Annotated in this window: 57 protein-coding genes, 1 tRNA gene and 1 pseudogene; 4 read left to right on the top strand and 55 right to left on the bottom strand. The window is 55.7% G+C overall.

What is annotated here, in order from left to right:
* Positions 1 to 21: 21 nt before the first annotated feature.
* The 19 genes from B5F19_RS17465 to B5F19_RS07670 form a co-directional block, all read right to left on the bottom strand.
* Positions 22 to 102 (bottom strand) — tRNA-Ala (locus tag B5F19_RS17465).
* A gap of 348 nt (positions 103 to 450) precedes the next feature.
* Positions 451 to 1017, bottom strand: coding sequence for an SLATT domain-containing protein (locus B5F19_RS07750; RefSeq protein WP_087289525.1), 567 nt, complete (start codon positions 1015 to 1017; stop codon positions 451 to 453).
* Positions 1018 to 1050: 33 nt separating this feature from the next.
* Positions 1051 to 1869 carry a nucleotidyltransferase domain-containing protein gene (locus B5F19_RS07745; protein WP_087289524.1) on the bottom strand — a complete coding sequence of 273 codons (819 nt, stop codon included), beginning with the start codon at positions 1867 to 1869 and terminating at the stop codon, positions 1051 to 1053.
* Positions 1870 to 2006: 137 nt separating this feature from the next.
* Positions 2007 to 2429, bottom strand: coding sequence for a hypothetical protein (locus tag B5F19_RS07740; protein ID WP_087289523.1), 423 nt, complete (start codon positions 2427 to 2429; stop codon positions 2007 to 2009).
* The gene (locus B5F19_RS07735) at positions 2426 to 3943 is read right to left on the bottom strand and encodes a DNA methylase (RefSeq protein WP_087289522.1); all 1518 of its coding nucleotides are present in this window, start codon (positions 3941 to 3943) and stop codon (positions 2426 to 2428) included. Before B5F19_RS07735 ends, B5F19_RS07740 begins: the two co-directional genes overlap by 4 nt.
* A 49-nt stretch (positions 3944 to 3992) precedes the next feature.
* A complete protein-coding gene (locus tag B5F19_RS07730) occupies positions 3993 to 4724 on the bottom strand; it encodes a hypothetical protein (protein ID WP_087289521.1) in 732 nt (243 codons plus the stop codon).
* Positions 4725 to 4799: 75 nt separating this feature from the next.
* Positions 4800 to 6437 (bottom strand): recombinase family protein, encoded by a 1638-nt coding sequence (locus tag B5F19_RS17460; RefSeq protein ID WP_162612544.1) that lies wholly within the window; start codon positions 6435 to 6437, stop codon positions 4800 to 4802.
* A 12-nt stretch (positions 6438 to 6449) separates the two neighbouring features.
* Entirely contained in the window at positions 6450 to 6608 is a 159-nt protein-coding gene (locus tag B5F19_RS17455) for a hypothetical protein (RefSeq protein ID WP_162609476.1), read from the bottom strand.
* A complete protein-coding gene (locus tag B5F19_RS07720; protein ID WP_087289520.1) occupies positions 6592 to 7044 on the bottom strand; it encodes a hypothetical protein in 453 nt (150 codons plus the stop codon). The genes B5F19_RS17455 and B5F19_RS07720 overlap by 17 nt, the downstream gene beginning before the upstream one ends.
* A 787-nt stretch (positions 7045 to 7831) precedes the next feature.
* Entirely contained in the window at positions 7832 to 8293 is a 462-nt protein-coding gene (locus tag B5F19_RS07715; protein ID WP_087289519.1) for a sigma-70 family RNA polymerase sigma factor, read from the bottom strand.
* 630 nt (positions 8294 to 8923) lie between these two features.
* Entirely contained in the window at positions 8924 to 9637 is a 714-nt protein-coding gene (locus B5F19_RS07710) for a response regulator transcription factor (protein WP_087289518.1), read from the bottom strand.
* Between the two features lie 89 nt (positions 9638 to 9726).
* Positions 9727 to 11352, bottom strand: coding sequence for a hypothetical protein (locus B5F19_RS07705; protein ID WP_087289517.1), 1626 nt, complete (start codon positions 11350 to 11352; stop codon positions 9727 to 9729).
* On the bottom strand, positions 11340 to 12530 hold the full coding sequence (locus B5F19_RS07700; protein ID WP_087289516.1) for a hypothetical protein: 1191 nt from the start codon (positions 12528 to 12530) through the stop codon (positions 11340 to 11342). Before B5F19_RS07700 ends, B5F19_RS07705 begins: the two co-directional genes overlap by 13 nt.
* Positions 12527 to 13399 carry an ABC transporter ATP-binding protein gene (locus tag B5F19_RS07695; RefSeq protein ID WP_087289515.1) on the bottom strand — a complete coding sequence of 291 codons (873 nt, stop codon included), beginning with the start codon at positions 13397 to 13399 and terminating at the stop codon, positions 12527 to 12529. The genes B5F19_RS07700 and B5F19_RS07695 overlap by 4 nt, the downstream gene beginning before the upstream one ends.
* A gap of 10 nt (positions 13400 to 13409) precedes the next feature.
* Positions 13410 to 14549, bottom strand: coding sequence for a hypothetical protein (locus tag B5F19_RS07690; RefSeq protein WP_087289514.1), 1140 nt, complete (start codon positions 14547 to 14549; stop codon positions 13410 to 13412).
* Between the two features lie 5 nt (positions 14550 to 14554).
* Positions 14555 to 15550 carry a hypothetical protein gene (locus B5F19_RS07685; protein ID WP_087289513.1) on the bottom strand — a complete coding sequence of 332 codons (996 nt, stop codon included), beginning with the start codon at positions 15548 to 15550 and terminating at the stop codon, positions 14555 to 14557.
* 51 nt (positions 15551 to 15601) lie between these two features.
* Positions 15602 to 16858, bottom strand: a complete 1257-nt coding sequence (locus B5F19_RS07680; RefSeq protein ID WP_087289512.1) for a HAMP domain-containing sensor histidine kinase — start codon at positions 16856 to 16858, stop codon at positions 15602 to 15604.
* Entirely contained in the window at positions 16846 to 17508 is a 663-nt protein-coding gene (locus tag B5F19_RS07675; RefSeq protein WP_087289511.1) for a response regulator transcription factor, read from the bottom strand. The genes B5F19_RS07680 and B5F19_RS07675 overlap by 13 nt, the downstream gene beginning before the upstream one ends.
* A gap of 367 nt (positions 17509 to 17875) precedes the next feature.
* Positions 17876 to 18400, bottom strand: coding sequence for an SLOG family protein (locus tag B5F19_RS07670; RefSeq protein WP_087289510.1), 525 nt, complete (start codon positions 18398 to 18400; stop codon positions 17876 to 17878).
* Between the two features lie 164 nt (positions 18401 to 18564).
* Here B5F19_RS07670 and B5F19_RS07665 point away from each other — a divergent pair, with 164 nt between their 5' ends.
* On the top strand, positions 18565 to 18888 hold the full coding sequence (locus tag B5F19_RS07665; RefSeq protein WP_087289509.1) for a helix-turn-helix transcriptional regulator: 324 nt from the start codon (positions 18565 to 18567) through the stop codon (positions 18886 to 18888).
* A 133-nt stretch (positions 18889 to 19021) separates the two neighbouring features.
* On the opposite strand, the gene B5F19_RS07660 is transcribed toward B5F19_RS07665, so the two are convergent.
* The 4 genes from B5F19_RS07660 to mobP3 all read right to left on the bottom strand — a co-directional run bounded on the left by B5F19_RS07660 (position 19022) and on the right by mobP3 (position 24685).
* Positions 19022 to 19276 (bottom strand): helix-turn-helix domain-containing protein, encoded by a 255-nt coding sequence (locus B5F19_RS07660; RefSeq protein ID WP_087289536.1) that lies wholly within the window; start codon positions 19274 to 19276, stop codon positions 19022 to 19024.
* A gap of 13 nt (positions 19277 to 19289) precedes the next feature.
* Positions 19290 to 21104 carry a type IV secretory system conjugative DNA transfer family protein gene (locus tag B5F19_RS07655; protein ID WP_087289508.1) on the bottom strand — a complete coding sequence of 605 codons (1815 nt, stop codon included), beginning with the start codon at positions 21102 to 21104 and terminating at the stop codon, positions 19290 to 19292.
* A 10-nt stretch (positions 21105 to 21114) separates the two neighbouring features.
* On the bottom strand, positions 21115 to 22548 hold the full coding sequence (locus B5F19_RS07650) for a toprim domain-containing protein (RefSeq protein WP_087289507.1): 1434 nt from the start codon (positions 22546 to 22548) through the stop codon (positions 21115 to 21117).
* Between the two features lie 208 nt (positions 22549 to 22756).
* Positions 22757 to 24685: a MobP3 family relaxase gene (gene mobP3 / locus B5F19_RS07645; protein ID WP_087289506.1), complete on the bottom strand. Its 1929-nt coding sequence runs from the start codon at positions 24683 to 24685 to the stop codon at positions 22757 to 22759.
* Positions 24686 to 24801: 116 nt separating this feature from the next.
* Between mobP3 and B5F19_RS07640 the strand changes: the two genes are divergently transcribed.
* Both B5F19_RS07640 and B5F19_RS07635 read left to right on the top strand, forming a co-directional pair.
* Positions 24802 to 25020: a type II toxin-antitoxin system prevent-host-death family antitoxin gene (locus B5F19_RS07640; RefSeq protein WP_087289505.1), complete on the top strand. Its 219-nt coding sequence runs from the start codon at positions 24802 to 24804 to the stop codon at positions 25018 to 25020.
* Positions 25017 to 25424: a PIN domain-containing protein gene (locus B5F19_RS07635; protein ID WP_087289504.1), complete on the top strand. Its 408-nt coding sequence runs from the start codon at positions 25017 to 25019 to the stop codon at positions 25422 to 25424. The genes B5F19_RS07640 and B5F19_RS07635 overlap by 4 nt, the downstream gene beginning before the upstream one ends.
* A 37-nt stretch (positions 25425 to 25461) precedes the next feature.
* On the opposite strand, the gene B5F19_RS07630 is transcribed toward B5F19_RS07635, so the two are convergent.
* From B5F19_RS07630 to B5F19_RS07595, 8 genes are all read right to left on the bottom strand, one after another.
* Positions 25462 to 25869 carry a hypothetical protein gene (locus B5F19_RS07630; RefSeq protein ID WP_087289503.1) on the bottom strand — a complete coding sequence of 136 codons (408 nt, stop codon included), beginning with the start codon at positions 25867 to 25869 and terminating at the stop codon, positions 25462 to 25464.
* Positions 25870 to 26396: 527 nt separating this feature from the next.
* Positions 26397 to 27836 carry a hypothetical protein gene (locus B5F19_RS07625; protein ID WP_087289502.1) on the bottom strand — a complete coding sequence of 480 codons (1440 nt, stop codon included), beginning with the start codon at positions 27834 to 27836 and terminating at the stop codon, positions 26397 to 26399.
* Positions 27836 to 28087, bottom strand: coding sequence for a DUF6103 family protein (locus B5F19_RS07620; protein WP_087289501.1), 252 nt, complete (start codon positions 28085 to 28087; stop codon positions 27836 to 27838). Before B5F19_RS07620 ends, B5F19_RS07625 begins: the two co-directional genes overlap by 1 nt.
* 4 nt (positions 28088 to 28091) lie before the next feature.
* Positions 28092 to 29174 carry a M23 family metallopeptidase gene (locus tag B5F19_RS07615; protein WP_087289500.1) on the bottom strand — a complete coding sequence of 361 codons (1083 nt, stop codon included), beginning with the start codon at positions 29172 to 29174 and terminating at the stop codon, positions 28092 to 28094.
* 35 nt (positions 29175 to 29209) lie between these two features.
* Complete coding sequence (locus B5F19_RS07610) at positions 29210 to 31057, bottom strand: DUF87 domain-containing protein (RefSeq protein ID WP_087289499.1); 1848 nt, start codon at positions 31055 to 31057, stop codon at positions 29210 to 29212.
* Complete coding sequence (locus tag B5F19_RS07605; protein WP_087289498.1) at positions 31050 to 31637, bottom strand: hypothetical protein; 588 nt, start codon at positions 31635 to 31637, stop codon at positions 31050 to 31052. The genes B5F19_RS07610 and B5F19_RS07605 overlap by 8 nt, the downstream gene beginning before the upstream one ends.
* Positions 31630 to 31896 (bottom strand): hypothetical protein, encoded by a 267-nt coding sequence (locus B5F19_RS07600; RefSeq protein ID WP_087289497.1) that lies wholly within the window; start codon positions 31894 to 31896, stop codon positions 31630 to 31632. Before B5F19_RS07600 ends, B5F19_RS07605 begins: the two co-directional genes overlap by 8 nt.
* Positions 31897 to 31962: 66 nt before the next feature.
* Positions 31963 to 32316, bottom strand: a complete 354-nt coding sequence (locus tag B5F19_RS07595) for a hypothetical protein (RefSeq protein ID WP_087289496.1) — start codon at positions 32314 to 32316, stop codon at positions 31963 to 31965.
* A gap of 189 nt (positions 32317 to 32505) precedes the next feature.
* Between B5F19_RS07595 and B5F19_RS07590 the strand changes: the two genes are divergently transcribed.
* Positions 32506 to 33063, top strand: coding sequence for a DNA-3-methyladenine glycosylase I (locus tag B5F19_RS07590; RefSeq protein WP_087289495.1), 558 nt, complete (start codon positions 32506 to 32508; stop codon positions 33061 to 33063).
* Here the strand turns inward: B5F19_RS07590 and B5F19_RS17965 are convergent.
* The 24 genes and pseudogenes from B5F19_RS17965 to B5F19_RS07470 form a co-directional block, all read right to left on the bottom strand.
* The gene (locus B5F19_RS17965) at positions 33051 to 34448 is read right to left on the bottom strand and encodes a DNA cytosine methyltransferase (RefSeq protein WP_242972734.1); all 1398 of its coding nucleotides are present in this window, start codon (positions 34446 to 34448) and stop codon (positions 33051 to 33053) included. The genes B5F19_RS07590 and B5F19_RS17965 overlap by 13 nt on opposite strands.
* Before the next feature lie 62 nt (positions 34449 to 34510).
* Positions 34511 to 35149 (bottom strand): annotated as a pseudogene (locus tag B5F19_RS07580) (DNA cytosine methyltransferase); the annotation flags it as partial.
* A 23-nt stretch (positions 35150 to 35172) separates the two neighbouring features.
* A complete protein-coding gene (locus B5F19_RS07575; protein ID WP_087289494.1) occupies positions 35173 to 36078 on the bottom strand; it encodes a conjugal transfer protein TrbL family protein in 906 nt (301 codons plus the stop codon).
* A 6-nt stretch (positions 36079 to 36084) separates the two neighbouring features.
* Positions 36085 to 36543, bottom strand: a complete 459-nt coding sequence (locus B5F19_RS07570) for a hypothetical protein (protein ID WP_087289493.1) — start codon at positions 36541 to 36543, stop codon at positions 36085 to 36087.
* A 12-nt stretch (positions 36544 to 36555) separates the two neighbouring features.
* The gene (locus B5F19_RS07565) at positions 36556 to 36891 is read right to left on the bottom strand and encodes a DUF3852 domain-containing protein (protein WP_087289492.1); all 336 of its coding nucleotides are present in this window, start codon (positions 36889 to 36891) and stop codon (positions 36556 to 36558) included.
* A 78-nt stretch (positions 36892 to 36969) separates the two neighbouring features.
* Positions 36970 to 42561 carry a SpaA isopeptide-forming pilin-related protein gene (locus tag B5F19_RS07560; protein WP_087289491.1) on the bottom strand — a complete coding sequence of 1864 codons (5592 nt, stop codon included), beginning with the start codon at positions 42559 to 42561 and terminating at the stop codon, positions 36970 to 36972.
* Positions 42562 to 42831: 270 nt separating this feature from the next.
* Positions 42832 to 43521 carry a CAP domain-containing protein gene (locus tag B5F19_RS07555; RefSeq protein ID WP_087289490.1) on the bottom strand — a complete coding sequence of 230 codons (690 nt, stop codon included), beginning with the start codon at positions 43519 to 43521 and terminating at the stop codon, positions 42832 to 42834.
* A 131-nt stretch (positions 43522 to 43652) separates the two neighbouring features.
* A complete protein-coding gene (locus tag B5F19_RS07550; RefSeq protein ID WP_087289489.1) occupies positions 43653 to 44462 on the bottom strand; it encodes a class D sortase in 810 nt (269 codons plus the stop codon).
* Positions 44459 to 45382, bottom strand: coding sequence for a cell wall anchor protein (locus B5F19_RS07545; RefSeq protein ID WP_087289488.1), 924 nt, complete (start codon positions 45380 to 45382; stop codon positions 44459 to 44461). Before B5F19_RS07545 ends, B5F19_RS07550 begins: the two co-directional genes overlap by 4 nt.
* A 21-nt stretch (positions 45383 to 45403) precedes the next feature.
* Positions 45404 to 45772: a SpoVG family protein gene (locus tag B5F19_RS07540; protein WP_087289487.1), complete on the bottom strand. Its 369-nt coding sequence runs from the start codon at positions 45770 to 45772 to the stop codon at positions 45404 to 45406.
* Complete coding sequence (locus B5F19_RS07535; protein WP_087289486.1) at positions 45769 to 46416, bottom strand: hypothetical protein; 648 nt, start codon at positions 46414 to 46416, stop codon at positions 45769 to 45771. The genes B5F19_RS07540 and B5F19_RS07535 overlap by 4 nt, the downstream gene beginning before the upstream one ends.
* A gap of 14 nt (positions 46417 to 46430) precedes the next feature.
* Complete coding sequence (locus tag B5F19_RS07530; RefSeq protein WP_242959414.1) at positions 46431 to 47168, bottom strand: DUF3849 domain-containing protein; 738 nt, start codon at positions 47166 to 47168, stop codon at positions 46431 to 46433.
* Entirely contained in the window at positions 47161 to 47703 is a 543-nt protein-coding gene (locus tag B5F19_RS07525) for a hypothetical protein (RefSeq protein WP_140394185.1), read from the bottom strand. The genes B5F19_RS07530 and B5F19_RS07525 overlap by 8 nt, the downstream gene beginning before the upstream one ends.
* Positions 47684 to 48526, bottom strand: coding sequence for a DNA adenine methylase (locus tag B5F19_RS07520; RefSeq protein ID WP_087289484.1), 843 nt, complete (start codon positions 48524 to 48526; stop codon positions 47684 to 47686). The genes B5F19_RS07525 and B5F19_RS07520 overlap by 20 nt, the downstream gene beginning before the upstream one ends.
* An 8-nt stretch (positions 48527 to 48534) precedes the next feature.
* Positions 48535 to 48843, bottom strand: a complete 309-nt coding sequence (locus B5F19_RS07515) for a hypothetical protein (protein WP_087289483.1) — start codon at positions 48841 to 48843, stop codon at positions 48535 to 48537.
* 97 nt (positions 48844 to 48940) lie between these two features.
* Positions 48941 to 50002: a hypothetical protein gene (locus B5F19_RS07510; RefSeq protein WP_087289482.1), complete on the bottom strand. Its 1062-nt coding sequence runs from the start codon at positions 50000 to 50002 to the stop codon at positions 48941 to 48943.
* Positions 49999 to 51249, bottom strand: coding sequence for a hypothetical protein (locus tag B5F19_RS07505; RefSeq protein WP_204248306.1), 1251 nt, complete (start codon positions 51247 to 51249; stop codon positions 49999 to 50001). The genes B5F19_RS07510 and B5F19_RS07505 overlap by 4 nt, the downstream gene beginning before the upstream one ends.
* Entirely contained in the window at positions 51242 to 52219 is a 978-nt protein-coding gene (locus tag B5F19_RS07500; protein ID WP_087289481.1) for a DUF4314 domain-containing protein, read from the bottom strand. Before B5F19_RS07500 ends, B5F19_RS07505 begins: the two co-directional genes overlap by 8 nt.
* Positions 52220 to 52250: 31 nt before the next feature.
* Positions 52251 to 52769: a hypothetical protein gene (locus B5F19_RS07495; protein ID WP_087289480.1), complete on the bottom strand. Its 519-nt coding sequence runs from the start codon at positions 52767 to 52769 to the stop codon at positions 52251 to 52253.
* Positions 52769 to 53803: a hypothetical protein gene (locus B5F19_RS07490; protein ID WP_087289479.1), complete on the bottom strand. Its 1035-nt coding sequence runs from the start codon at positions 53801 to 53803 to the stop codon at positions 52769 to 52771. The genes B5F19_RS07495 and B5F19_RS07490 overlap by 1 nt, the downstream gene beginning before the upstream one ends.
* A gap of 82 nt (positions 53804 to 53885) precedes the next feature.
* The gene (locus B5F19_RS07485; protein ID WP_087289478.1) at positions 53886 to 54623 is read right to left on the bottom strand and encodes a hypothetical protein; all 738 of its coding nucleotides are present in this window, start codon (positions 54621 to 54623) and stop codon (positions 53886 to 53888) included.
* Positions 54623 to 55831, bottom strand: coding sequence for an antirestriction protein ArdA (locus B5F19_RS07480; protein WP_087289477.1), 1209 nt, complete (start codon positions 55829 to 55831; stop codon positions 54623 to 54625). The genes B5F19_RS07485 and B5F19_RS07480 overlap by 1 nt, the downstream gene beginning before the upstream one ends.
* Complete coding sequence (locus B5F19_RS07475; RefSeq protein WP_140394184.1) at positions 55806 to 56087, bottom strand: hypothetical protein; 282 nt, start codon at positions 56085 to 56087, stop codon at positions 55806 to 55808. The genes B5F19_RS07480 and B5F19_RS07475 overlap by 26 nt, the downstream gene beginning before the upstream one ends.
* Before the next feature lie 103 nt (positions 56088 to 56190).
* Positions 56191 to 56760: hypothetical protein (locus tag B5F19_RS07470; RefSeq protein WP_087289475.1), on the bottom strand; the 570-nt coding region annotated here is incomplete at its 5' end.

The following is a 56760-nucleotide window of genomic DNA, read 5'->3' as shown; positions in this document are numbered from 1 at the left end:
CAAAACGAGATCTCCCGAGTGTGGTGGACCTAATCGGGATCGAACCGACGACCTTACGGATGCGAACCGTACGCTCTCCCGAACGCGACACAGCACGGGCCCCACTCTTTTGGCCAAGCAAGGCTTTTTGCCAGCTTTACTTGGGCCCGTGTATTGCGCGGGATTCTTAGGGGATGCGAACCATTGGGAGGAAGCCTCCGAATGATTCGCATCTTGGCCCCAAATGAGTAATTCTTTGTTGAGAGATTTTCGCTAAGGTGTCCTCTATTTTCCCTCAAAAAAACACTGTCCAACAGGGTCTTCCTCTTAACTCCTTTTGGGGAGAGTTCAAGTCATCCCAGACACGGAGATCCTCCCAAAATATCTTTTCGAAATTCACTCTTTTTTGAAAACAAAACCCGCACCAAATTGGAACTGCAAATGTCTTTTGATTCTATCCACGGTGAATCCTTAATTTCTTGAGCTTTCTCGCAAGTGCTCAGGGAGCATTTGATCAATCTCCTCCGTGTCAAAAAACTGTTCTTCATCTTCTTTTAGTGCCTTTTGCGCCGCAAGGTAACTTCTGTGATCAGTTGGTCGAGCTGTTGTATAGACTTTTGCTGTAGACTCCTGGAGCTTATCTCGTCGCTCCATGATAATATCTTCGCTTAGAACTGAGAAGTCTGTAAGAAGAGAAATATATTGCTCTCGAATAATCCATAATTCGTGGGCTGTTGCGCGGTGACTGCTAATATCGCCAGCAAGGTCGAATTCTTTAAAGAACAAATTAAGTGCCAGTAAGATTGTCGAAACAATACCCGCGACCCAGGTCATGACAACTTCATCTGAAGCTATTGCGCCAAGAAATCCACCAGTTGAAATAGCAGAGAGAAAAATTTGCCATATCCTTATTCTTTTATTTTTCTTGACCAAAAACTCTGCTTGCTTTAAATGCGTTGTATATGTGTAAACAACTCGGCCAAAAGCCTCTCTGATTTGGACTTTTAAATCTCGCTTGTGAGATTCATTATGTTCCATTGAATTATTCTCCTATAAAAATGGCTGCCATTTTCAATTAACCATATAGTTAAGCACTTTCCACAGACATTCTGTGCTGTCTCTCCAGCTTAATACCTGGTTGCTTCCAGGAGCATATAAATGATATATTCCTCTTTGAAGATAGTTTTCTAAACTTTTCAGGAGATGGTTTTCATATTCTCCCCATGCAGAAGTTGAAGTTTCTCCATCAGGTACCCACTTCCAGCTTCCGATGGTTGAAAATACAAAGCTATCTATTACAATTCCTGATAGATGGTAACTTTTATAATTGCTATCTCGAACACTTCTAATATGCTTACAGGTATCATAAAGTAATCCATTGCTTTGCCTATTTTTTGCATACATAGCTTCTTGTTCTGCTTTAGGATTCGTGGGCAGCCAGTTTCCTCCCATATTTGTGTCAGGGTAGATATATGTACCGTCCCACTGACCAATCCAGTTCAAATTTTTAAATGCAGGAAGTATCTCGAATTTCATACCATCGCTAAAGGAAATTATTACAACTTGCCCATCAGCTCTCACATCGCTACGAGGATAGGTATTTAGAATTGCTAATCTCACCGCTTGTAGTAAGCGAGATTGTCCATTCCCTTTAACAACATCATACTGCATATATCTATTCTGTGGTAATTCAACCAAGATGTCAAGATCGCTGGTATTGACTGCTGTCCCACGCCCATATGAACCGACATACAAGCTATGTTCTAATTCGCTATCGATACCCCAAAATTCACGGTTAATAGCACGTGTCACAACATGATACCGCATAGAGATTGTTTCCCGAATAGCTTGCGGAATTATTTCCTGATGCTTACATACATGTGAACTCATGATATTATACCTCACTTATAGGCGGACCATAATATATAGAAAATTATACCATGGAAAGCATCCATTTTAAAGCCACATACCATCCATACGGATCAAAATATTTTGCGGATTAGGATTCACAACAAGAATTACTCTTATTAGGGTAGGTCATAAAGCAATTGGCTCTCAATCTGTACAATATCATCCAAAACTATCTCCTGTCCGCCAACCATGCTCAAAATTCTTTTAAATTCGTCAATCTTTTTTGCTCGGCCGACAGTTGTGACATAGGATCCGCCGTCTTTCCGCTCGTCCGGCTGGAACCAGATGACCGTGACCTCCGGCTGCTCGGCAATGTATTTCAGCAGCACCGCCTGCCGTCGATCTAACTCCGCTCTGGTGTCCTCGTCCAGATCCATTCTCTGGTCTGTCAGCCGGGCGGTTTCCGCGACGGCACCCGCGTGACCGGAGAGGGCGGCGAAGGGGCTGAAAATGGCGGCCCGCTCTGAAATCGGCATCCGAGGGTGCTTGGCGGAGGTGGGGTGGGGCAGGTGGAGGATATCGTCATATTTCCCGCTCATGCGTGGTGCCCTCCTATGGTCTGATTCCGCTCCTTGGCAGTGGCCCCCTCCTCCAGGTTCATCCCTTTGAGGATGGCGTTCTTGCCGAACTTCTTCTTGATCCCCAGCATGGCCTCCTGAATCTTCCGCTCCCGGGCATGGGCGGCCTCGTCCGCCTGCTCCCGCTGCTCCTTGGCGGCGTAGTCGGTGAACAGATCCAACTGCTCTGCCTCATCCTTGGGCACATCAACCTCGGGGAGCAGCTTGTTGGCGCTGATGCTCAGTCGGCGGATCAGTAGATTCTCGTCCACGATCCGGTCGTAAAGGGCACTCACCGCCTTCAGCAGATCGCTGGCGGAAGAAGTGTAGGGGAAATTCTCTGTCCCCACGGCGTGCTTGGGGATCTTCCGGCCATAGCGATCAGTGGTCACCGGGCCGCGGTAGCTCTGACGGCGGCTTGGGTCGTCCAGATTCTCCCGGTCGTAGCCCACGGTGAGTACCAGCTGGTTGGTCACCAGCCCTTTGTCCACCAAATCCAAGGCCAGGGCGTCCGCCATCTCCCGCACCACCAGCCTGGCTTTCTCGAAGTCGTAGGGACACTGCAGGACTTGCCCGGAGACGATACTTTTGTTCTCCGGCTTATAGGCTTTCACGTCCGCAATAGTGCAGGGCTCCCAGCCCCAGGCATGGTCGATCAAAATCTCCGCATTGACGCCGAACAGCCGGTACAACAGTTCCTCGCTGTGGTAATCTCCAGGTTTGCCGATGGAACACCGGGCGATGTCGCCCATGGTATATAGTCCGTGAGCCTCCAGCTTATTGGCATAGCCCTTGCCTACCCGCCAGAAATCCGTCAGGGGGCGGTGGGTCCACAGAAGACGGCGGTAGGTCATCTCATTCAGTTTGGCAATCCGCACTCCATCTTGATCTGGATGGACGTGCTTGGCTACGATGTCCATGGCAACCTTGGCAAGATATAGATTGGTACCCATTCCCGCCGCAGCGGTGATGCCGGTAGTCTTCAGAATGTCCAGGATAATGGTGCGGGTCAGTTCCCGCGCCGTCATCTTATAGGTGTCCAGGTAGTTGGTGATGTCCATGAACACCTCGTCGATGGAGTAGGGGAAGATGTCCTCTGGGGCGATATATTTCAGATAGACGCTGTAGATTTTCGTACTCCAATCGATGTAATGAGCCATCCGGGGCGGAGCCACGATATAGTCCAGAGCCAAGGCAGGGTTCCCCTGTACTTCAGGATCGTTCCAGGAGGCGCCGGTGAGCTGATGGCCTGGAGCGTCCCATTTCCGCTTGGCGTTTACCTCTGCCACCCGCTGTACCACCTCGAACAGCCGGGCCCGGCCAGAGATACCGTAGGCTTTCAGAGAGGGGGAGACGGCCAGGCAGATCGTCTTCTCCGTGCGCCGCTTGTCTGCCACCACCAAGTTGGTGGTCATGGGATCCAACCCCCGCTCCACGCACTCCACCGAGGCGTAGAACGATTTCAGGTCACAGCAGATATAGGTCCGTTCTTTCATGCCCGCTCCCTCCTTCCATTTTAATTAGTATCTCACAATCGCTGTCCCATTATCGGGTCCAACCCAGCACGGTGTCCAGTTCCCCCAGGGCCGCGTCCGGAAAGTTCTTCCGTACCTGTTCATAAATCATGGTTTTGGATTCCGCCGGGTCCACGGAATAGGCGGAAGAAATGTGGTCATAGCCCCACAGGGCCTCCGGGGTGGTGTAGATGGAGAGGGGCCAGCCGTAGGGTGCGCCCCGTTTATTGATTCGCTGCCGGAAGTCCCGAATCAAGAGATAGCCGCCCATCTGCAGGTCGGTGACGGTACCCTCGAAGTTCTTTTCCCCGCCCTTGCCGAAGCCGGCCCGCTGTTTCAGGGCAAAGGAGAACCACTCGTCCTGCCCGGCAAAGCAGTCCATGATCCGCTTCTGGCGCATGGGAGCCAGCTCGTCCTCCCAGCGGCTGTCGAAGTCGTACCCGTCCCGCCGCCAGTTGGCAAAATGGGGAAACCAGGCTTTGGAGATGAAGCCGGCCTTCTTCCCAAAGAACTTCCCGTAGGCCACCTTGCCGCTGCGGGCCATCAGGCACCGCCACTCCCAGGGGTCCTGGGCTTCATCCCCAGACCACCAGTAGAGGTCAGCGGTGTTCTCCTCCACAGAGAATCCGTCCACCTCATTTTTGAACAGGGGCAGAAAGCCAATTTCGTCAATCCACTCGATCAGCTCATCCCAGCTCTGAATGCGGGCGGGATCATACCAGTCCAGTCCCCGCATGATCCACTCGCCGTTCTCGATGGCCATGATATTCCCACCTCTACCTTGCTGCCATGATTATAGCACAGTAGGGAGGAGAGCGGCTATTGATATTTCTTCAGATCAACCCATCTCCATGCCGTTGAGGAATTGGGCCTCGGAAATGTTGAACTCGATCTGGATACCATAATTACGGGTCAGGGTAACGGCCTTGATCATCTGTGAGGCGATCACTTTTTTCTCGTCAATACTGGCAGAGTCGAAAAGTTCCGCCCAGGAGAGGAGCTGCTGGTGCTGTGCCAAGATTTCTGATGAGATCGTCTTGGCCTCACTCATGTCCATCTGAAGCGCCTCAATTTCCTTGGAGAGTTCATCTACCTTTCCCTGCACCATATCCATCCGCTTTTTTACTTGTTCTGGCGTAAATACACAAGTACCCTCAATAGAAGCAAGCATTAGTTCTTCCCATTTAGAGAGCTCCTTGGCAGCTTTGGAATATTCCGCCTTCGCCAATTTCAACTTTTGCTGATATTCCTTATTGGAAATCTGCACTTGTGCTTTCAAAAATTCCTTTTCATCTACCCGTTTGGCTCGCTCAAAAATGCCCCGAAGAATGGATTCAACGACGCTGTCCACTTTCTCCGCACGGTATGTAGTGGGACCGTCACATTGTTCCTTGTGCTGGGTTCGGTTGTAGCACTTATAGATTGCGATGCGCTCCGGGTGGTCTGAGGGGTGGTGGGCCTTCCGTGCGGTAGTTGCAAAAACACGGCCGCCGCAATGACCGCAGTAAACATTCCCTGAGAGCAGGGCTTTCCCGACAATTTTTCGCGGATAGGAGCCGGAAGAGCGGACCACTGTGGCTTCACTTCCATCCTCCAAGGCGACTTTTTCCGTTTCCCAACCACATTTGATGGCGTAGTTGATGGATCTCTGCTCCCTGGCCTTTGTCACCCGTTGAAACTGCTCCAACGGGATGATCTGCAGCTCCGGGAACACTTCAGACTGCGTTTCCCCGCTTCGCAGGATGCCGGCGTTCATGATGTTGGCCAAGATGTGCTGGATCGTGGAATAGTGAAACGGTTCTCCGGTTCTCAGATTGATGATTCCCTCATTTTTCAGGATCGTGGAGATTTTCCGGCCTCCGTAACCGTATCGATCAGTCAGGTCAAACATCCGTTTGACCGCTGGCGCCTCATCCGGATTGATCTCAATATCATATAGTTCCCGATTTTTCTTTCCGGTCCGGCCCTTTTTGACCAGCTGAAATCCATAGGCGGGAACACCGCCGCGGAAGCGGCCCTCTTGAACGATTTGACCAAGCCTGGTCTTGGTGCGGATGGAGGTCTTCAGGCTTTCCCCGGACGCCTGCCAGTATCGGATGTAATTCATGAGCTTGTCCACATGATTATCAAACCGCTGCTGTCCTTCCTCGGCGCTCCATACCTCGATCCCGTTATTGACGAACCACTCTACTACAAAGGGTGTCTCATCCTCTTTGCGGCCAAGTCGGTCAAACATAAAGACCAACAGAATATCAAATTTCCCCAAGGCCGCATCCCGCTGGATCTCTTGGACTGCATCCCGGTCTTTGGCAGAGACCTTAAAACCGGAGACACCTTTTTCAGAAAACTCCGCAATGATGTCCCAGCCCTTTTCAGCGGCAAATTCGTGACACCGTTGTTTTTGCATGGGGATATCGTCTTTTTCTACCTGTCCTTTTGTAGAAACGCGATAAAGACAGTAGACCCGCTTTCCCATGGGCACCCCTCCTTAACCTGCACTCCGCTGGAGGTAGGATTCCTTCAGAATCTCCCGCACCAGACTGGGAACAGCTTGGTTGGTCTGTTCGCTAAAGATGAGCCTAACGACCAGACCTTGGACGATCAACTCTTGTACGCCTTGCCTTTTTGTATCATTCTGCTGTCTCATGGCCGATAGCTCCTTCCTGAATGATTTGCTCCAGTTGATGAATCAAAGAACTGGCTTCCTCCGGCAAAGAGAAAGCCAGTTCCTGTGCGGCCTGGAGCTGCTGAAGGACAGCTTCCAGGTCATCTCGGTCAAGTGTCGATGTCCCGCAGAGCACAATGGCCCGGTCGAGGCAGAGGATTTGAATATCCTCACCAGGGGACAGATTTGCTTGCTCCAAAAGCGGAGATGGGATCAAAAGTTTTTCCTCGTCCTCCCCGGCCTCGATGGACTCGGGGGAGAGCAGAAACTCTTGATAATCATTTTTTACGCCGTCCCTTGTCAGATAGGCGAGGCAGACGGGATCGGCAGGGGATAGCCCCATCTCCTGGATTAGTTCAGGTGGGATGTGGAGATCCCCGTTTTCGCTTACCTGCAAGAACACTTCACGGATTTTCAAACACACCATCCTCCCTAAAAGATAAAGTGCCGGCGTCCGAGAACGGTGGCCGGCACTCATCATGATTTGTCAATAGTAGTTGTATATAGAGAATCCATCATCAGATGATTGTGGCCCGGAATCATCTGGTGCTTTCCCGGTTCACAGTCACACATTATTTTCAATAGTTTTCGCCTCACTCTTCTTGGTGTTCCTTAAAATCTGCGGTTAATACCACAAACATAGGGATCGCCCCGTTTTTGGCATTTCACCCTCTCCAGCGATTTTTCAGGATTTATGCAATAAAAGCATCCTCATCAGTTGGAGGATGAAACAGGGACAAAGGCGATCCCCATGGCTTCTGATATTAAGACTTCACAGTTGTGTTATCTCATATGCGCCTGTATTCGACACTACTTCCCCAGGCGGCAGGGCAACCGATCTGGACCGCAGCTGGCTTCACTGCGTCATGGGCGTCTCACCCCCGCGAGGATCTCTCCCGGCTGCCCTCCTTGCTTGCGGCTGGGACTGGGCAGAAGTATCATTATCCCTGGCGGAGTCATTGCGAAACAGCCCGCCACAGGCTGTTTTGTGGACGGATGGATCCGCTTGGCACCTTATTTGGCCGTCTTTGATGCAGGGTTTATCTGCACAGGTGGTCTTGGCGCATCCTCCAGCGTCGCTTGCCCCGGTCAAGGGGCCCCGTCAGGAAGGTATCCAGATGATTGGATATTTGATTTTCAAAGAACACGAGAGGAAACCCCCTCACTCTATTACCCGTTGAGTGAGGGGGCTGAGAACCAGAATTTTATGTTTTTATGATTTTTCTGAGTTTTGCCAGGACTTTATGGCGGCGCTTATTGACCCCTTTCTGAGAGATCCCAAGCTGCTGGGCATACTCCCGTTCAGTCAGCTCCTGGTAGAACAGCGCGTCAATCAGGGCTTTCTCCTCGGCGGTCAACTGCAGCAGAGCCGTGCGGAGCAGCCACAATTCCTCCTCATGAAGCATTACCGTCTCTGGTGTTGGCTCATCTATGGAGAATTGGCGGTGTTCCTCCTCCATCAGCCGGTCGTAGGAATCCTCCCGGCCGGGCAAAAGATTAGCGACTTTACCCTCTGGGTCGTAGGAAAATCGTTCTTGTTTGATGTCTACTTCCATGTACTCCATCTTGCGGTCGCTTTTCTTCAGAACCGAGAGGACGTCAGGCCGCATTTGGATTTCTGGATAGAGTCTCCCATAATCGGGGTGATATTTATCATATTTCGGCATACGCCGCAACCTCCGAATCTTCTGAAATTTTGAGAAGTCAAAATTTCAGAAGCCGGAGGTCCCCGGCACCCTACCGTGTGCCGGCGGGCAAAACAAAAGCCGCCGACCCCACAAAAATGTGTGGAACCGGCGGCACCATTTACAGCATTAAGAAGTCCGCAGAGGGGGATGCCAAGGTGGTCATGCTGAAACTGCGTGGCACTATGCTCCAACGCCCTCCATCGGGCGCGGCCCCTCTTTGTCTTATGTTCTGTGCTTGTGCGGAGCGCCGGTAGGCGCAGGTTCTTCTTAACGCTGTCATGTACCCAAGTGCATCACAGCGTCCCTTCCCCGCGTCTGCGGTGGCACACAAGCGGCGATCCTCTCCCCCTCTCCTCGGCGGTATGGCAGCTCAGAGCTGCCGCTTGGTCAGATCATGGCTCGTCAAAAAACAGCAGAAGGCCGCCGCCCCGAACACTGGAACGGCTGCCTCCTGTTATCGGTTCATCAGACATGGCCGAGGACATTTTGATCACCTTCCATCTGCTTTGCTGCCATGACAATAGGATAGAAAATAAATGGCAGAAAGTCAGAATGAACGCAAAAGAAGGATATGAGATTTTTCTAAAGATTATCGCATAAATCGACATTTTATGGACTAATATCAGAATCAGAACGAAGGATATACCCAATCCCCCAGGCTGTCTCAATCAAGTTGCCAGCTCCGGAGCGGCTCAATTTTTTCCGTAATTCCTTCACATGGAACTTCAATGTAGCATCCGGGCTGGTGTCATAGTCGTTCTCCCAGATATCTTGGTAGAGCTGTTCTTTTGTCACGACCTCACCCATGTGCCTTGCCAGGTTGCAGAGGACGGCAAACTCCTTGGGTGTGAGTTTTAGATCCTGTCCATCTAAAAATGCCTTTCTCAAATTGAAGTTGATTTTCAAGCCGCTCCCTGAGATCAAAATAGAAGCATAGCACTTGGTATCCGTAGTCAGAGACCGCCGCATGATTGCCGCGGCATTGGCAAGGCATCTCTCTGTGTCTAAGGGATGGTCGAAAGCGAGATACCGATCCGCACCGGCATTCAGCGTCTCCACTTCCTCTGAGCTGGTAGCGTGGGTTGACAGAACCAGGATCGGGGTCTGTTCCAGCTCCCGCATCCTGCGAATCAGGTCCACACCGCTGATCTCTGAAAAAGATAGATCCATAACCACAAGAATATAGTGATACCTTGCCACCATACTCAGCGCTTGCATATAGCCATCAGCATGGTGGAATTCCAGTGAAAGCCCCTGCAGGCTGTCCTCAATATCCTGACAAAGTTGCTGATTGCTTGTGATAATCAACGCTTTATGCGGCATTGTCTCACCTCGAATCTAATAGTGTAAGCGCAACAGGAAGTGGTACGCAACTGCTCGTAAGTTTCTTAAGAAAAACCAAAATGCTTAAATCATTTCTCACAGACGATCTTTCCATCTAAAAACTTTATACTTTGGACTTGTGCTGTGTTTGTGACCTCCACAGTTTCCCATCCCGTCCAGCGGAACACTTTATAGAGCCGTCCGCCTTGCAGATAGTAGATGTAATTCCTGTCTACGACAAAGGATGTAACAGAGCCCACATCGGCCAGCAGTTCGTCTACCGTCGGTTCATGGTCAAACAGCCCCCAAAAGGTTGCCATGTTATCAGAGCCGGTGCTGAAGTAAAGCCGTGTGGAAAAATCCTTTAAATCGATTCGGTAAATCTGAAAGCCATCCCCCACCTCGCCGCTGGAGGCATAATAACAGGCATCCTCGTCAACATAGATGCTGGAGATAGCCCCGGATTGTCCAAAGGGATCACGGGTCAGCAGGATAGCCTCGCCTGTGGCCTTGCTGGTCGCAGTGATTGTGTTCTCCACCATATCAAGCTCTACCGTGTAGGCCCTGTTTTCTCCCTTGGACGCATCGGCCAGAAAATCATGCGTAATCTCACTGGAATTGCTGTGCCCACAGCCAGTCAATGAAACGGTCATGCAGAGTATGAGCACCGCTGTCAGGAGCGGGCGGGCAGAAATGGCCTTCCGCCTGCCGACATAAAATCTGAGACAAAGCCACACCAGCAGACATACGATAGCCAAGAACAGGACTATCAAAAAGCCGAACTGCTCCGGTGTGATGCCCGGAAAGGTTACTATATCAATCAAGTTCCAGTCCTCGTCATATCCAACCTCTGTCAGTGTCCCCCACACATAGCCGGTTCCGGCCAGCAGACCCGCCGGGAGCGGAAGGACATATTTGAGAAAGCTGCCGCCGATCAAATGTGGCAGAATAGAAACCGCGATGCCGGAAAATGTAGTCAGCACCGTCTGCCGGAACAGGATGGAGAGAAGGGCAATCAGGATAGCAAACCAAGCAGCCCCCAAGCACCTGGATAAGACTACGATCCCATACGCCTGCCCAACGGAAATAAGGTAGGGCGAATGTTCAAAAAAGGACAGGCTTTGCAGCGGATAGGAGGCTCCATCCAGGCCGACCGACAAGGCGACAACAACAAACTGCACCAACTGAAACAGCACCGTCGCCAGAACCGCCAGAGCCGCCATTACGCATAATTTGATCCCAGCCAACCGCCCTCGGCCATTTCTGCAAGAGCGGAGGATCTGCGCCATCCCGCACTGGTACTCCCCGCAGAACACCGGAACACAGAGCGCCAGCAGAAATAGTAACAGGATTACATTCACGCCATCGCGGGTCAGCAATGTGTCCCATCCTCGCTCATCCATCAGGAAACGATGGGCGGGGTCCTCTTTTGCGTAGTAATACTGGTTGTAGATGGTTAAAAAGGCGGCCTTCCTGCCATCATCGGAGCGGGTGGCTTCTGCGTACTCCGCCTCCATCTCCTGCGCCTTTTCCTCTGTTATCTCACCTTGCCAGCGTTCCATGTAGGTCAGGTAGGTATCTTCGTTCCGATCAATCACATAACTGCTGTCGTAGCCGCTGCCGACGCAAAAGACTGCATAAGCCGCCAGAGCAATCAGAAGAAGCAAAAGCCCTTTATGATGAAATAATATCTTCTTTAATTCTACTTGCAGCATGATTTCCTCCTGATTGCTATGACCAGCAGACACGCGATTACAGCTTGAACGATCAGAACCACAAAAAGTCGGAGCAGATATACCCCACCGATGCTCACCCCGGACAGGCTTTCCAGCAGGTTACTGCCGCTGGTCAAGGTGAATGGGCTGATGCAGGAGAGGGCCTGTTTCCACCACACGGGGGAGAGCGCCCAACCAGTGCAGTAGTTTAATACCACGCCAAGCCCCAATCCCATCAGGCAGGGATAGAGTGATTTTTGGAAACAGGCGGACAGGAGAATCAGCAAGAGTGCTGTCACACTGAAACCGATGGCCTTCAACCCGCAAATCAATCCATAGAACAGCAAAATCGAGCCGGAGAATGGAGTATATTGATAGCTTTCGATGGCATAGAGCGGGCTGCCCCAGCCCTCAAAGCCGCACAAAAGCCCAAATACCAGCAGGTTTAACAGGGCGAACAGGATTGTCAGTATCCATGCAAATATCACTCCAGCGCCGCATTTGGAAATAAGCAGAGGCCATCTGCCTCGTTTGCAGGAGGACAGAATCAAGGTCATCCCGTTTTCCTTCTCCCGGGTGAATGCGGGCGCTACCGCCAAAATGAGTAAAAGCAGGATCAGTAGATCGGAAAAGTCATAGGACAGCAGAGCTTCCCAGCCGTCATACAGATAAAACGCAGGAATCGTTCGGCCTGCATAGTGATGGAGAATGTAGGCATTTTCTGCCGCTCCCGCTGTGTTACCGCTCTCTCGATAGAAAGTCATATTCTCTTTCGCCTGGGCCAGAATCTCCTCCATATCAGAGGAATATTTGACACTGTACTCCATGTGGGGATAGAAGTAACTGTGGAGCAGATAGTAGTCGCCAAAGATATAGCCGCTGTAAGTCCCCTCCTGCGGCTCTCGGCTGTATGTTCCATCCGCCGTCAACCCGTCCAGTCTCTGATACTCCGAAGTGATGAAGCTTACCGTTTCCTCTGTGATGGGGCCTTTGATCCGCTCATAGATGGTGTCGTAGCCTGCTTGCATTCCGCTTGTATTGGCCGCAACGGGCCGTATCTCGCCAGCGTGATAGTCTGCAATGATTTTGACCGTATTCAGACACAGGAACAGTGCCAGCGCAATCAGTGTATAGCGCCGCAGGATGCCTTTTCTGGCCTCCAAATAGAGAAAACTCATATTTGTCCCTCACTTGGCTGGAAAAAGGTGTGCAGGAACACGTCGTCCAGATTTGGGGATACCGGCTTTGCGCCTCGGAGCGGTTTCCCATCATCCACGATGCGCAACAGATAGGAGCCATCCTGCTGCTTGATATTGCTCACGCAGTAGGTGTCCACCATCAGAGCCATCTCCGCCTCGTTGACTGACACCTCCCACACCTTTCCCTGGATGCTTTGCTCCAGTTCCCTGGGCGTACCCTGCATGACCAATGTACCCCTCCGAAGCAGGAGGATTTCTTTGGCGATATATTCCACATCGGAAACAATATGGGTAGCTAAAAGAATGATACGCCCTTTTGCCAGACGGGAAATGAGATTGCGGAAACGGATTCGCTCACCAGGGTCAAGGCCCGCCGTCGGTTCGTCCAGCACCAGCAGTTTGGGGTCGTTCAGAATGGCCTGGGCGATCCCCAGCCGCTGCCGCATCCCACCGGACAGCGCCCCGATCCGCTTGCTGCGGTTTTCCTCCAGATTGACGAAAACCAGCGCCGCGTCGATGCTCTCTTTTGCGTTCGCTACCCCTTTTACTTGGCACATATAATCCAAAAATTCCTGTACGGTAAAATTTGCATAGAACTGAGGGTACTGGGGCATATAGCCAATCTGATCGAAGTAGCGCCCGCCCATCTGGACGGTGTTTTCACCGTCCAGATGGATCACGCCGCCGCTGGCAGGCAGTATCCCAATCAAAATGTTGATTAGTGTCGTCTTTCCGGCCCCATTTGGCCCCAACAATCCATAGACCCCTTCTGTCAGAGTAGCGGATACATTTTGGAGCGCGGGATATTTTCCATAAAATTTTGTGATGCTTTCAAGTTCCAGTTTCATCTTGTGTTCCTCACGGGAGGTCAACCGCTTGTGAGAGGGCATAGCCGTCATCCGTGCCCAAGGCTGCATAGGCGGAATGGCCGATAACCCAAATCTCATAGGGCTTGCAGTTTGTATCCATCGTATAGGTTTCGTCCGCAACTTTCGTTCCATCGCTGACCTGATAGGCCCGCAGAGTACCGCTTGGGCTGTCTCCACCCGCACAGGTCACAATGTACTGGCCGTCTGCGGATACGGCGGCAATCCCGCTTTCATCTCCGCTCTCCACGCTGATTACTTTTCCCTGCTGCTTGGCCAAGTTCAAAAAGAGGACGGAGCCGGTCTGCTTTGCGCCTCCCATGCTGGCGGGCAGGATTGTATCAGAAACAGCGGCATACTCTCCGTTCACAGAGAGCATGGAACCGGAAAAGCCATCGGCGGTAAAAACAGAGGCGGTGTTGCTGCTCAGCTCAATCGAGCCGTAGGCCGTGGTATTTTCCTGCCCGTCCAGGCTTCCGAAAAAGGCCAAATAGTCTCCGCTGCCGCTGTACCCGACCGCCTCAAAATAAACGGTTTCGCTCATGGCCGGAGTGATTTCCGTCAGCTCCTGTGTCTCAAAGGTATATTGATAAAGGCTGGGCCCTTCCGCATATACAAGGGTTTTCCCATTCGGCGCAGCGGCAAAGACAGAGCCCCAAAGCCCATTTACCAATGTCTCGTTCGTCAATTCATAGCTATCCACCAGATCAAGATTCTGATCGAACAGCCAGTAGTACAGTGTCTCCGCAGAGCTGTCGCCGGAGATCACCGTGACCCCGCCGGTATCCTGCACATCCGCCGCTGTCTGGCTGGACAGCATAACGATGGCCCCCTGGCTGGTCTTGCCTGTCAGCAGAGGCGTTTGGGCGGCGTCAAAAGCGTAGGTGGCTGTTACTTCGCCGGTAGATAGGTCGGTCAGTTTCAGCTCATTTGTGGTATAATCGTACTCCGGCGAGAGAAAATCGGCCCCGACGCCGGTTGTCTGCTCCGCCGATTCGTCAGGAACCTGCTGGGAGTCCGCTGAGGGATCGCTGGGCGGATTTCCGGTGCTTGCCGCCGGTTCGTTGTTTCCGCAGGCGGAAAGCAGAGAAAGACTGAGTGCAAGCACAAGCAAAATACTGATTCTTTTCATGTTCGTCAAACCTCCCCGTTGACCAAAAGTACAGATGCTGTCTTAACTGGATTGTTGATTTCAAGCTCCCCATCTTCCGGGGTAACGGCAATGGCATAGACCGTGTTCAGCGCACCAAGTGCAGAGGTATCAATCTGGAATGTGGCTTCTACCATCTGGTTTTTCACCGTCCGAACAGAGAGATAGTCCGCTCCATTGAGTTGGACAGGTTGATGGTTGATAAACAAAGTAATATTGAACTCCGCCTCCGGCCCGCCGTAGAGCTGTACAGTGATTGTCGCTGTTTTCCCATCTGCCTGAATGTAATTTCCATCTTCTACACCCAGGGACAGGGTGGCCGTTGTGTCCAGGCTATCAGTGGCCCCCCATGCGGCCAGGGTATCTAATATATCCTGCGGCAGATCCACCACATTGTAGTCCGTACCGGCTGCGGCCAATGTCTGTGCGGGGGCGTCTGCTGCAAAAGAAATCTGGCGGGATGTGGTTGCAGATTCCTGGTGGTGGAAGCCATAACGCGGATTATCCGGCCCCTCTGCTACAAAACTGGGTTCCAGAATGGTGACAGCCATAACAGGGACGGTTTCTCCCGCTTTGCCTGTCACGGGCTGGAATACCATGTTGAAATTCTCCCGCTGTTCATAGTCCAGGTTAAAGACCTGCATATAGCTTTCCTCAAGCTCTGTACCATCCTCATAGACTGCGGAATAGGGCTGGGCCACCCCATCCACAAATAGGAGGACGCCGATCTCCGTGGTCTTTCCAGAAGATGCGCCAGTTATGGAGAAGGGAATTTCTAAGGGCTCACCATCGTAGGTATAAACCGTGTCCATCGGGTCTTGCAGGCCAAATTCCGCAGAGCCCATCTCATTGTCTGCCGGCTCCTCCTCAAAATAAGCGTCCAAGTCGTTTGATGCGTCCGGGGCCGGGTCGCTGGCCTGCGGTGCGCTACACCCAGCCAGCAAACATACAAGCGCCAAAGAGAAAAAAAGAAGTCTGTGCATAAAAAATACTCTCCTTATCGGTAGGATAAGGAGAGCATAATAGGAAAAGGTCTACGATTGGTCAATCGGCATCAATTTTTCTGCTTGTATCTGCATTTCCACGCAGGCCCCGTTGCGATTGCTCAGAGAGAGCGTTCCACCTTGTTTCTGGCAAAGGGTGTTGCAGATTGAGAGGCCAAGCCCGAAGTGGTCATTTTCAGTATTCTCTTTGTAAAATGGCCTTGTGGCGGAGCGGAGGGATTCTTCCGAAAAGCCTGCCCCATCATCATATACCTGGATGGTAAGTATTCCTTCTTGCCACCCGGCCTTCAAAGCAATCTCATGGCAGGCGAAACGCAGGGCATTAGAAATCACATTGTCGATCATGCGATGTACCAAGGTCCCATCCAGCATGACCTGAAAATCCGGGACCCCACTAATATCCATAGAGAATTGAAGCTGGTGCTGATGCGCCAAAACGGTGTATTCGTCCTCCTGCTCCTCAAAAAATTCCCGCAGAGGGCATGCTGTTGGCTTCACTGGTATGGCATCCATCGCCTGTATTTCGCGCACTTGGTTTGCGTACTGTTCCAGTCGATCTGTTGCCAAAGAAAGATTATGGATCGTGTCCATCAGTTTGTCCTCGCTGATGCGTCCAAGCGGGACATTATGCGAGAGATATTCTGTGTATCCTTTCATCACAGTGATGGGGGTACGGAGGTCATGGGCGATGGAGGCGCTGAGTTTGCGCCGCTCCTCCATCATAGCCCAAGTCTCTTGATTATTTTTTAGGAGGGCGGCCCGCATGGTGTCCATAGCCCGACAGAGCTCGCCCATTTCATCCGAAGCCGGATAGTCCAAACAAAAATCCAGGTCGCTTTGCGATATGCGGTCGGCGCTCTGTAAGAGTAAAGACAGCGGCTGTTTCAGTTTGATGGAATAAAACATCCAGGCACAGAAAATCGTACCAAGCACGAAAAGCAAGGTCGGCACCAGGATCACGGCCGCTTTTGCCGCATAGTAGGCGACCCGTTGTGTATCGCTCAGGTTGGCGATTTGGTACTCCGTGGATAAAATTACAAGCTGTCCATTTTCTCCCGGAACGATCTGTTCATCATCTGCAATCACCAGGTTATATTCATCCTCAGTCTCTTGGGGTGGCAGCACCTGATAGTCCGTCACACTTTCCAAGATTTGATTTTGCACGTTGACACAGGTAAAAATGGTTACTGCTGAAATACCAGCTACAAGCACCGCCATAACAAGGACAAGTGATACAAAGGCTCGGCGGAGAGGCATGGAGCGAAGCCAGTGCTTTATTTTACCCATTTATAGCCGCACCCCCAGACTGTTTCAATATACTGCGCCCCCAGCTTGTTTCGGATGCGTCGGATGTGTTCCTTCACCACAGCATTGTCAGCGGTGCCGTCAAAGCCCCGCACCTGTTCATAAATTGTTTCCCGGCTGAACACTTGTCCAGGGTGGAGGGAAAGCAGTTCCACTATATCAAATTCTACCTTGGAAAGTTCTATGGGCCGACCATTTCGAGAGACGGTCCTTGCGGCGTAGTCCACCACAATGTCTCCAAAGCCACGGACGCTGATTTTTTGCTGGATACGGCTCTCTCTGCGCAGGTGAGCCTCCACCCGGGCAGTCAGTTCGGCCAGGCTGAACGGCTTCAAAATGTAATCATCACCACCGGCCCGCAGACCAGCGACACGATCCGCCTCCTCAATCCGGGCGGTTAAGAATAGGATGGGGCAGGTCACATGGTCGCGGATTGCCCGGCACAATTCAAGGCCATCCATCCCCGGCATATTGATGTCCAGCAGAATAATATCCGGCTGCTGGGTCAGCTTTTGCAGGGCCTCCTCGCCGCTTTTTGCGGTGATGACCTGATATTGCTCCATTTCAAACTGATCCCGAAGCATATCTAAAATCATCTGCTCATCATCTATAATCATAATCGCATAACTCATGGTTTCACCTCGCTTGCTGGCATCATAATAGGAAAAAGTCTATAATTGGTCAAGTCCCTTTCGGAATCAGTATTTCTGCCTTTGTAAAGAGATGACGGAAATCCTAAATTTTATTGCCTTTTGCCAGAAAAAGCGTCCGAGGCTTTTGACTTACACTTTGCGATTAATTCTTTCCGCTGTCTATCCATCGATTTGCGCGAATCACTCTGGTCAATAACTTGACAAAATACTTCACAATAGATCTTCTTCAAATTCATAACAGCCTTCATCCTTACTTAGTTGTTTAATTTCACTCTATTGTATAAGACGATTTACGAGGCAGGATCTGATGTGGTATCTCTATAAATTAATTACAATTTTATGCTTTTTATTTGATGATGGAGTCGGTATCCGGGTGGATTACCGTCACCGGCAGTTTTTTCTTCAGCACCGCATAGTTATAGGTCATTCCCGTGCCGCTCCGGATGGACTTGTCCAGGTCGTACACGGCGATCCCGCACACTGAGCGATCCACCATGTAGTAGTCCCGACGCTTATAGGCATCCTGGCGATAAGACTTACACACCACCACACTGTCAGCGCATTCGTTTAGGATGCGTTGATAGCGTTCTTTTTGTTGCGGAGCAAAAGTATCCCCGAACTCCGTGAAAGGGATGGCAACATGGAGTTCCAGGTCATGGTACTGCTTCTGCTGTTGCAGTTCCAGCACGATCTCCGCAGCCCAGGTATCCACGCCGGCCGCTCCACCAACCCAGACGCCCCGGATGCCATCTTGTTCATAGAGGCGGATGATTTCGCTGCGAATGGCCGATTTGATCTTATCGCACCTTGGATAGTTCTCTGGGAACTTAAAACGGTTTGGGCGGTGCCCAGTGATGAAACAGAACCGCATACAGCTGCCACCTTTCCTGTGTTGGTAGTGATAATATAAATTGTCTCTCGTATTTGATAATTATATCGTTAATTATCGCTGATGTGAAGTCAAAATTGAAAGTATGATTACGAACTCTATCTGCTGGTTCATATTAGAATAAAACCAACAGAAGGAGTGATCAGATGGACGACACTCAGCGGTATATCACCTATGTGCGGGGGCGAATCACAGATCTGCGGACACAAAAGGATGTATCGGAGCACCGCATGAGCCTGGAACTGGGCAAAAGCGGCTCCTACATTCGGGGCATCACCAGTGGAGCGGCGTTGCCCTCCTTGCGGGAGCTGTTCAATATTATGGCCTATTTGGAAGTGTCCCCCTCCGAGTTTTTCGATGGTCTGGATGATCCGGACTCCCTGCGCACGGCATTACGTGGAAGACTGATGGAGCTGAACGACGAGGACTTACAGAAAGTCTCATCCTTCCTCGACTGGATCAGGAAGTAATCCCGGAAATTGTTCTTTTCTCTGTCTTAGAAAAATCCTTAGAGTGGGCACTTCTGGTTGGCTCACCATGAACCAGACCCCAGTTCACTAAATTGGCAGACTCTCCCCCTGGCGGGGGAGAGTCTGTTTTTCATCAGGAGAGCCGATAGAGATTCGAGGTGCGCCCACCGTTTTCTCGCCATCTGGTCTCCTTTGTCAGCAGTCCGGCCTGACATAAATCGTCCAGTGCCCGCTTGACGGTGGAGCTGGAGAGTCCCAGCTCTCTCGCAATCGTCTTAATCGCTGGCCAACACTTCCCGTCCCGGTCTGCTCGGTCTTTCAGGTACATATAGACCGATCTGGCCCGGTGGCTCAGGTCGGAGGAGTAGATGTTACGGAAATTTGTCACAGATATCACCCCCTCAGCGCCGGATCCTGGGCCTGCGCCCATCTTTGGGCGAGTCATCCGCCTGCACGACTTGGACCTCGCCGCCTGATGCTGGCGGCTCCGCCTGGGGGATCTCTCCATCCTCAACGGCAGGCGCGTAGTGCTTGCGGAGGATCGCTGCCTCCAATTCCTGCTTGCTGGCGTAGGCCACCGGCCGCTGGGCGCGCTCGGGTACCTCGTAGGACTTGTCGAACTTGATGCCCCAATCCAGGAACAGGCGAAGCCGCACCTGCATAGGATGGACGCCAGTCTTGGCCACGATAAAGCTGCCCTTTGGCATGGACTTCAGCTCGTCGGGAGTCATGAGGGGCCGCTCGATCATCTGCAGGCTCTGGGATGGGTCGTTCTTTCCCCGGCTGATGGAGCCGCTCATCACCGTGCGGCTCCCCAAGGCTTTAGACAGTTCCACCGCCGTCTGGCTGGCTGGGGCAAATCCTCCGGAAATCAGCACCTGGCAGTTGTCCACAATGACCTCCGAACCCTCCCTGCCGTAGTTCTTCTGGAGCTGGCCCGTGATGCTCTGCACGATAGGCACCAGCATCAGGCCACGGGAGCGGGAGGCGGAGAACATCAGCTCCAGGGACTGGATGGGCGGGCAGGTACCCAGCTCATCCGCGAAAAAAACCACTCGGTTTTTCAGCCGCCCACCGTTCTCATCCGCCACGGTGAGAATCTCCCGGTACAAGTTTTGGAGGATCAGGCTGACCATGAAATACTTGGTCTGGTCTTCCTCCGGAAGTACGATAAAAATGGCGGACTTCTTATTGCAGAAGGTCTCCGCGTCGATAGCGGTGTCGAAACACAGGATCTGCTCCATCTCGCTGTCCAGGAACGCGTTCAGCCGGGACAGAACTGTGGAGATCACCGACATCATGGCCTGCTCTGAGGTATTCAAAGCGGCGCCGGCGAACCACTTGGCTTTATGGTCTGGCGGAAGTTTCGTCAGCAGGAGCTGGAACTGGTTCTTGCCCTTCACGCCGCTGGGTGCCAGGAGCTCCTGCACCAGCTTGAAGACCGAGACGATGTGGCGCTCCTCGATAGGTCTGCCTTCCGCATCCTCGGTGGGCAGGTATTCCGCCACCAGCAGGAGCATGGAGGTAAGCAGGCCCTCGGCCGCGTCGTAGAAGTAGGCGTTCTGCCCGTATTGGGAGCTGTCCCCGGTGGTATTGATCAGGGTCTTGGAGAGGATCTTGGCATACTTCTCCGCCTTGGCCTTGGCCGGCAGATTTTTGGGGTCAGCCTTGTAGATATCCATGTACTTGTTGATCAGGTGGAGCAGATTATTGCCGTCTGAGCGGGTAGGGTTGCGCAGATCCAGCACGGCGATTTGAAAGCCGTAGCACTCCTTGGCGATCCCCGCATAGTTGCGGAACAGGTCGCCCTTGGTGTCCGTGCAGAGGAAGGACATCCCAGTGGCCAGAGCGTATTCGATATTGGGATAAAGAAAATAGGCCGTCTTGCCCGCGCCGCTGGCGGCGGTGACCAGGGCGTGGATATCGTCTGTGTCCACGATGGCGATGACATGGTCCTTGCGCCCCTCACAACCCAAGACCAGCCCCTGCTTTTTGGGGAGGCGCTCACCTTTTCGCCACTCCTCCGGTCGGAAGGGGACGTGAGCATAGGTCTGCTGGATCTCTTTCTTGGTGGCCCATCGTGCGGTTCCATGCTGGCCGTCTCCTACAGTCTTGGACTTGATGTTGTTCAGGGAGCCTTGTCCGGAAAAGTGGGTCACCGCGGCAAGGAGAAGAAGGGCGCCTCCTGCCAGTGCCAGCAGGAGGATCGTCTGCATATTCACGCACTCACCCCATCTCCATTCCCAGCGCCTGTTTCTGCTTTTCCATCGCTTTCAGTTCATCCGCATCATTCTTAACAGAGACCTTGGCGCAGGAAAGGGCCAGTTCCAGCCACGCACTGGCGATCTCCCGTTTCTCCGCCTCACCGCGCACGCCCGGAGCACCGCTCTTAGCCAGCGCGGTTTGGAGCTGGGCAGAGATCTCCTCCGTCCGGTTCCGGATGGCCATCCGATTCTGATGGGGCAGGATGTGGCTTTGCAGATGCTGACTTCCCTGAGCTGGAGTCAGGGCAGTCCCCAGCTGGCGGCATTCCCGCAGGGTCACCAGCAAAGACAGGGCGGCTATCTCCTCCATGCAGTCCATGGCCGTTTCCAGTTTCTTTTCTTTCAGGCATTTGCTGTAACATTGAAACAGGTGCGGCACCTGCTGCATCGCCCCGTCCGGCTTCAAATCCATGCATTTTACCGCGATGCGGGCGCAGACAAGCTCCGCCGCCTGGAGTTGAGGATGCTGCTCCGCAGGCTGGGCAGGCCGGCCGTTGAGGGCTTTCAGATCTTCGTCCCAGTCCTTATATTCTGGCCGCAGTACAGAGACCCGCGTGTGTCCGTGCTCCCGCAGGATATCCGTGAGACGGCCCGTGGCCTCGATCCCCGCGGCATCGTGATCCAGGCAGAGCACGACTCTCTGGATCCTGGGATCTTTCTCCAGCATCCAGAGCATGGCCTGCTCCGAAGTGCCGCAGAGGGCTACATAGCTGTGTTCCCGCCAAGCCTCCGGATAGAGGGTCAGGAAGGCCAGCAGGTCAATGGGCGCCTCGAACACATAGAGCCGGCCGCTGTTTCCAAACCAGTGAAAACTGCAACGGGGATCGCCGCCCTCCACATTCCTGCGGAAGCTGTTTCCCTGGGTGTAGAGGCTCCGCTTATGGGCGTGGCGGGCAGCGCCGTATTCGTCACTCCCAACGAATACGGCATTATGATATTCCTTCGTCCCTGCCCTTGACTTCTCACAGCTTTCGTAGATCATTCCGCGTTTTGTAAAGGCGTCGAGGACATCTCGGTCAATGAATCGCTGCTGGAGCAGATAGGCGTAGAGCTGCCGCATAGTTGGACTGGCCGGAGGGAGGACAAATTCCTTTGGTTTCTCCGGCTCAGACGGTACTGTCTGGGGATAACCGACCCCCTCGCCGTCCAGCAGACGTTTCACCGCCTCTGGGTAAGTCAAGCCGTAATACGTTTGGACAAAGGAAATCGCGTGGCCTCCCTCCTTCGATTCATGATCGTACCACTCGTTGCCCCTCACAGTGATGCTGTGGTCTGAGGACAGGCGCTTGTCCCGACCGGATGGGATGAGTTTCTCTCCCTGTCGGCGCAGGAACTCCACCAGATTCACATTGTTGGCTCGGAGCTTTTGCTCCTCCGTAAAAGGGATATAGGGCATTTCACACCTCCTGGTAAAAAGCCGGGGGGCCGCGTCCTGCGGCCCCCGAATGAGAGATCATCTTCGACGCTGCCGGGTCTTCCGGTGATAGGGGACCTGCCGCACAGTGGCGCATCTCCGCCACGATTCAAGGCGGCGGGCAGACCGGCCCGCTTTGCTGGGAGCTGTATCTGTACTGTTATATTTTTTCTTCACATTAAAACCTCCGTTACATCGTGATGGTCGGTTCTTCATGATCGTCGGGCTTATGCCCCATAGCGATCTTCTTTTCCCGGATCTTCCGCCAGAGTTTTTTGTCCACGGTCAGCCTCAAACCTCTGGGGTGGGGAGGCTGGCTCTGCTCCCGGAAGATGCCGGCCAGGTGATGGAGCAGCCGGGCGGCTGACTGCACAACGGGAAAAAGATCCCGGTGATCCATACGCTCCACAAAATACTGGGCGTACTGATCTCCCTGCTCCGCTGCTTTCTGGAACCACTGCCGAGCGGCCTTCCGATTCTCTGGAACATCCTTTCCCAGCAGGAAGAGCTTGCCAAGGGCATACTGGGCATATTGGTTTCCCTGCTCCGCGGACGCGGTCAGCCAGCGGACGGCCCCGTCTGCATCCTTGGGAACCGCATCTCCCTGGAGAAGCAATTTCCCAAGGCGATATTGAGCGTGCTGATCTCCACCCAGGGCCGCACGTTCCAGCCATCGGACAGCGGCGACGGGATCGTGGGGCAGTGTTGTCCCCGAGAGATACAACCTTCCCAACGTAAAAGCGGCGGAGCAACTTCCATGCTCCGCCGCCTTGGTCAGCAGCTCCACCGCCTGGGCCGTCTGTTCCGGCGGTGCTTTCGGATCTTCGAGGATGGCCCTCGCACGCCGGTATATCTGCTCCCATGAGTTGTGCGGTTCTCCGCTGTCATTAGAACGTTCATCCCAAACGGACTCTGGCCCCGGCTGGGGGCCGTCTGCTCCTTTCTGTTCTGGTAGTGTGTCCTCTGCCTGATCCTCCGGATGGAACACTTGCCGCAGTTCTCCCAGCCGTATTGCCTCCTGGATGACCATGTTTTTGATCCGCTTGAATTCCTTCTGCCGGGAGAGAGGCAGGCGTTCCGGCAGATCGTTTTTGTAGGTGCGCAGCACCTCCTCCCGCATCTCATACCACAGGTCGTAGGCTTTGGCCACACGGGGATCCCTGGCCAGCTCGTCCACGATCTCGTCCACCACGGCCTTCAGCGGCGCTTTCAGATAGCCGTATTGTTTTTTCCCGGAGAGGAACTGCAGGCGATCCGCCAGATGGGTCATAAGCTCCTCGATACGTGGATTGTCAACCGTTCCCTCCTCCATGCGGAGGAGCAGCTCCCGCATCACCTCTTGGGCATCCCGGTTCAGCACGTCCCGCCGCTGGGTCTGCTGCTGATAAAGTTCGGTCAGGTCGTTCTGGAAGATTTCTTTGGCCAGACCGGACTTGATGTCCGCGATCCCCTGCTTGGTGAGGTAGCCGGACGTTCCATCCGCGCTGTAGCAGACCATGTGGATGTGAGGATGGTGGGACTCGTCGTGGAAGGCGGCATACCACCGGAACTGATCCCAGGGGATCTTCATGGCCTGGGCAATCTCCATGGCGTATCCGGTAAGCAGGCTTTTCCACCGCTCCGCGTCGTCGTAGCCCAGCCGGGCGGCGTCCTCCCGCCGCAGGGAAATGATTGGGAGCCACACATTGCCGGGGTGGTGTGCAATCTCCTCCGCCACCTTGGACAGGGGCGGCGACTCATCCGAGCCGGTGAAAAGGGCATGGGAGCCCGTACGCTGGGCGCGGGGACGGCTGGCGATGTAACTGATGTAGTTTTCTTTTTTCGCCGCCGCATCGTAGTTGTCCTCCAGCGCCCGTGTGATGAAGTCTGCGGCGTTGCCCCGAGTGGGTGCGGCGGCGTAGTCCTCGTACTCGAAGGTTCCACGGCTGAGAGGAAAATCCCGGAGGAGCTGCTCCACCATCTGCTGCTGTTTTTTTGTAGCGGGCAGTTGGGCTTTGTCAGCGGCGATCCGCTGAGCGCCCTCTCGAGTCGCCATGTATCGGACATAGTTGCTCAGATGGGCGGCAACTTTTTTCGAGCCGCCCCGAATGTAGGGACACTTGAAAATCAGATGAGGCACGCATATCACCGCCTTGTATCGAACAAAATAACCGCACGATTTTATTGACAATATCGTGCGGTTTCCGTATAATGAGAATAGCAGGAACCACACTATAACCGCTGGAGGTGTTTGAAATGATCGTGACAGCAACGGAGTTCAAATCCAATCTGGGAAAGTATCTGGACATGGTTGCCACGCAGGATGTGTATATCACGAAGAACGGGAAGAACATCGCCCGCCTGACCAGCCCCTCCAGCAATAAGCTGGCGGTGCTGGACGAGTTGGTGGGTATCGCATCTCGAGTGGATGCAGATGAGGACACGATCCGGAAGGAGCGTCTGGCGCGGCAATGAGGATCATGGTGGATACCAATGTGCTTTTGGACATCCTCCAGAAGCGTGAACCGTTTTTTTCGGATTCCTATCAAGCTCTGCGCAAGGCGATTGAGGCGGAGGCGGAGTGTCTGCTTTCCGCCTCCGCAGTAACCGACATTTTCTATGTGCTGCGGAAGGCGCTGCAGTCTCCACAGCAGGCGAAGGAGCGTGTGGAGCAGCTGGCCGCGCTGGTCACCTTTGCCGATGTGACTGGGATGGACATCCACACCGCGCTGTCACGGGAGATGCAGGACTTCGAGGATGCTGTGGTGGACGCGGTGGCAGAGCGGAATGAGGCCGACTGCATCCTGACCCGGAACACGAAGGATTTCGCAGGCTCCATTGTGCCAGCAGTCACACCCTCTGATTTTCTGAATAGCTGAAACACAAACGCCGCCGTCCTGCTTGGACGGCGGCATTTCAGTTCGCACCTTTTTGATAGTCGACGGCGTCCTCGAAGGAGATCCTGCCTCGGGTCTCTTTGACCTCGCGGACGCACCTCCCCCGGAGCTCCCGGAGATCCTCGTCCGTGAGCTCCATACCTGCCGCCAGGATATTCATCATCATATCCATCTCCACCGCCAGTTTGAACAGCAGGCGGCAGATCCGATCCTCGCTGGCCTGCACAGTAGCGCGAATGGCGGAGAGCAGTACAGGCGGCAGGGCGGAGAAGGTATCCTGGGCGGTCAGGTGCTCGCAGTAAAACTGGAGCGCCTTTTCCACGAATTCATTTTGACTTCTGCAATTGGAGAAGGGCATAGCCGCGGCGATCTTCTGCTCCGTCTCCGGTGAGATCCGGGTGTGGATTCGTGTCTTTTCTTCTGTCATAGTCAAACCTCCAAAAATCTTGATTTCAGGGCGAAGGAGCCACATCTGAGCCAGCCAAAACGCCGGAACAACGGTGGATTCCGGCTGAATTGGAGCTGGAACAGGAGACTCCTCCTCAAAAGAGGAGCCACGCTATATTTTGAAAACATGCGGAAAAGTGGTGGCCTTTGCTTGAAAACCGTATCCCCGGCCCGCATTGCGGGACGGTGTGAAAGGCGGTGGAGCCACCGCTTTATCCCGCACTTTTTTCGTCCCCCCGGTTCACGTCGTTGTAGGCTCCATATCTCTCACTTCGCCGCAGGCAGCAAAGCCCGTTCCTTGCGCCGCACCGTCTCTCCACCCCTGAGCACTTCGCTGGGTCAGAGGGCGGTTTTGCGAAACAGCGGGCGCACGGCCTCAACACGCCTCTGCAGAGGGCGGGGAGGGGTACGGATGCCACCCCGCCATCAAAAGGGCGACACGGGGCGGCACAGGGGCAACAACGGGGAGAAACGCAGGAGCCGCCCATCGAGGGCGACTCCCACCAGCTACATCTGAGGCCCCTGTTCCATGGACGACTCCTCTGAGCACAGCTCCTGTCGGTAGTTATCCAGGGACATCCCGGCCTGCGATTGGCAGTAGCCCTCCATCTTCTCCCGGAGCTGTTCCCGATCCGAGGCGGTCAAGGGATAAGAAAACTCGAACTCGTTCCCGTCACCGCAGACAAGCACGACGGTCAGTGACTGCTCCGGCCCGCCCGTCTCCAGGTCATAGTTGGCGTAGACGTTGAGCCAGTCGCCATTGGAATCTGAGGTCACATTGGTCCCAAACACTGCGTCCGGGTCGAAGGTGACCGGCATGTAGAAGGACAGCGTTCCGTCGTACTCGGAGATGTCGCCTTCGAAGGAGACCTGCCGCAGATCCAACCGCTGGCTCCCGCCATCCAGCTTGGGCGGCGTCCCGGCCTCCTGCCGATACCGTTCCGCATAGAGATCGTTCAGCGTTTTCCTGTACTGTTTCTGGCAATGCTCCTCCAGCTCGGTCCTCAAAAGTTCCCGCTCCGACGGAGAAAGAACGTAGGTGAAAGACTTCTCCCATGCGCCGTCTTTTCGGTGCAGCGTGAGATCCAAGTGATCCCGCACCTCCTGCCGGGCCACGTCGTAGCTGACGTAGATGTCGAGCCAGCTGCCGGTCTTGGCGCATTTTACCTCTGGACCGAACACCTCCATCTGCACCATGTCGCTGGAGCAGTCCACCTGAAAATCCAGCAGCCGCCCCATACGGTTGGCTGGCTCTGTGAACAGAAGGTCTCCCGGCTGGAGGTCCCGCAGAGCCTTCAGAGGGACGCCGAGATCCCGGTCAGTCAGCTCTTTTCCCTCCAGCCGGGACACAAATTTCCGCCAACGCTCCTCCTGAGAGCTGTGCTCCTTGCGGAACGCTTGGTAGGCAGCGGCGCTCACATCCTGGAACCGATAGCTTTTCCAGCCGTCCAGAATGTGGACGGCTGAGAACACTTTTTTGTCAAAGTCCAGCTCGAATACGCCGGCGACACGCCCTGTGTTCTCCAGCCGCTCCTGTGTCAGCTCATTAAACCGCTCCAGAGAAATGTCATAACCTCCATAGATTTTTCGGGCAAAGGCGTCGGTGCCACCATCTCCCTCCTGCAGGCACTTACGCAGGAGCCGGGCTATATCCAGAAACTCTTTCGGATATTCGGTTGCCAGACAGCGGCTTTTCCCTCCATCCCATAGGCGGAATACAGAGAAAACTTTCCGTGCCTCGGCCTCTCGCAGCTCCTCCTGCCGCTCCTGTTTGATGCAGGACTCGATCTCCCGAACTTGGTCTGCTGGCACCATCTCCCGGTACAAATCTACCAGGTAGTCCTGCAGATACTTTTCGATGTTGGTGCCCTGCTCCTCCAGAGCCGCTTCCAGTGCATCCCAGCGGCGTTCGTCCAGCCACACCTCGGCAGAATAGGAATTGCCCATCACTCCACCTCCTCTGCCTGAATCGGCTCAGTCGTGCGGGCGAGTTTGCCAGACTTGGGACGGGCTGGCTCCTCGGAACTCTCCCGGCTTTCGATGTACTCCCTGGTCTGGGAAGGCACATATTTTTTATAGAGTCGCGCCATAAAATCATCTAACTCCGCCTCCAGAGAGGTGCCGCTCTTGCCCATGTAGAACTGGATTGCTCTGAGTTTTTCCTGTTCAACAGCCACTGAGATCGTTGCTTTTTTCATTTTGTCATCCTCCTGACGTCGGTAAATAATATCTTGGATTTGTCCGCTCCCCGTTGACACGCACCTCGAAGTGGAGGTGGGGCCCTGTGGACCGCCCGGTGGAACCGGAGAGAGAAATGATGTCTCCGGCCTCTACCGTCTGCCCCACCTGGGCCAGCAGTTGTGAGTTGTGGCCATACAAGGTGGAGAGACCATTCCCGTGGTCGATCATCACATAGTAGCCGTAGCTGCTGCTGTACTGGGACACAGTGATGGTGCCGGGCAATGCGGCCCGGATGGGCGTGCCCGTAGGCACCGCCAGATCCATGCCGGTGTGCCCCCTGGTCTCGCCGGTAAACGGGTCGCTGCGGTAGCCGAACTCCGAGGTCACCACCGACTCCCAGCCAGCTCCGATAGGAGAACAGAACCCGTCCACCCCAATAAACGGCATGTCCGCTCCGGGAAACCAGCCGCCGCTGGATCCGCCGGGGGAGCCGTAGACGATTAGGTTGTAGATGTTGTCAGCGTTTGCCTGGTGGCTTGGAGTGGCCGTGACTCCCGTCGCCTCGCCGATCCGCTCGTAGATTTGGGACAGGTCATCCACCAAGTGCGGGATCTGATAGGTCTCCTCGGCTTCCACCTCGTTGCCTTCTTGGTCTGTGTCAATGACCGTCCGGATCCCCTCGGTATAGGTCACAAAGCAGTCCACAAAAGATTGCAGCCCCACCTCGTCCGGCTGTTGGGCGCCGAAATACAGAACATAAAAAATGGCCTTGACCCGATTTGCGTCAAGGCTTTCCCCATCTTCCAGCAAGCTGTTGATCTCCTCCACCATGCTGTCCAGCATACTAAAACTTTCCCGCATCTCCAAAATAAACTGCCGGTACTCCGGGGTGGCGCTGGCGGAGATGGTCCCGCCGTGGAAGCACAGCTCCACGGTGGACACGTTGTGCTGAGAAGTGGAGGAGAATATAGAGCAGATCAGGGCCACGACCAAGATGATGGGGGAAAGGATGGCCACCAGCACCCAGCCGATCTTCTTCCGAGTGCTCTCGTCTGTCAGAGCAAGAATGGCCGCTTTGATCGCGGCCACGGCAGTTGCGCTCATGCGGTATCATCACCTCCTTGATCTCCGTGCTGCGACTACCGTCCTCCCGCTGTTCCGAACAGTTTTTCCTTATAAGGCGGGGCGTGAACTTCCAATAGGTATCGCTCATTGCCGCACTTGTAGAGGCAGACACCCCGCTGGGGATATCGGATCAGCTCGAACTCCGAAGGCTCCAGCTGAAGGTTGTCCATATAAAACCGCTTATCCACACTGCCGGCGTTGAACAGGAACTGATGGGTGGGGATAGCGAAGAGGGGGCGAGTCAGCTCCCGGATGCCCGGTTGGTCGAAGTCCTCCAGATTTTGCGACGCCAGAATCAGGGCGGACTCCTTTTTGCGGACACGCTTCAGGCTGTTGCGGATATACTCCACGGCGGTGAGATTGCTCAGCCAGATGTACAGCTCGTCCAGCGTGGCCACGGTGTTCCCCTCGGTGAGCAGCTTGTCGCTGAAGAAAGAGAGCACGTTAAACAGCATGGCGTTCTTCACACTGCTGTTGGCCTGGAGCAGCCCCTTCACGCCGAAGACCAGGAAACGGAAGCTGGTGATATTTGTCGGCCCGTTGAAGAACTTGCTCTCTGCCCCCCGGCACATGGAGTGGAGGCCCAGCAGGATCTCCCGCAGCAGTTCTTTGGGGTATAGCGGGTTTTCCTCCCGGTCGTAGTGCTGGTATGCGTCCTCGATGACGTCATAGAGGTCGGAGAGGATGGGATAGTCCGTTGGTGTCAGGGTGGAGAAGTCCGTGTGGTCGTTCAGCCCAAAGCTCCGGTACAGCCGCTCCAGCATCAGCTCGATGGTGTCGATGTGCCGGTCCGCGAAATCCTTGTAGGAGCGGAAAAAGTCTTTCAGGAAGGAGATGTGCTGGCTCAGGCGGGTCTTCTGGCGGAAGGCAAGGGGGGTGTCCGGCTCCGGTTCCCCCTCGCCGCCCACATCCCACACCTTGGGCTCCAGGGGATTGATGCGGTACTGGCCGCTCATCAGGTCGATGAAGCATCCGCCCAGGTGGGAACAGAGATCAATGAGCTCATGCTCCGGGTCCAGGCAGATGGCGGACTTCCCGGCCTCCAGGATGCTGCACAGCAGGAGTTTCAGGAGATAGCTCTTGCCCTGGCCAGAGTTGCCCAGGATGAGGGCGCTGGCGGTGGTCTTGTCCTCCGCCCGCCGGTCCAGATCCACGATGATGTTGGAGCCGTAGCGGTCCCGCCCAATGTAGAATCCGTGGGGATCGGTCTTGCCGGAGTAGTTGAAGGGGTATAGATTGGCCACCGAGCTGGCGGGCATGACACGCTCATACTGGCTCCTGAAAGTGTTGCGGCCCATGGGGTTGGATGAGAGGAATCCGTCCTGTTGGCGCAGCAGGAGCTGGTCGGTCCCCAGCTTGCTCCGCACCAGCTCCGCCGTCACCTCCTCCCGGAGCCGGCGCAGGCTCTCCGGGTCACGGGCTGCCAGGTCGATGTACACCGCGCAGTGTACCAGAGGCTCCCGGTTCTTCCGCATGGCGGCGATGAGCTCCGCCACATCCTGGAGGTTGCCCTCGGCGGTGACGGCCGCTTTCATGCTGTTGGTGCTGCTCCGGGCCATGCGGTTCTTGTTCTCCGCGTTGTGGAGGATGCCATTTTCCTCGGCGGCGGTCACCTGTCTGGTATAGATGCTCAGGGTGACGCCGCTTTTCTCCCCCAGATGGCGGAGCAGGGCCAGCTCCTCCGTGGTGGCGGGGTAGCTACGCAGGGCCAGGGTGCAGTGGTACATGCTGCCACAGATATAGTGATCCGTGTTGAACTTCACGGCAGCGGGGGCGATAAGGTCCAGGAAATCCTTGGGCCGTGTCTCCTGAACCCGCGGCTCTGTTTTGTTCTTCTTTTTCTTCTGTATTTTCTTAGGCATTTTCCATCACCCACCTCTCTCCGTCGCAGTTCTCAAACCATTCCGTGGTCACGTCCTGCTGATAATATACCGCCAGCAGGCGCTTGACGTCCTGCTCCGAGGCAAGACGTGCATGGAATCCCAGATCCCGCAGGGCCTGCTCCATCTGCCGCAGGCGGCTGATGTCCTCGCCGGACTCCTGCTGATCCAGGCGATAGACCAGGGCAAACTCCCGGGCCGAGGCGGTGGCGGCCTGGATCTCGTCCAGGTGGGCGGCGTCCTGCCGCAGGAGTTCCCGGATAGCCGGGAGCTCCTCTGTCTCCAGCCGCTGGCGGTACCAGTCCTTGTTGCGCTGGAAGGACTCACGGGAGTCCAGGGCCAGCAGGCGAACCTCCTGGGTGCCGCACAGGAGATCCGTCAGATTTTTGACCCGGCTGCGGATTCCCTCGCCGGACAGGACGGACAGATTATCCGGCTTGACCATAAAAAAGACCAGCTCCCCGCCGGCGGTTTTGGCGCCGTGGTCGGTGAGCTGGCGGATCCCCATGAGTTGCCGAGAGGTTTGCCTCTGCCGCAGTTCCTTCTTCTGTTGTCTATTCAATGGTTTCCCCCCATTCGTAATACTGCTGTTTCAATATCAAAAAGCATACAGCATAGCGAAGGAAGTCCAGGATACTGGAGCCCTCCAGCCGGATGCTCAGAAAGGCATAGAGGACGGTGACCACCAAGGGGAGCAGGATACCTGTCTGGGCAATGGCCAAGACAGAGAAGAGAAACCCCACCCCGATGATGGCCACGTCCCGCAGCTCCCACAGCCACAGGGTGGCTTTGGCCTTCAGATTGTCTGGATAGATAAACATAGATGACCTCATTTCTATCTGAAAAAGCATACGCCGCCGGAGGACCGGCGGCGCGTCTTTGTGCTATTATTCTGTTTGATCCGTCTCCTGCGGTTCCGGTTCAGAGCCGGACGCCTCATCTGCGTCTCGCTCCTCCGCCAAGGCACTCTGGATACAGCCCAGGAAGAATTCCTTTTGTTTGAAGTTGTTCCGCTGGAGATAGGCTTTGAACTCCTCAAACAGCTCCACCGGCACCTGGAAGGCGATTGTTTTCGTATTAAGATTCATGTTCTGGTACCCCTCTTTCATTTGATAAAATTCTATGATGAGTTGGGTCATGTACTCGCTCAGGGTCTGGCCGGACGCCTCCTGCTCCTGTCGGACACGGCTGTGCAGGCTGATAGGTATTTGCGCACAGAGGTTTCGTTTTTCTTCCGCCATGGTGACTCCCCCTTTCTGGATGGCAAGGCAAGTATATCGAAAGCTCTATGGAATAGCTATTCACAGAAAGCAACAAAGAAATTGTGTAAACGCAAGCGTAATGGACAAGCCCCACCGCAAAACTTTTGGTGGCTATCCGCCGGCAGGTCAGGTATAATCAGGGTATCATTTTAAGGGGAGGCGGAGGATATGGTGCGGTGCCGCTGGGCAGATCCCAATTCAGAGATCTATCTTGCTTACCACGACAGAGAGTGGGGCCGTCCGGAGCATGATGACCGAAAACTCTTTGAGATGCTGACCCTGGAAGGGTTCCAGGCGGGCCTCTCCTGGCTCACCATTTTGAAAAAACGGGAGGCGTTTCGTACCGCCTTTGACAGCTTTGAACCGGCAGTGGTGGCCGGATACGGCCCAGAGAAGGTGGAGGCTCTGATGGCCGACGCCGGGATTGTCCGCAACCGGGCCAAGATCCAGGCCGCCATCCAAAATGCTGGGGTGTTCCTTGCCATCCAGAAGGAGTTTGGCTCTTTTGACCGCTATCTCTGGGGCTTTACGGATGGGAAAGTCATTTTGAATACGGATGATGTTTTTCACACCAGTACCGATCTGTCCGACAAAATCTCCAAGGATCTGAAACGCCGGGGGATGAAGTTCGTGGGAACGACCATCATTTATTCCTTCCTCCAAGCGGTGGGCGTGGTGAATGACCATGAGCTGGCCTGTTTCTGCCATCCCAGTCACGCAGAGTAGCCTGCGGCAATGATAACGCCCTGCATGATGAATTCCACACACGGAATGGCCACGCTGTTTCCTAAAGCCCGATACCGGGCGGAGTCAGAGGCGCCAGGGAGATCCGTCCACCCATCCGGAAAACCTTGGAGGCGTTCACACTCCAGCGGCGTGAGGCGGCGGATCAGCTGAGGCGGTCCTGTTCCTGCGGCCTGATGGATCAGGTCTGTCGCGTCCTTGTACTGGCGCGCACTCTCTGTGGATGCCACATCACTGGGAGAAAACTTGTCTGCACGCTGCCGGGAAAATACCGCATGGTGATCCGTGGCGGTCAGGGTGTAGGAGACGTCCTCCTGATAGCCGATCCCGTTGCCGCCGTTTTGGGGCTGGCGGTCAATGGCATTGCCGGTGATGCAGAAAGTCTCCGCTGGATCCTGTTCCACTAAGGGCAGGTTATTCCCGCCGGTACCGGCACGGGCAGACAGTGTGGGCACCACGGGGTGCGGCCCGGTGTACCGGGCGTCGATACCGTGGTTTTCGTAGACAAGGGGCTGATTGTTTCCGCCCTCCCCAAAGCTGGCGGATATAGTCTGGGCACAGTCCACAGGTCCACAAAAGCGGGTATCCTGGCCGTGGTTGTCAAAGACAAGCGGCTGGTGTCCGTGCTCCTGGGCCCGCAGGGTGCCGGACACGTCCTCTGAACAATCCATGACGCTTCCGCCCTGGTCGTTGAGGCAGAGGATGGAGGGCATACAGTTGCCGCTGGCGCTGCCCTTCAGCGTTGGGGCTATCTGCTCTGAATAAGCGATGCTGCCGGCGCTTGCCCCTGCCCCTGCGGAAAACCCAGCTACAAAGGTCTGCTGTTTCATCCCTGGCTGGGCGCTGAGGGCTCCGGCCACATCATGGAGGTCGCGCACCTCGTCTCTTTGATTTGCGGCAAAAGCAACAGCGAGTTCTCCAGGGGTAAATTCCAGTTTCTTAACCTGTCTGGCTAATCCCGCCTGTGCCGTCAGTGCCGCCTTCAACTGGTGCGGCAACTCTTTGCCGCGCTCCTTCGCCCGGCGCAGGATCCCCAGGCAGGCCGTCTGCGACAGGTAATATTTTTGTGCCGGAGTGGGCTCCAGAATATCAGACAGGGATGTGCGAACCGGCTCACGAGGCGCGGGGCCGGTATTGAGGAACAGCTCCCCCTCCCGATAGGGGGAGCGAAGTTCCCAATAGTGACTGCCGAACAGATCCACATGGCCGCAAGACAGGTCTAAAACCAAATACGGGATCGCGGCCAGCTCTGACGCCGGTTTTGCCGGCGCCTTTCTCTTGAGAGACGGTACAGCCGGGACACGCTCCTCTTGATCAGCCAGTCCGGGCAAAGTCAACTGCTCCTCTGATCCAAGGTGATACTTCACACCAAAATCATCTCCTCCTTTTCCGGCGTTCTCTCCGTCCCATTCGAGCTGTTAAGGAGATCGAACAGGATCTTCGGCGCGGTCATTCCCGCAAAATCAGCGATCAAATAAATGCGCTTACGCCGCTGTGCGACGCCCCAGAACTGTGCGTCCAGACAGCGCCAAGCCAGTGAGAAGGCACCCTCCACCCGGATCTCTCCCGCGTCATGCCATGGATAGGGAAATGGCCTGGGGATCGTTGCGCTTCCGTCATAGACCCGCAGGATCTCCTCCAGCACGATGCGAAAATCCTCACCTTTTGGTGATCCGCTGCTGAAAGCACCAGGCACGTTCTCCCATGCCATATACCGGGGGCGGATCTGTACTCCGGTGCGGCCGCGTTCCCGCTCTGCCGTGCGCATCTCCTTGATGATGCGGATCTGCTCCATAAAAAGGCCGGAGCGGGCGCCGGATAATCCGGCCCTCGCTCCGGCGACAGAGAGATCTTGACATGGGCTGCCTCCGCAGATGATATCCACGGGGAACAGCAATTTCCCGCTCAGCTTGGTGATATCCCCCTTGTGGGCCATACTGGGGAAACGCCGTAGGGTGACTTCTATTGGAAATGCCTCGATCTCGCTTGCCCAGACGGTGTTGATGCCGAAACGGGCAGCGGCCAGGGGAAAACCGCCGATACCGTCAAACAGGCTCCCCATGGTCATCGCCGTCGTAAGCTCCACATTGCTCATTTTGATGCCACCGCCTGCACGATTGTCCTGGTGGTGTTGACGGCGGCCTGAGCGGTATAGACTGCGCTCATGATATTGGCCCTGGTGGTAGTGTCCAGACCGAATGTGCCTGCGATTCGGGGCACCTCATTGGCGGAGAGCATGAGGCCCAGCCCCAGCAAGGCGTGGTCTTTGAACACCATAAGGCCCGCCACCAAAATTGTGGATTGCAGGAAGGCGGTCAGGCACAGGCCGATGACCTGCTTGATCCACTGGATAAAGCCATCTGTGTAGCCTCTGGGGATGCTGAACATGTACAGGCTCCCCACGGCGATCTGAATGAGCAGGATGCCGCCCCGCTTGAGATTGGAGAAGAACACCTTGATTACCGCATAGGCCATGAGGATGACGCAGAAGATGATCATGATGGGACTGGTAATGACGCCCAATCCGAAGCCCCCTGCGGCGCCTGTCATCTCTGTAACACTCTCCACTCCGTTGAGATCCTCGATGATTTGCTGTCCCACCGTTCCAATGCTGGTTCCAAAGCCGGTGAGCCCGGAGGCAAAGGTCCCTTGCAGGGTCACCGACAGGGAGTAAAGCCGCACCGGGACGGTGGTAAACAGGCATACTGACAGGAACCCTTTCAGAATGTTCAAGGCGGTGTCCTTGATATTGGCCCGGCCGGTGGTATAGTCGATCCCACATTCAAAAATACAAACCACCAGACTCACGCCGAACAGCGCCCAGCCCAGCTGGGAAAAAAACAAGACGATAGTCTGCACCCAGTCCAAGTCAAACAGCTCCACGCCCATGTTGCCCATCTCGGCGAAAAAATTCCCCAGAAACCCTACCACCTGACCATAGAACCAGTCGATGAGGTTGTCCATAACAGTGGACGCCACAAAATCAAGAATAAAGATAGCGCCTCACCCCATTTCCATACCGTGCTCTTGTGGGGACGGATCAGACAGACCCAAGTCTCCGAAATCTTTCTTTTTATTTTGAAAAAGCCATAGGAGCGCCTCGGATTCTGTTTCCTCCTCCGGCGTGTACTCACAAAAAGGTTCCTCGCCTCCGTGCTCGATCAGATGATTTGCAATTTCGGGAATCTCCCATCCATCCGCAATCAGTCTGGCCGCCCCTCGGAGCTCGAACGGGTTGAAGGTATAGAAGTCCGCATAGTTAAAGAGATCTGTTGCAACAATCTCACCATGATCCCGCTTGACCAGGGCCAGATCCACATACAGAGAATCATAAAAAGTGGAACATCCCATTGTCTCCTCTACTTCCGGATCTTCCGCTAACAGGGCGTAAGACTCCAGTGCGGCCTCGGATGCCTGGGGAAGCAGCATGCGGACCCATAGATCAAATTCTTCTCTCTGCATGGTTTTCTCCTCTTAAATCCCGATGATGCCCCAGATGTAGTTGGGGGCCAGCAGGACGAAGACCAGGCAGACGAACAGGATGACTGGCCCTGCCCACTCGAACTGCCCATGTTTGCGGTAATCAAAGTAAGCCATGGCGAGCTTGGCGAAGAAGGCGATGGCCAGCACCATGCTCAAAGCAGGAAAGACCACATTGTCCACCACGGTCTTGATCTGGCTGGAGGCGTCCGTCCAGGTCTGCTCCACCGCGCCGGCCACATCCCCGCCCGCTGCAAAAGCAGGTGCGCAGAGACACAAGGCCAGGGTGAGAACAATGAGGAATATCTGAAAAATTCGCTTGCGTTTCATGATCGTTTTCCTCCTATAAAAAAGAATGGAGTGCCGTCCCGTGGGACGGCACTCTGGATCAAATGATATTGGTGCTGCTTAGTAGCCGGTGCGGGGCAGAGGCTCCGAGGGCTTGTAGACCTTAGTCACCCAACGGGAGGTGGCCATGATCCACTGGCCGTTGTAGACGCCGCCTGTGTCTGCCTGGTTCACAAATTGAGTTCCTCCGGTGAGCCAGGAGACCACGTTGCAGTACACCTGCGGCGCCTCTACCTGCCGGAAGTTGGCGGGTACCACCCCAAACACTACCATGAACTCGGTGATGACCTCATTGGAGGCCAGCCCCAGAGCGGCGGGAGAGGCATCCAGCACATAGTTCTGCTGGGTGCTCAGGTTGTCGTACATGGTCCGGTAGTTGGGATTCAGATTGGTCTTATAGACCACCTTGTAGTTTCCAGGAACGTTATAGGTGCCGGTGACGAGCTTGTCCAGCCGCACCGCCTGGGTAGGCAGGGTGTCGCGCCAGTAGAAGGAGGTCAGACTTGTGGTGGAGTTGTTGCCGATGCCGCTGAAATCATAGCGGATCTGCTGGCTGGGCATGACCTCCACATAGCCGGTTTTCTTGATGGAGACGTTGGTGTACAGGCTCTTGTTGGTCATGGCCGCCTTGACAATCTGGCCGGCGTACTCGATCTCCACCTCGATGGGCGTCTGGTCCAGGCCGTAAAAGTCCGCTGCCTTGGATTCCACGATTTTGTACCGGCCCAGAGGCAGAGGCCGGGAGGAGGCAACGCCGTTCTTGTCTGTCTTGATGGTATCCACCAAATTGCCGGTCCGGGCGTTGTAGATCTCAAACTCCGTGTTGGGAATGGACGTCCCGGCGGGCCAGCCGTTCATGGAGTTGTAGTCCGCGCTGGTTTTGGTGATCTGAATCTGGCCGGTGATGGCGGTGTTCTCCCAGGTGATCTCCGTGGTGGTGCCATCGGTGACATAGACGGTCTTGAGCTGCTCATCCACGATGTAGCCCTCATTCTCCAGCTCCCGCAGGTAGTAGCGGCCGGAGCTGGGCAGGTCGTCGATATAGACATAGCCCCGGTCATCCGAGGTATACTGCCCAATGGGATTCTTATTGCTGTCATAGAGCAGGAAGGTCACACCGTAGATGCCCTCACGGGTATCCGCGTCGATCTTGTGGATCAGGATGCCGCTGAACGCCTTGTTGGTCACCGTCAGGGAGACGGTCTTGCCGTCCTCCACCTCGAAATAGTGGGGTGTGGGATCCACCTGGAAGCCCTCTGCCGCCTCGGTCTCCACGGCGTAGTAGCCACCATCCTCCAGAGAGACAAAGACGCGGCCATCCTCGCCGGTGGCCACGGTGTCGATGAGTTCATCGTCCACCTTGCGGATCTCGAAGGTGGTGTTGGGGATGCGCTCTGTCTGGTCCGCCTCGTTGACTTTGATGATCTCCACGCCTCCGATGGGCTGGTTGTAGAAGGTCAACGTCTGGGTGTCCGCGGGGTTGACGACGACGGTCTGACTCTGGCCAGCCGGGTCGATAGTGTATCCAGGGATCGTCTGGGTCTCTTTGACCACGATGGTGCCGGTGACGCCGGAAATCATGATCTCACCATTTTCATTGGTCTTGTAGAGGCCCTTGCTGGACAGGTGGCCGTTGGCGTCGTCTACATAGCCGCCCTCGGCGTAGGTCAGTTCAAACTCCACACCGGCAAGAGGCTCATGGGTCACAGAGTCCAGTTTCCGGATCACAAGGGTTCCCTTTGCCTCATTATAAAAGCGCAAAGTCTGTACCTCGCCCGCCTTGATCTCAATGGACTTGGGGGCGGTGTCCAGGACGTAGCCCTCCAGGGCCTTGACCTCTCGCGCGGTGACAGTAGTGCCCGGCTCCAGATCCGTGATGACGATGCGGCCGTTCTCGTCGGTGATGTACTCGCCGTTGGAGGGGCCCACCACCGCACCGCTGGAATCGGTCACCAGGAAAGTCACACCCTCCAAGGGCGTGGTGGTGCCCTCGATATACTTTTCAATGACCAGGGTGGTGCTGGGGGTGTTGTAGAAGGTCAGCGTCTGCGTGTCGTTGGGGTTGACCTGGACCGTTTGAGTCTGGGTAGCGGGGTCAATGGAATATCCGGGGATGGTGGCTGTTTCAGTGACCACCAAGGTACCTACCACTCCATCGATCTGGATCTTGCCGTCTTTGTCCGTCTTATAGAGGCCGTTGCTGGAGATGTAGCCGTTTTCGTCGGGCACATACTCGCCGGTGCTGGTGGTCACTTTGAACGTGACCCCTTCCAGCGGCTCTCCCGTCAGGGAATCCCGCTTATCGATGACAAGGGAACCGGCCTTGGAGTTGGTGATGACCACCGTCTGGGTGTCGCCACCCTCCCCGATGACCACATTGGTGGATGCCTGATCCATGACGTAGCCCTGGGGGGCCTTGATTTCAGAAATGACATATGCGCCGGGGGCCAGGTTGGTGATGTGGATCTCGCCCGCGGAATCGGTGATGAAAATGCCATTCTGCGTGAGGGTGGAGTCGCCGATGACGCCGTCCAGCCCAACCTCGCAGCCGGCGGCTGTCGTCACTCTGAACTCCGCACCAAGAAGAGGCCGACCTGTGGTGCTGTCCCGTTTCTGGATGATCAGCTCACCCTTGGGCTGGTTCTTGAAGGTTAAGCTGACCGTTCTGCCCTCTTTGATCTGCACCGTCTGAGACTGGGTATCAATGAGGAATCCCGGAGGGGCCTGGGTCTCCGTCACTACTACGCTCTTTCCGGGCTGGAGGCCCTCAATCAGGATCTCGCCGTTTTCGTCCGTCCGATAGACGCCATTGGAGTCCCCAATGAGGGTACCGTCCGCATATACAATTTTAAATTCCGCATTGGGCAGGGTCACGCTGGGATTGGTAGCGCAGACCTTGCGGATCAGCAGGTTTCCGTCCGGCATATTCTCGAAGCGCACTGTAATGACCGACTGCTCACCGCTGTCCGCCAAATAGACGGTCTCGGAGCTCTGGATGATGCTGTATCCGTCCGCCGGGTCTACCTCCTCCAGAATATAGGTGCCCGCAGTGAGGCCGGTCCAGATGGCTGTGCCGTTTTTTCCGGTCACTTTCTGACCAATGATGGTACCGCCTGTTCCGCTGGTGCCGCCAAGGAACCTCAATTGGAAGGTGGCTCCGGCCAGGGCCTCGCCGGTGACGCTGTCGTATTTCTCCACGATGATGGCGTTGAGCGGCACATTTTCAAATTGCACCGTCTTGCTCTCGCCGCCGTGGAGGATGACCTTCTGGACGGTGGGCTCCTTCATCTGGAACCCAGGGGCGGGTGCCACCTCCTCGATGGTGAACTCACCGGGGTACAGTCGCTGGCCCTGCGCATGGAGCTTGATCTCGCCGATGGCGTCGGTGGTGATCTCCCCGAAGTCATAGGACTCAGGCGCGTCAGCGGCCGTTCCGTTGCTGACGTAGGTCACATGAAAACGCGCCCCTTCCACGGGAGCGCCGGCGACGGAGTCCACCTTATAGATTGTCAGCTCCGGGGCCTTGTGGTTTTCAAAGACCAGTCTTTTCTCATCCCCCGCATTCAGGGAGATGGTCTGCTCCCGGTCCGCGTCCTTGTCCGGCAGATAATAAGGGGCCGGGACAGACAGCTCTGTGACCCGGAAGGTGCCGGGAGCCACTCGCAGGGTGACGGTGCCATCCTGCCCGGTGGTCACGGTGTTTAGGTAGTCGCTGTCCACACCCTCGATGCGGAACACGGTGCCGGGGATAGGGGTGGTGGAGTCTGCGGCATCCACCTTGGCGATGGTGAGCTGGGGCTGCTTCAGATTGTCGAAGATGAGCTGCTGATCATCACCAGGGCCCAGCCAGATGGTTTGGGTCGGCTCTGCTGCCACCACATAGGGGTCTGGGACGGATACCTCGGTCACCTCATAGCTGTCCACAGGAAGGCCGGTGAGGGTAGCTGTCCCGTCCGGCCCAGTGGTCACGTCCGTGTGGTAGCCATGGTGGATGCCCTTCACCTCGAACACCGCGCCGGGAACCACTTCCCCGGTCTGCCCGTCCCGCTTGAGGATGGTAAGATTGGGGAGCACGTGGTCCACCGCGGTGACGGAGATCGTGCCGCCGCCGTCAATATCCGCCTGATCCACATGGACTACTACCGGCTCCGTCAGCCGGGCAAAAGGCGCAGGGACAGAGACCTCTACGAAGGCATACAGGCCCTCAGTGATGCCGGTGACGGTGATGATGCCGGAGGCGTCCGTGGCCTCCGATCCGATGATCTGGCCGTCCTTCAGGATATTGAAGACCGCACCCTCGATGGGGCTGTCCGAATCGTCCACCTTCAGCAGTTCGATCTTGACCTTGGCATCATTTTCAAAGACCAGATCCACATCGCTTTTGCCGTCCCAGTAGAACTCCTGGCGGACTTTGTTGGGATCGCTGCTGGTGGTGTAGCCAGTGGGCGGAGTGACCTCCGTTGCCACGAAGGAGCCGATGGGCATGGTGTCCCAGGGGACGTCCTCCAGATAGCCGCCCGTGCCGGTGGTGTAGGTGCCGGTAAAGCTGTTGTCCACACCGTCGATGCGGATGACGGCGCCGGCCAGCCCCTTGGTGGGATCGTCCGCATCCACTTTGCGGATGGATCCCTCGCTGGTGATCTCGGGGGTGTCCGTGAAGGTGACCGTGACTGTTTTGCCGTTTTCATTGGGCAGGACCACATACTGGGGGCCGGGGTTGTCGATTTGGTACCCATCCGGGGCTTCCAGTTCCGTGACGGAATAGGTATTTGCGTCCAGGGGGGAGAGGGTATAGGTCCCGTCTGCCCCGGTCACGACCTCCTTGGAGTAGGTCCCATTGGCATTCTGAATGAGAAACCGGGCGCCGGGGAGCCCCTTGCTGGGGTTGGTGGCGTCCACCTTCTTCACGGTCAGCTCATACTGCTCATGGGTGACGGTGAGATTACCGATGATGATCCCCTGGACGTCATAGGCCGGATGCTGTGTGGAGCCGGGGCCGGCGTAGGTATATTCAAAAACTTCGCAGTCGCCCCATACGCCCTGAGCGCCCAAGTCGAGAATATACTGGGCGCGGTCCCGGAGAGAGGTTCCGTCTACGACATCGTCAATGCTGGTGTAGCTGGTGTGCTCCAGATTGTTGTAGACATACATCAGCTCCTCTGCGCAGGCAGCCACGGGATCAGCGGCAAGCGTCTTCTGCTCATGGCGCCAGATGATAGCCTGCACCCAGGCGTTCATGGTCCAGGTATAGTCACTGCCCCAGACCTCATCCACGCCCAGGGCATGAGCCTGGTCTGTAAAAATGCCGCGGCTGTGGGCGTAATAATACGCCATCATGGTTTTGACGGTAGGATCGCTGATGGGCTGTGGGTTATTCCACTCGTGTCCCTCCAGCGACCAGCCCATGCCGCCCCCGTGGTCGGCGCAAAAGCCTGTGACAGTATCGTCGTTGTAGTCAAATTTCATCTGGTGGAGCCAGCAGGTGTCGAGGGCTGCCGACTCATAGTGGACACCGTTATGGGTGCAGTCCTCCATGACAATGGAGTCCGGGCTGGCGGCCAGGGCCGCTCCGGGGAGCAGACCCAGGATACACACCAGCGCCAACAGCATGGAGAGGATCCGGGCAGGCAGAGAGTGCGTCTGTTTCTTCATGTTCTTTTCCTTTCCTCGGAAAGGGAAGGGCCGAAGGGACAGAGCATTCCGGCAGAACGCAAACAGGCCGTGGGCGCTGTATCCCTACGGCCTGTTCCATTTTCGATATTCAGAATTTTGTTGGTCGGTCCCGAAGTCACTTCGAGAGAGTGGTTCTTGCTCCGGCATAGAGCGTCTTATTTCATGGGTATCACCTCCGTTTCTTCTGGATTTAAGCAAAAAAAGAGCGGCCCCTCCTGTTTGAGAGGGGCTGTACCGCTGGATCTGCGGTTATCCGTAGGGGTTGTGGGTGGTTGGGTCACCCAGGAACAGGCAGCAGTAGGTGACGCCCTGTTCCACGGTGACGCCCACGCCGAGGCTGTCCGCATTGGGTGTGAGCATCGCCTGCAGGTGTCCGGGGGAGTTCACCCAGTTCTCCACCGCCTGTTGAGCAATATCTGAGGCGGCGGCTCCGGTGAAGACCGTGAGGTTAGAGCGGAATCCATAGGGGTATCCGGCTCTTGCCACTGCCTCGCACTCCTCCTGATTGTGGTGCCAGGTGTATTTCCTCCCAGAGAGCTCCTGGGCAGCGGTCATCAGCCGCTGGTCAACAGCCAGCTCCGGGAGTCCGTGTTCACGCCGCACCTGATTGACCAGCGCGGCGATGTCCTGGCGCGTCTGCTCCAGGTCGGATGCCTGTTCCGAGGCGTGGCCGGTGTAGAGTGCGCCGCTCTCGATCCGCACCGCGTCGTCCCAATAGACGTTGAAGTCCAGAGCCTCGCCCACATCTGCCAGTTTCACATAGTTATTGCCGTTGATGAGGTACGCCTCCAACTGGATCTGCTCCCCGTCCAGATAGAACTGGTGGGTGCTGCGAACAGCCGTCAGGACTTCCTCCGCCGCGTGCGCCGCAGGGCCCGCCAGGGCCATGCCCAGCACGATACATGTGGATGCCAGCAGGATATTTTTCTTTCTGCTCATGACTTCGCTCCTCCTTATTGTCTGGAATTGCAGCTTTCTGCAAGCACACAATACCGGAAGAGCGGACGGAAGTCGAGAGAAATAAGAGCGCCTGCATGTAGAAATTCAGAGGGGAAAACAAAGCAGATCAACTAAATTTCCACTGCCTTGACGCACCAGCGGTAGTCTCTCTGGTTCATCACACAGGTGTAGAGGGTGATCATGTTTTCCGTGGTGGCGGCGAGGCCGCTTCGGTCGGTCTCCAAGACTTTAGAAACGGACACCACCTCATAGGTGCGGGTCCCCAGCTTGGTGGTCAGGGTGATCTCATCCCCCAGCTCCAGGGTATGGATCTTCCCAAAGTGGTTGTTGGTGCCCCTGTTGTGCGCCGCCACCGCAATATTTCCGCGCCAAATAGAGGTTTCCTCGAAGTGACCGGCACCCTTGGCCAGGGTTTTGCTGTCCGTGCCCTCATAGACCTTCACAGTCAAACCGATGGCCGGAATCTTCAGCGTTCCCAAGTGACCCCCAGAGTAATAGAGGTCGCTTGTCACTTCGGTGTAGCCGGTGGAGGGAGCAGATGTTTCCGGGTCAGCAGGGGTATTCACAGTGGGGATCGTACTTCCGGGGACAAAGACCGGGGCGGAGGTGCCGTTGACTGCCGCGCCGGTGGCGGGCATGGTGTCGGGCGCCAGGTTGGGGGTGAGGGGCGTCCCGGTGTTCAGGGTATCGGCGCTGGCGGTACCAAATCCAGGCGGGATCAGGGCGGCGTTTTTACTGACGTCCTCGTTCTTCCTGGCCCCGCCGTCTGCCGTGGCAACCGGCTCGAAGGAGGTGGGGGTGCCGTAGTCCGGATCGCCCGGTGCGTCGATGGAATACTCCAGAGGTCCCGCCGCGCTCGCGGGAACTGTCAAGGCGGCGGTCAGGCACATCAGGCAGAGAAACGCACACAATTTTTTCATTCGGTTTCCTCCTCACTCTCATGCTTCCGTTTGTAGAGCAGGCATCCGCCAATGACGCCGCCCGCAGCGAATACCACACCCAGCGGCACCAGGATATAGGCCCAGTTAAACTGGACTGGACTGCTGCCCGAATCAGGGAGCGGCGCCAGCGGCTCTATGGCTGTGCCCTCGAAGATGGCCACATAGCGGGTCTTATTCAGGGCGATCCGGCTGACAGTACCGCTGTAATCGGCGGTGACCGTGTAGCCGGTCACATAGCTGCTGGTGGCACTGCCGGTGTAGGTGGCGACTGCCGTAAAGCGGTCTCCCATGGCGTAGCCGTCTGTATTGGCGGTGTTGTCCGTCTGCCAGCTGATGTTCTGGAGAGTCAGGGTGCGGCCATTGTCCTCGATGGTCTTGGGGATGTTGGCGGTATCCTGGCTGGCCAGATTGGGGTAGCTCCTGGTGGCAGACACCTCCCTGGTAGAGCTCCCGTACCCGGCCACTTCCACCTGGACGGTGTCCAACTGGAGGGTCAGCACACCGGAGAGACCGTCCTCGGTGATAAACTCTTTTTCCTGGGGGAGCAGGGCCAGCACGGACTCCATGTCCTTGCTTTTGCTCTCCAGAGAGACGGTCTCTGTGTGCTGACGGCTCTCGTTCTCCGGCAGTTCCTGCCGGAGCAGATCAATGAGGGTATAATGGAATCCATCCTGCTCGAAATCAGACCGGGGAATGCCGGCGGGGTTCTCCTCCGGCCCCAGGTCATAATACTTGCGGATCTCTGTGCCATCCTCATTCCGGGACACGGAGGTGGGGTAGCAGACCTCCGGGGGCGCAGATGACTGGGAAATCACAACCGACTCCGCGGCGAAGGCGGAGGGGGACAGTGCCATGGTCAGGCACAGGACCGCGGCACAGAGTGCGAGTTTTCGTTTCATATCAGCTTTCTCTCCTTCCTGTCACATCGACATGCCGTCCATCTCGGGGCTGTTTTGCTCCTGGGCCTCGTTATGGTGCTGGTTGAGTCCCTGATCCAGCTCCATCCGGTAGGCGTCCAAAACGGCCTGGTCGAAGGACTGTTTGAATTCCGGGGTGCAGGGGAAACAGATGTCCCGATATTCGCCTTTGACCTGGCGGCTGGGCATGGAGACGAAGGGGCCGTTTCTGCCCTCCTTCACCTGGACCCCGCGGATGGCGAAGCACCCGTTCAGGTTGACCGAGGCGTCTGCCAGGATGGGGCCCTTGACGCTGGGACGGTAGATCTTCACGTTGATCTGCATGGGCAGCTGCTCAAAATTGGGGTTCTGATGGTTGATAGTCTGTTTCATCGCTCACTTCTCCCTTTCTCTTTTTTCAGCCGTTCCAGGGTGTGGATGGCTATCCGGTCATACTCCCAGGGTTCTACCTCCAGGGAGAGGTAGGCGCCCTGCTCGTTGATCCCATCGGCTCGATATTTCAGCACTAAGGGCATCGGCTCGGTTTTGCGGTTCAGAATGCCGGGAGATACCCAGCCTGTCCCGGCCACATAGACCTGGCGGATAGCGGACTGGGCCTCGCCGGACAGATTCAGCCATAAAAATTTCCCCTGAAGGTCCTGCGGCAGACCCTCCGGGGATGGAATGGGCTCAATCACATTGCCTTTGATGCGATAGCGCAGGCCCATGGCTGTGATACAGACGTGAGTGGCATTGGCGGCCTCTGGCTCCTGGGTCCAGAGGGGAAAGCAGCTGTAGTCCGAGGCCAGCACATCTTCTCCTTCCTGATCGTCCGGGAACAGGGGCAGGCACTTTACCAGCTCCAGGACATGGATTCCGTCTGTGAGCCCCAGCACTCTGATCCCGGCAGCAGGCAGGGATTGGTAGCGGGCCAGAGCCTCCTCCAGTGTGGAATACTGCTCCACGCTCCGGCCCTTTCGCAGAGATCGCTTGGGGGGCAGGCGCAGATCGTCAATGGTGTAATAGGAAATGTTCATGTCTATCAATCACCTCATTTCATGGTCATCCCGCCCATCGCGGGGGAGTCGTTGTTCTGTTCCTGTCCTTTCAGCTCCATCAGCTTTTCCTTTGCCCACTCCGGAAGGAATTCGTCCTTCAGCGCACCGATAAAGTCCGTTCGGTTCCAGCGGGTCATCTCTCCGTCCCCCAGACAGGTACAGCGGACAGAGCGTCCAATGGCTTTGGGGCTACAGCCAAATCCGTCATGGGCGTACCAGAGCTGGGCACGGGCGTTCCAATAGGACTCCTTCAGGGTATCTGGGGAGAGTACCAGCACCTTTCCTTCGTAGTCCAGTTCTTCAAAGGAGCTTGGCTCGCACTGGTCAGGACCGAAGAGTCCCAGCGCCTGATATGCCGTGCGGTATTGGTCCACCACTCCATCCAGTACAGCGGAGCGGGTTGGCACCACAAAGCTTAGATTGTGGAGTTTATCTGGTGGGATATAGATTTGACTGGCCCATGCTTTATTCTCGGAACTGTACTGGCCACCCCATTCCAATTGCTGAACCGTGTTGGCCAGCACCCAAGCTGTCCGCTTATAGCCGAACTCTTGAAGCACCCCCGTCAGGCATTCCTTGTCCAGATGGGCGCCGTCGTAGTGCTGTCGTACGGCTTTCTGAATGGCATCTTTGCAGTCAATGTTCTCCAGGTAACTGGCCCGCCATAGAGACTGTTCTCCCCGTCGGCAGGCTTCCTCTGCGGAATAGGGATAGAGGTACGTCTCACGCATGATCTTCCTCCCGGCGCAGCTGCCGCCGGAGGGCGTCCAGATCCACATGGCCCTCCTGGAGCATGGAGCGGAAGCCCTCGTCGAACTCCTGCAACGGGTCTTCCTCCCTGTGCTCGCTGGGGTCATCATCTTCTGCCTTGGATACGATCACCCGGCCATCCTCCGCAACGGCCTCCAGGCTGTCTGCATCATCCAGTCCGGCCAGTTCCAGTAGACAGGCGGGGATGGTCAGACCGGGATCGTCCATTTCATCTTCCTCGTCAATGGTGTCCTCACACTCGGGAAATTCCGCCCCTTCCTGGCTGAATACCGCCAGCTGGAGGAGCAGAGATGCGGCAGTGGAGGTGAGGAACTGGAGAAGGTGCAGGCATTCCAGGGTACTCAATGCATTCCGTGCCGCCAGGACATATCCGCCGCCTGTGTGGAGGATCAGCTCCTCCGCGTCCGCAAGGCCGGAGAGCTGGAGGGCAGCGCGGGGGATCGTCAGGGTCTTGTTCTCAGGATTGTGGTAGAGCTTAAAATACATAGGTTTCATCAAATTCTCCCTTCTGAAAGTCAAACAGATTGATTTGTGTTGTGGCATGAGCGCGCTCCGCCATGTCATAGTTGGCGATGAGCAGCTCGGAAAATTGGCAGTTAGGGTCGTATCGCTGTCGAATGTTGTTCAGCCGGGTCACCGGCTCGATCTGGATGCCGGGGGCATCGTACAGCCCTCGGATGAAGGCGTCGTCGTTGTAGGACAGCAGGAACTTGCCTTCCATGGACAGCAGGGCATCCCGCAGGCGGATGTGGTCCCGTTCCGTGAAGCCGTCCTCACCGATGTTCTGGTAATACCCCTCTGTAGCGTGGTAGGGCGGGTCGCAGTAGAAGAAGGTCACTGGGCGGTCATAGTGCCGGATCAGTGTTTGGAAGTCTTGGTTTTCCACCACCACATCCGCCAGCCGTCGGTGGGCCTGCTCAATGAGCGGGAAGTTGCTCCACATATCGTGAGGCTGGCTGGCAAAGCTGGTGAGAGCGGCGGCGTAGCTCTGGCGGATGACTTGATAAAACCAGGCTGCCCGCTGAATATCTGTGGTGCGCTTGCGGCGCAGAGCCAGGCGCGCCCGGTCGAAGTCCTCTCTGGAATTGAGGACATATTTCAGAGCGTTGATCAACAGATCCGGCTTGTCCCGCACACAGCGGTACAGATTGGCGAGGAGGCCGTTGTAGTCGTTGTAGACCTCGAAGTCGTTGCCGGGGGCTTTATGAAACAGCACCCAGCCGCCGCCTCCGAACACCTCCACATACCGCTCATAGAACAGGGGAAATCGCTTCACTACTTCCTCCCGGAGAGCTTTCTTCCCGCCCACCCAGCTCATAAAACTGTTCAGGGGGGATCACCGCCCTCGCCAAAGCTATCCAGGGATTGCTCCAACCCCCGGATAGCGGCCTCCAGACCATTTGCCATCTTCCGAAGTTGACGGATGGTAGTGTAGACCTCGCCGGCAGTCTGGGCATAGAAGTAGCCGCTCCGGTCGCTGGCAATGGGGATTCCCCGGCGCCGCAGCCGGTTGACGATCTTCCGCAGATCCGTGCTGCTGACACCCAGCGCCCGCTCCAGTTCCGCACTCCCTACTCGGTATGCGCGTCCAAGGCAGGCTCCTTTTAAATAGTCCAGCAATTGTTTTTCATGCATTTTCGTTTCCTTTCCGGAGCCGTTTTTCCGAAAAAGGGCACAAAAAAAGAGGGGCCGTTTCCCCCTTCGGAAAACGGCCCCTGTCTAATTTGACTGATTACATGGTCATGTCAAACTCTGGCTGTGGCTCCGTGCGCTCATGGTGGAACTCCTGTTCGTTGCGGCGGATGTATCCGGTCTCAGCGGTATTCAGGAGGTAGCCCTGCTGCTCCAACTGGGCCTCCCCATACACTTTCAAGTCAATGCTCCCTTGCAGAACAGGGTCCCGGAACATCGTATCACCCTGTTTCTGCAACACCTCCTCTCCAAACCGTCCTGTCTCGGTTGTCGGGCAGTAGTCATAGCAGTTCAAGTTCGACGCGATGTCCAGCGCCAGTTTTAAGTCGTGACAGTGCTCATACTCCAGCGCCGCCCGGAATTTTTCCAGAAAGTGTTGCTCTCCCTGGCCCTGCTCCTGGAGCACATATCCCAGGTCATTTCCATCGTAGATCAGATCTGCCAGATCCTGATACTCGTCCAGACCGATGGACAGTTCCGGAAGGGAGCACCGCACATCCAGAAGGCTGCACTCCTGAAGTGTCTGAACCTGCAGTTCCCGCAGGGCCAGCCGGATTTCGTCCATCCGCCCCTTCTCGTCGATGGTGCTGTCCGGCAGGCACAGCCAGACGCCCTCCGGCACGGCGGGGGAGGCCAGTTTCAGCCGCAGGCTCCAGTCAGTGTCTGGCAGCCTGTCCAGATTGGAGCCGTCATAGAACTGCTTGGGCTCTTGCCTGGGGAGCACCACGAAACAGTCCCCCACGAAGATTCCCAAGTGGCTGTCCTCATAGTTCCACCCGATCTGCTCCAGATTGGCATAGGGGATGAGGTCAGGCTGACCGGCTTCGTATCGCAGGTAGTATTCCCCCAGCTGTTCGTAGCTCCCCGCCGGGCAGATCACCTCGTAGTCCGGGAGGGCCAGCAGGAGGTTGACGGCATCCCTTGCCGTATTTGGATCCATCTTCCGAACCGCCAGCTCTCGCTCATCGCCAGCCTTTTCAGATAACGCCTTCAGCTGGCCCCTGGAGATGATGGCTGCTGCCAGCTGGGTCTGTTCCTTTACCGACAGAGTTTCCAGCCGGTTCAAGATCCACTGGCGCTCCATACTTTTACTTTCCATCATGCCATCTCCATTCCGCCCCAGGCGGGGGCTTCCTTTTGCTCCTTCCGAAATACTGGCAGCTGGCCGCTATCCTTCCGTCGAAGCAGTCCATAGTCCGTAATAGACGCATGGTTCTCCTCCAGCATCCGCTGTCCAACCCGGGCGGCCTGTCCGGTCTGGAACAGTTCCTCCGGCAGATCCGGATACTTCTCCCGCAGGATCAGCTCCGCATAGTCCCAGGTCGCCGCCACATCCGGTCGTAGTTCATAAGCATCCAGACCGTGCATCAGCTGGATGGCATCCTGCAGGTGGGGGTGCCCGGCCACAGACAGCAGAGCCTTGTACTTGACCCAGTCCGCCTCATGCCAGCTCTGCTTTTTCTGCGCCAGGTTTGTTGCGAATTCGCTTGCCATGCCGATGCCGCTCTCCTGTTCGATGGCGTCATCGACCGCATCTCGCAGAGAGGGGATCTCACAGTCGATACAGCGGAAGGCGCACTCGTCCAGCGAGGCCGCGTCTACCTCTCCCACTGCCCGCCAGATGTCGGCGTCTGAAGCGGGGAGGTTCAGGATAGTGGTCTTATCGTTATCATAGCTGGGATCGTCAAAAAATCCCTTGCGTACCTCCAGCACCACCGGGGCGCTGGGGCGGGCAAAGCAGAACATCTCGCCCTTCCGATATACCTCTTTGAAGTCACTGCCAGGCTCCGCGTAGCCCCGGCTGGTGAACACACCGCTGTGCTCCTCCTGGTGCTGTTCCCCCAGCAGCTCCAGCAACCTCTCCCGAAAGCTGCTGTCCTCCTCCATGGTATCCACCAGGGCCATGGCCTCCTCCGAGAGCATCTCACCCTCATACAAAAGCGCCCCAAGTTCCTGCGTGTCGGAGACTTGGGGCGCCAGAAGGCAGATATCCGCATTGAAGGTCAGGTTGATGAAGCGGGAGAGGGGAAAGGGAGCAGTGTGGTTTTCCTTCTCGATCTGGAGCAGGCCGTCCAGCCCCATCCGGTCATCCTCACCCAGCATGGTCAGCCGGAGGGCCAGCAGGTTCAACTCCAGCAGATCCACATTCCGACCGATCATATCCGCTGTGATACCAGGATAGCGGATCCTGGTCAGCTCATTGCGGCAAGTTTTGACGTCCTGGACACGGGCCTTCTGGAGCGCGTCACAAAGCTCCGCCTGGGTACACGGCATCGTCAGCACTGCGGAGGTCTTATAGCTTTCGGGCCCGCCGCTGCTGATCTCCACCTCGAAGATCTTCTTATCCAAGGGTCATCCCTCCCTCTGTCTGTTCCTCTCTCTGAATTTCATAATTGGCAGGATCCGCCCCAGGAACATCCCAGCCCGCCATGCTTCCGATCTCCATGGCCTGCCGCTGGGCGGGGGTGACGCCTAACCGCTCATTCAGCTCATCCGCCAGCTCCACGTTGCGCTCCTTGTCTCCGGTATCCCACTGGGAGGGATAGTAGCCGGACTCGCCCCGCCGGATGCAAATGAGCTGGCCGGTTGTCTGTAGGGTGGAGAAACACTCCGCCGGCAGGCCCTCGGCAACCTTGGGGGCGAACCGCTCCTGCTCCGTCTGGATACTCCAGTTCTCGCTGTTCCACAGATGGATGTACAATTCACCGCCGTCCACACGGATTTGTTCCAGATCCATGCCCTCTCCCCAGCCATCCGATGCCTGGCCGGTGAGGTACTCCTTTAAAGTGGAAAGTTCCTCCGGGGAGAGTTCTCCAACTACCCGGCACTCCGCCACGCCCCAGAGTTGGCCGCTTCGCTCCTCCGCAGTGAACTCCGCGGATCGTACCTTGATATTCAGGCTGTCCTGTTTATCGTACCAGCGCATAACGCCCCGCTCTTTCTCCTCCGGCATCCGGTTTCTGACCAGGGCACCCTGGATCTGATCCTCGTAGTCCAGCAGCGTCCGGCCGTCCCATTCCTCACCCGTCTCGTCTATATCGCCCCACTCGTCCCGCCCATAGAAATCGGCGGTCAGGGGCATATAGAGTTTGAGCAGGGTTGGCTCCGGCGGCTGGACAGAGAATTGTTCCTCTCCCAACGCCAGTTTTCGAATGGCCCCATCCCCCATGCGCGTGTGGAACCGTCCTTCTTCATCGATCTGTTCCAGCGTCCCAGTAGATATGTGTTCTGGGTCATCCAGCTCCCAGCATATAACTTGGCTCCCACGTGGGAACTGTTCCCGCAGGAATGCCAGCCATTCTTTTGATATCGTCCGCATATTCTGCCTCCTTTGCTCTTTCGTAGATCACTCACATCTCTATGGATGGGCCGTCCTCCTGCTCCTCATCCCAGTCCTCACCGAGCAGATCCTCCAGATCAGGCGGTTCACTGTATTGGACCGTGTCGTTCTCCAAGTCCTCCTTTAGGCTGCGGAGGACGGCCTCTTGATTCCCGGTCGGTAAGTAGAGCCATTGTCCATTCGTATCATAGATATAGATGTATTCGATCCCAGCCCAATCTGCCGCATCGTACAGTTCCTCGAAGGTTTTTATAGTGGCCTCCCAGCCGGGACAGTCCCCATCTCTCCGATAGGCCAACGTCACTCCTGGCTGTGGAGCAATGAAATCGTGGCGTCCGGGGTCAGGAGAGAGTTTTTCTCGAAGATAGTACAGATCTCCCAAAGCCAATAAAGCGTTTACTTTCTCCGATGTATCATAGTGTTTTACAAGGGTCGCGCCGGTATCTTCCGGGTATCCGTTGAGCTGACAGTATATCGTGAGGTACTGGTCATCTCCAATTTGCCTTGCGATATAGCTGCGTGTTCCCATTAAAGTCCTCCCATCTCGAGGCCTGCCTCCGGACCGTCCAGCTCCTGATGGAGCGTTTCTACTGCGTCGGCGATCACCGGATCATTCCGAAAACTCTCCAGCTTACGGTAGTCTTCAAAGAATACCTGCTCTTCATCCAGAAAGCACACCAAGTCCACCGTGGCGATCTCGTCCTTGGTGACGCCCAGCCTTTTCTCAGGCCGGTCGCTGTCTTGGTAGAGCTGTATCGCCCCATCCAGTGTCAAAGCCCTGTGGATCTGCTCCTTCGAAGTGTTGCAGTCAGTCATCACGAACCAGGAATAGGTGTGAGGCTTGCTGGGGTCCGCAGCATCCCGCAGGGCCTGCTTTCCGGCCTCAGTGAGACCATAGTTGCAGGTGCGACGGGGGTTCTCCTCGCCGGCAACATCCAGAAGAATGTCGTCTACCGCTTTTTTCACCGCTGGATCGTCTGTCAGGGTCTCGTACCGGAAGCCGGTGGTGTTTCGGTAGGGCAGTTCTTCTCGAATAGTCTGGAGATACCGCTGGGGATCACAAAATTCCTGCTGCTCGCCGCTGGCATAGGTCACTCGGCCCACCAGTTTCTCCTGCCTGGCCATCTCCTGCTGGCGCAGGTCGTAGCAATACAGATACCCTTGATAATCCCCTGGTCTTGGGGTACACCGCAGGCAAAATCGGTAATGTTCTGTCTCCGCAACAAACCCGTAGACGCGGTCGTTTTCTGAGATCTCACCTCCGTTGTGCCAGCAATAGGTGTTCATGGCCGCCAAGTTCTTCAGTGGACCGCTTTGCCGCATGGCATCCACAAATTCCTGCAGGGCCTCCTTGAATTCCGGAGTGTTAAAGTGGTCACCGTTGTGGGGCCACCAGGTGTGATAGAAGCCCTTCCCGCCGGAGCCGAAGTCCATGCGGAGGTGGCCCACTGTGCCCAGTGCCTCGTCCCGCTCATCGTTGGAATAGAAAAGGCCCGCCTCCTCAACGGAAGCAGGCCGCAGGTCAAAGGGGGGCGTCTGTTGGAAACTACTTTGTTTTTTCACTTCGATCACCTCGTTTCTGTTTTTTGAACACAACCAATACCACAACTTGTGATGAAAGTCTACTACAAATCGTGGAGAAAATTCAGGTCATCCGTATCCCTATCTCTGGCTCCGGTGACTCCATGATCTGCTCCAGGTATTTGGGATCCACTACGACTTCTGATTCATTCCTGCCGTTGAAAAAGGCAAGAATGTGTTCCTTTGAAATCTGAGCCTCATAGACGGTGCCCTCCTCACCAAAGCGGTGGGCAAACCACTCCGCCGTATCCCGGTCCAACGTCCAGGACAGTGCTTTGATGTTTTTGGCATTATAGGAAGTCACACCGCGGTAGACGGTCACAGGATCCTCCAGCGACTGATAAACTGCGTACTCCTCCTCGTCCATCAGAAGTTCCGGCGGGACAGAATGGAATAGAGCCAACAGTTCTCTTTTGCTCACATTGCGGTCTTGGTTTGGGCACTCCTCCAAAATCCACGCATGAGCCAGCAATTGGCCCAGATTCTCCTGTGAGAGGACTGGGGCAGAAAATTTGAGAAAAGTCAGATAATAGGGCTTGTTAAGGAGGAAAAATACCTGACAGGCGTTTTCAGCACTGTCGATCTGTTTGCCCACCATCTCCTTCCATTTGGCATAGTCTTCTTTGTTGTGGAGCAAGTCGACAACAGTGATATTGCCATCCTCATTTTGAGCAGCGGTAACCCCGGTACTTGTAAACGGGTGGCTGACGATAGCTGGTGAAAATGAAGTTTCTGCGATTGGCATATCCAAGAGTACATGAGCGATCATCTTCACCCTGGCAAGATCGGTTTCCTTCCGCATCAGGAGAGTCCCCCCATCCCCATGGACTCATCCTGCTCTCGCTGGTATTGTTCTGCGGGCTCCTTCCGCATCAGCTCATCCAGTGACAAAGTTCCCTGATAGGCAATGTAGCCCCGCTCTGTGAAGATTCCCTGTTCTTGCTGGATGCGTTGCTGGCCGTACTTCTCATAGTCATAAAAGGCGTCCAGATTGCTGTCGTAGTCGAAATGGCCGGAGTCCTGGATCATATATCTGCCGTACTCACCTGGCGTATGGACATTGGGGACGAAATCGAACAGGTCCAGATTCTCCGCCAGGCGGCGAATCTCAGCCGCGCTCTCCGGATTTGCATAGGCCACCACAGCCTCCAATTTGGCTCGATCTGCCTGCGCCAGCTTTGAGATGGCGGCGCACATGGCATTGAGATCAAAGACGCTTTCCTGCTCCAAGGGACAGGCCGTTTCAACAGCGGCAGGCAAGTTGTTGATTTGGATCTCCAATGTTGCGAAATCCTCACTCTCCATTCCATCCCGCCAGAGCATCCGCTCGATCTGGCGCTCTGATGTGGGCAGGTACAGCCAAACCGCCTCGCGGCTGTCGTCGCTGTCGTGGATGGACCTCAGTGAAACAGTCATCAGGCTCTCCTCATATAGATACTCCGGGAAGTTTCTTCCCTGATAGATCCGGCTGAGCTGCATCCCGTTGTCGTAGACGACGCCGTAGGGAGTGACGGTACCCTCATTTTCCGAGATCAGGAGCAGAGCGGTCTCCATACTATCCAGTTCCTCCAGCTCCTCCGTGGAGACGCATCCGCCGTGGAGGTTCATGTAGTGATCCCGGCCAATCTGCTCCAAGTCGGAAAAGTCCGTAATGACCGTGGCCTGCTGACAACAAAAGGTCAAATTGATGAGGTCGGTCATATCGGAGAGTCCCATTTTCGCTGCCATTCCTTGGAACTGGGCCAGCTCCCCGTCAGAAAAACTGTCCAACCGCTTGACGAGGTAATCCAACTCGTCCACATTGATTCTGTGCCCCTCCAGGCATTTCAGACTGGGAACGCAGCCTTCGATCTCCTTCACCATACAATCCTTTGCCCGCGGGTCTCCGATATCCAGCGCCTCCAGCATCTTGATCGTGTCGTTGTATTGATCCTGCGGGATGGGGAAGGGGATAGTGACCAGGCCATATTCCAAGTGATCAGCGTTATACAAAGCCGCTTTGATCCTCATGCTCCAACTCCTTTTCGTTCAGTTTTTTTACTCTGGTGCGCATACAGTCATCCTCGCCGCCCCAACAGAGGAAACCGTGGGCGGGATAGGGGCAGCCCTCGCAGCGGGAGAACTGCCGGCACACTGGTTTTTGTTCCGGCTCCGGGGCATAGCCGGGCGCATAGTTGATGTGGAGCAGCCATTTCTTCACACTACTCCACTTAGGAGGCGGTTGATTGACCACCCCGACATAACTGTTCAGTTTTTTGGGATCCACACGGAGCACCTCACTTGCTTTTTCTGCTCTGAAAACAAAAAAGCGGGGGCCGTATTCTGTCCGATGGCAGATGATACGGCCCCCGCCTTGTTCAGCGTAGGATCTATAAATTCATTTGTGGTTCCTGACTCTGGGCCTGCTCCAACCGGCTCTGCAGATCCGGGACGGTGTACTCGATTTTTGTTCTGGCCTCCTGAATGGCTTTTTGCTGCTTGTAGTCCAGCTCCGGGCCTTCATAGAACCAATGCTCCGCGGCGCGGTACAATTCTGTGAGTTCCTCCAGGGTAAATAACTGCGCTCTGGGGATCAGGCCGGAGCGGACAGCAAAGTCCTGCTTGGCGCTCTGGAAGTCATCTTCATAGTAGTGACCGTGGCTGACTCCAGTTCGGTCATAGTCCCAGATCCAGGTTACAAATTGATACCCCTGGCCATTTTCTCGTTCCTGGCCTGCCAGCACCGCGCCGCCGAAGTCCGCCAGCAGGCGGAAGTCCTCATGCAGGCCAGAGGCATGGAGCAGGGGGGCGTTTTGCATCGTTTCCACATAACTGTATACCTCGTCCGCATCCATGGCCACCTGATGGTACAATTCACTGGCCTCCTCGTTTTGACTACCGGCTGGCAGTAGGAAGACGTCGCTTGCCGGGGACACATAGAGAACCGGCTGGCTGTGGAG

Origin of the sequence: Pseudoflavonifractor sp. An184, from assembly GCF_002160305.1 — a bacterium.
Taxonomy (GTDB): domain Bacteria; phylum Bacillota; class Clostridia; order Oscillospirales; family Oscillospiraceae; genus Lawsonibacter; species Lawsonibacter pullicola.
The sequence above is the reverse complement of the archived record's forward strand: the minus strand, read 5'-3'. Positions and strand labels throughout refer to the sequence as shown.

Excerpts from the sequence above, each read along its gene's own strand:
- B5F19_RS07750 (WP_087289525.1), bottom strand. The coding sequence starts at position 1,017 with ATGGAACATAATGAATCTCACAAGCGAGATTTAAAAGTCCAAATCAGA.
- B5F19_RS07745 (WP_087289524.1), bottom strand. The coding sequence starts at position 1,869 with ATGAGTTCACATGTATGTAAGCATCAGGAAATAATTCCGCAAGCTATT.
- B5F19_RS07740 (WP_087289523.1), bottom strand. The coding sequence starts at position 2,429 with ATGAGCGGGAAATATGACGATATCCTCCACCTGCCCCACCCCACCTCC.
- B5F19_RS07735 (WP_087289522.1), bottom strand. The coding sequence starts at position 3,943 with ATGAAAGAACGGACCTATATCTGCTGTGACCTGAAATCGTTCTACGCC.
- B5F19_RS07730 (WP_087289521.1), bottom strand. The coding sequence starts at position 4,724 with ATGGCCATCGAGAACGGCGAGTGGATCATGCGGGGACTGGACTGGTAT.
- B5F19_RS17460 (WP_162612544.1), bottom strand. The coding sequence starts at position 6,437 with ATGGGAAAGCGGGTCTACTGTCTTTATCGCGTTTCTACAAAAGGACAG.
- B5F19_RS17455 (WP_162609476.1), bottom strand. The coding sequence starts at position 6,608 with ATGAGACAGCAGAATGATACAAAAAGGCAAGGCGTACAAGAGTTGATC.
- B5F19_RS07715 (WP_087289519.1), bottom strand. The coding sequence starts at position 8,293 with ATGCCGAAATATGATAAATATCACCCCGATTATGGGAGACTCTATCCA.
- B5F19_RS07710 (WP_087289518.1), bottom strand. The coding sequence starts at position 9,637 with ATGCCGCATAAAGCGTTGATTATCACAAGCAATCAGCAACTTTGTCAG.
- B5F19_RS07705 (WP_087289517.1), bottom strand. The coding sequence starts at position 11,352 with ATGCTGCAAGTAGAATTAAAGAAGATATTATTTCATCATAAAGGGCTT.
- B5F19_RS07700 (WP_087289516.1), bottom strand. The coding sequence starts at position 12,530 with ATGAGTTTTCTCTATTTGGAGGCCAGAAAAGGCATCCTGCGGCGCTAT.
- B5F19_RS07695 (WP_087289515.1), bottom strand. The coding sequence starts at position 13,399 with ATGAAACTGGAACTTGAAAGCATCACAAAATTTTATGGAAAATATCCC.
- B5F19_RS07690 (WP_087289514.1), bottom strand. The coding sequence starts at position 14,549 with ATGAAAAGAATCAGTATTTTGCTTGTGCTTGCACTCAGTCTTTCTCTG.
- B5F19_RS07685 (WP_087289513.1), bottom strand. The coding sequence starts at position 15,550 with ATGCACAGACTTCTTTTTTTCTCTTTGGCGCTTGTATGTTTGCTGGCT.
- B5F19_RS07680 (WP_087289512.1), bottom strand. The coding sequence starts at position 16,858 with ATGGGTAAAATAAAGCACTGGCTTCGCTCCATGCCTCTCCGCCGAGCC.
- B5F19_RS07675 (WP_087289511.1), bottom strand. The coding sequence starts at position 17,508 with ATGAGTTATGCGATTATGATTATAGATGATGAGCAGATGATTTTAGAT.
- B5F19_RS07670 (WP_087289510.1), bottom strand. The coding sequence starts at position 18,400 with ATGCGGTTCTGTTTCATCACTGGGCACCGCCCAAACCGTTTTAAGTTC.
- B5F19_RS07665 (WP_087289509.1), top strand. The coding sequence starts at position 18,565 with ATGGACGACACTCAGCGGTATATCACCTATGTGCGGGGGCGAATCACA.
- B5F19_RS07655 (WP_087289508.1), bottom strand. The coding sequence starts at position 21,104 with ATGCAGACGATCCTCCTGCTGGCACTGGCAGGAGGCGCCCTTCTTCTC.
- B5F19_RS07650 (WP_087289507.1), bottom strand. The coding sequence starts at position 22,548 with ATGCCCTATATCCCTTTTACGGAGGAGCAAAAGCTCCGAGCCAACAAT.
- B5F19_RS07640 (WP_087289505.1), top strand. The coding sequence starts at position 24,802 with ATGATCGTGACAGCAACGGAGTTCAAATCCAATCTGGGAAAGTATCTG.
- B5F19_RS07635 (WP_087289504.1), top strand. The coding sequence starts at position 25,017 with ATGAGGATCATGGTGGATACCAATGTGCTTTTGGACATCCTCCAGAAG.
- B5F19_RS07630 (WP_087289503.1), bottom strand. The coding sequence starts at position 25,869 with ATGACAGAAGAAAAGACACGAATCCACACCCGGATCTCACCGGAGACG.
- B5F19_RS07625 (WP_087289502.1), bottom strand. The coding sequence starts at position 27,836 with ATGGGCAATTCCTATTCTGCCGAGGTGTGGCTGGACGAACGCCGCTGG.
- B5F19_RS07620 (WP_087289501.1), bottom strand. The coding sequence starts at position 28,087 with ATGAAAAAAGCAACGATCTCAGTGGCTGTTGAACAGGAAAAACTCAGA.
- B5F19_RS07615 (WP_087289500.1), bottom strand. The coding sequence starts at position 29,174 with ATGAGCGCAACTGCCGTGGCCGCGATCAAAGCGGCCATTCTTGCTCTG.
- B5F19_RS07610 (WP_087289499.1), bottom strand. The coding sequence starts at position 31,057 with ATGCCTAAGAAAATACAGAAGAAAAAGAAGAACAAAACAGAGCCGCGG.
- B5F19_RS07600 (WP_087289497.1), bottom strand. The coding sequence starts at position 31,896 with ATGTTTATCTATCCAGACAATCTGAAGGCCAAAGCCACCCTGTGGCTG.
- B5F19_RS07595 (WP_087289496.1), bottom strand. The coding sequence starts at position 32,316 with ATGGCGGAAGAAAAACGAAACCTCTGTGCGCAAATACCTATCAGCCTG.
- B5F19_RS07590 (WP_087289495.1), top strand. The coding sequence starts at position 32,506 with ATGGTGCGGTGCCGCTGGGCAGATCCCAATTCAGAGATCTATCTTGCT.
- B5F19_RS07570 (WP_087289493.1), bottom strand. The coding sequence starts at position 36,543 with ATGCAGAGAGAAGAATTTGATCTATGGGTCCGCATGCTGCTTCCCCAG.
- B5F19_RS07565 (WP_087289492.1), bottom strand. The coding sequence starts at position 36,891 with ATGAAACGCAAGCGAATTTTTCAGATATTCCTCATTGTTCTCACCCTG.
- B5F19_RS07560 (WP_087289491.1), bottom strand. The coding sequence starts at position 42,561 with ATGAAGAAACAGACGCACTCTCTGCCTGCCCGGATCCTCTCCATGCTG.
- B5F19_RS07555 (WP_087289490.1), bottom strand. The coding sequence starts at position 43,521 with ATGAGCAGAAAGAAAAATATCCTGCTGGCATCCACATGTATCGTGCTG.
- B5F19_RS07550 (WP_087289489.1), bottom strand. The coding sequence starts at position 44,462 with ATGAAAAAATTGTGTGCGTTTCTCTGCCTGATGTGCCTGACCGCCGCC.
- B5F19_RS07545 (WP_087289488.1), bottom strand. The coding sequence starts at position 45,382 with ATGAAACGAAAACTCGCACTCTGTGCCGCGGTCCTGTGCCTGACCATG.
- B5F19_RS07540 (WP_087289487.1), bottom strand. The coding sequence starts at position 45,772 with ATGAAACAGACTATCAACCATCAGAACCCCAATTTTGAGCAGCTGCCC.
- B5F19_RS07535 (WP_087289486.1), bottom strand. The coding sequence starts at position 46,416 with ATGAACATTTCCTATTACACCATTGACGATCTGCGCCTGCCCCCCAAG.
- B5F19_RS07530 (WP_242959414.1), bottom strand. The coding sequence starts at position 47,168 with ATGCGTGAGACGTACCTCTATCCCTATTCCGCAGAGGAAGCCTGCCGA.
- B5F19_RS07525 (WP_140394185.1), bottom strand. The coding sequence starts at position 47,703 with ATGAAACCTATGTATTTTAAGCTCTACCACAATCCTGAGAACAAGACC.
- B5F19_RS07520 (WP_087289484.1), bottom strand. The coding sequence starts at position 48,526 with ATGAGCTGGGTGGGCGGGAAGAAAGCTCTCCGGGAGGAAGTAGTGAAG.
- B5F19_RS07515 (WP_087289483.1), bottom strand. The coding sequence starts at position 48,843 with ATGCATGAAAAACAATTGCTGGACTATTTAAAAGGAGCCTGCCTTGGA.
- B5F19_RS07510 (WP_087289482.1), bottom strand. The coding sequence starts at position 50,002 with ATGATGGAAAGTAAAAGTATGGAGCGCCAGTGGATCTTGAACCGGCTG.
- B5F19_RS07500 (WP_087289481.1), bottom strand. The coding sequence starts at position 52,219 with ATGCGGACGATATCAAAAGAATGGCTGGCATTCCTGCGGGAACAGTTC.
- B5F19_RS07495 (WP_087289480.1), bottom strand. The coding sequence starts at position 52,769 with ATGGGAACACGCAGCTATATCGCAAGGCAAATTGGAGATGACCAGTAC.
- B5F19_RS07485 (WP_087289478.1), bottom strand. The coding sequence starts at position 54,623 with ATGCGGAAGGAAACCGATCTTGCCAGGGTGAAGATGATCGCTCATGTA.
- B5F19_RS07480 (WP_087289477.1), bottom strand. The coding sequence starts at position 55,831 with ATGAGGATCAAAGCGGCTTTGTATAACGCTGATCACTTGGAATATGGC.